This is a genomic window from Aureimonas sp. AU22, assembly GCF_001463745.1.
Lineage (GTDB): Bacteria > Pseudomonadota > Alphaproteobacteria > Rhizobiales > Rhizobiaceae > Aureimonas.
Map to the genome: position 1 here is coordinate 1 of NZ_BBWJ01000040.1, position 57,671 is coordinate 57,671.

A 57,671-nucleotide genomic window follows, 5' to 3' on the forward strand; every position below is an offset into this window, starting at 1 on the left:
CAACTGCCCCGAGGCGCCCGCCATGACGGCCCGCGTCAGGACACCGTAATCCCGACGCACACGCTCGTCCGCCGCCATGTCGGTGTTGCGTACGAGCGCCCCGATCCGTAGACCGCCCTCCTCCGTCGCCTCGATCCGGTCGAGCCCCAGGCCGTTGACGTCGATGAGATGCTGCGGTGTCTCGATCTCGAGCTTCATGAGATCGAGGAGGTTCGTGCCACCGGCGATGAACTTTGCGCCGGGCTTGGCGGCGGCCGACGCCGCGGCTTCCTGGGGGCTCGCGGCACGTTCGAAGGTGAAGGACTTCATGCGGGCCTCCCGGCGACCTCGGTCATGGCTTCGGCGATGTTGGAATAGGCCCCGCACCGGCAGATGTTGCCGCTCATACGCTCGCGCAGTTCCACGTTGGTAGGTTCGGGGGCGGCGGCGAGGTCGTCGGTGACATGGCTGGGAATTCCGGCCTTGACCTCCTCCAGGACAGCAACCGCAGACACGATCTGGCCGGGCGTGCAGTAGCCGCACTGGTAGCCGTCGTGCTTCACGAAGGCGTCCTGCATGGGATGGAGCGCGTCGGGCGTGCCCAAGCCCTCGATCGTCGTGACCTCGTCGCCCTCGTGGAGGACCGCCAGCGTCAGGCAGGCGTTGATGCGTCGTCCATTGACCATGACGGTGCAGGCACCGCACTGGCCGTGGTCGCAGCCCTTCTTCGTTCCCGTGAACTTCAAGTGCTCGCGCAAAGCGTCGAGAAGGGTCGTGCGCAGATCGAGATCCATCTCCTGGCGCGTCCCGTTGACGGTGAACGTAACCTGGGAACGGACGGCGGACGCGGCGTCCCTTGTGTCCTGTGCCATCGCGGTCCCCGGCAATGTGGTGGCGGCGACGCAGGCGGACGCGCTGACCATCAGCTCGCGCCGGTTGAGTTCGAGGTTGGTCGTCTTCATCATTCTCTCCGTCGCCGGAGCCCTTGGCTGCCACGCATACCGTCCGACGTAGGAGCGTTGCGCTACGATCGGCAATTTCACCGATCGATCTGCCAGAGGCGATTACAGTTTATAATTGGTCCAAGGAGGCGTCGGAATTACCCCTCCTGATCCGCATGATCTCATGAACACAGCCCATGAATGGGACGCGACGGAACGGCCTGACCAGCCGTCCAGTCCCGCCGGACGGATGATTCCGGGGTGTCAGGAGGTTGCCTTCTGCGCCCCTCGCGAGCCCGCGGTCCTCCAGGTAAGGACCGCCAGACCGGACGATCCGCAGAGGAGAAGCGCACTGAGGAGGAAGGTGCTCCGATAGCCACTCGCGTCGAACAGAAGGCCCCCTACGGTCGCACCGAGCGTGATGGCGAGCTGGATGATGGCGACCATCAGTCCGCCACCGGCATCGGCGTCGTCCGGTACGGTCCGTGTGAGCCACGTTCCCCAGACCACGGGAACCGGAACACTGACGAGGCCCCAGAGACCGAGCAGGGTCGCGGTCGAGACGGTCGAGCCGCCTAAGAAGACGAGCGCGACGGCGATCACGGCCATCAGGACCGGAATGGTGATCAGGAGCGTGAACAGCCGGGACCTGAGGATCGCCCCGACGACCGAGGTCCCGGCAAGCCCTGCCACACCGATGGCAAGGAGGATGAGCGACATGGTCGAGACGTCTACGCTCGTCACGGTCTCGAGGAAGGGACGCAGGTATGTGAAGAGCGCGAACTGCCCCGTGAAGAACAGGAAGATCGCGGCCATCCCGTAGACGACCTGCGAATGGCGGAAGAGACGGAACACGTTGCCCGTCGGCATCTCGCCGTTCCTTGGTGGCATCCGCGGCATCGCCAGGAACTGCCATGCCATGGCGGCAGCAGCGAGCGGCACCACGACGCTGAACGTGCCACGCCACCCGATAAGGCTCCCGACGAAGCTACCCAGAGGGGCGGCCACGGTCGCCGCCAGGGCGTTCCCGCCGTTCATGAGCGCGAGGGCCTTGGGGACGGCGTCCTTCGGCACGAGGCGCATGATGGTCGCGGTGGACATGGACCAGAAGCCGCCAATCGCGACGCCGAGCAGCGCACGACCGCCCATCATGACGACATAGTTCGGGGCGAGCGCGACGATAGCCCCCGAGACGATCAGCAGCGATGTGAAGAAGAGGGTTACCAGGCGCCGGTCGTGGCGGGCGACGAACGAGGAACTGGCTAGGCTGGTGAGGACGGCGAACACTCCCGAGATCGAGATGGCCTGACCAGCCTGACCTTCGCTGATCTGCAGCGTGTCGGCGATCGGCGTCAGCAGGCTCACGGGCATGAATTCGGAGGCGATGAGAACGATGACGCCAAGCGTCATCGAAAGGACCGCGCCCCACGCGGCCGTACCGCGGGACGCGGAAACGTCGCCGGGGATGGCGATGGACATGACTGGACCTTTCGGTATCGTTGGTCGCAGACTTCGAAGGTCGCGACGCGAGGGAGACGAGCTTTCCCTGGTCGGTCGGCTCGGCTGGACTTCAGGTAGGCCCTCGCCCGTCCATCGTTTATTCCCTGGGATCGGCATGTCGTCATGAACACTTCTCATCAATCGCTGCGAGAAGGCGTAGGGAGGCCGCCGCCCTGCCCTATTGGTCGGATGCCGAATCCATCCGCGTAGGGGAATGGAGGTGCGTCGCTCCTGGACGCACCCCCGCTGGGCTGCCGTGGTCAGAAGCTGTCCGAGCCCGGTACGATCGCCCCGATGCCGGCGGAACCCGCGGAAGGATTTGCGCCAGGCGTGCCGTGGATCACGCTCATGATGGCGTCGCGCTCGGCAGCGTCGTCGACAGAACGGGAACCGGGAACGAGGGCACCGCTCGATGCGGTGGCGTTCGGAAAGCCGTAGGTCGACCGATCGACGACCGTGCCGCGGCCGCCCCTTGATGCGGTGCCCTCGATCACGGACATGACGGCAGCGCCGTCGCGAGCCCGCTCGTAGGTGTCGGAGCCGGGGACGACGGCCTGGGCGGTGGACATCGTGCCGAGCGAAGCGGCTGCGAGAAGGGCGGAGGCAATGATGCGGGTCTTGGTCATGGTCTTGTCCTCGGTAGGGCCTCGTACGGCCGTTGGATCGGGGAAGTCCGGAGGCAGTGGCGTCCCGGATACGACCGACACCGTCGATCGCTTCCCTGTGTTTGACGAGGGTCAGACTAGCCGCGGGCTGTCGCAGGGCTGTGCCGCAGTCGTCTTGATTTGTCCAAAAAGTGTATCGGATCGGGCAGTCGATCGAAAGCAACTGCCCGACTTGCGACAAGTTGATACAGTTTTCCGCAGGCATCCAGGCGCGGATTGCTCTATGTGTGTACGCTAATTGCCGCCTCGAGGCCGTCGGATGGACAGCGCACCCCACATCATCATCGTCGACGACCACCAGGATATCCGCGATCTCGTCGGATCCTATCTGGAACAGCAGGGATATCGGGTGAGCGTGGCGGAAGGCGGCATGGCGCTTCGGCGCCTCCTGGAGCGATCCGTGCCCGATCTGATCGTACTCGACATCATGATGCCTGGTGACGACGGTCTGACGATGTGCCGCGAGATCCGCACCATGGGAGAGACACCCATCATCTTCCTGACGGCACGGGCCGAGGAGACCGACCGGGTCATCGGTCTCGAACTCGGTGCCGACGACTACCTGACCAAGCCCTTCTCGTCGCGGGAACTCCTTGCTCGCATCAAGGCCGTCCTTCGTCGCGTGAGGCCGACGGGCGCCCCGCGCGCCGTCCGGCGTCCATCCACCCTGCGCTTCGATCGTTGGACGCTCGACGTCAGCCGCCGCGAGTTGCAGGACGAGGACGGCGTCGGCGTCCCCTTGAGCACCGCCGAGTTCCGGCTCCTGAAGGTCTTCGTCGAGCATCCCGGTGCCGTCCTGACCCGCGACCAGCTCCTCGACCTCACCGTCGGGCGCGAGGCCGAGCCCTTCGACCGCGCCATCGACAACCAGGTCAGCCGCCTGCGCAAGAAGGTCGAGAGCGACCCGAAGAACCCGACCATCATCCTGACCCACTGGGGCGGCGGCTACAGCTTCGTGCCGGAGGTGACCGCGCCATGACCATCGCATCGAACCACGCCACGGGATGGAAGCGCGCCCTGGGCCGGACGGCTCCCGATACCATGCGGTGGAGCCTGGCCTGCTGGTGGCGAAGGAGCTTGGCGATCCAGCTCCTGGCGTCGATGCTGATCGCTCTCTTCGGCAGCCTCACCTTCGGCCTCTACATCTGCTGGGACGAGTACAAAGGCGCCATCCAGAGTGCGGCACGCACGGAACTGCACAGCCGCTCGGCGGCGGTGGCGCGGCTGATGGAGGTCGCGACCCCCGACCTCAGGGACGAACTCGCTCGCGTCAACAGCACGCAGTACACGCGCTTCTGGGTCTCGCCGGGCGGCACGCCGGATCTCGGCGGCTGGGTCGATGCCGCGTTCGTCCAGTTCCAGGTCCCGCTCCGCGACCTACTTGGCGACAGGGCCGAGGACGCCCCGGTCGGCAGCCCGGCGGCCGGACTGGTCTTTGAGGCGGATGCGACGAACGACCTGTTCCGTCGGGGAACTCGTTGGGATGGTCCCGTTGCCCAAGGCGCATCCGATAGACCGCTTCTGGCACGATACCTCGACTACGCCGACGGAGACGGGGCCGGCGTCATCATTCCTCTGACCGACGGTCAGACGCTCAACGTCGCCTTCTACAAGCACATCGTCCCTTCGATCTGGGCGACACCGCTTCCGTTGACGCTTGCCTTCACGGCAGGGCTGGTCGCGCTCGTTGGCGCCGTCACGGCCCGGCGCATCGCCCGTCCCCTGAGACAACTTACGATCGCGGCGGAAGCGTTAGGCCGCGGCGAGGCCGTGGAGCCCCTGTGCGAGTGCGGACCGGACGACATCCGCCGGACGTCGGAAGCCTTCAACCGGATGCAGGAACGGCTCCACCGCTTCGTTGACGATCGCACGCGGATGCTCGCCGCGATCAGTCACGACCTACGCACGCCACTCACCACCCTCCGCCTGCGGGCGGAACTCGTCGGGGACCTGAACCTCCAGGGCCGCATGTTGTCGACGATCGACGAGATGCAGTCGATGACCGATGCCACGTTGGCTCTCATCCGCCAGGAGACGACTGCGGAGGCGACGCGCACGGTGGATCTCTGCGCGCTCGTCGAGAGCACCTGCGAGGATCTCGCCGAGCTTGGCCACGACGTGACGTTCGAGACCAGCGAGCGTCTTCCCTACCGTTGCAGGCCGGATGGTCTGCGACGTGTCGTGCGCAACCTCGTCGAGAACGCCGCTCGATACGCTGGCAATGCGAACGTGCGCGTCGTCACCACGCGTTCGACCATCGAGATCGTCGTGGAGGACGACGGTCCCGGCATTCCGGCAGACAAGCTGGACGAGGTCTTCGCCCCATTCTACCGGCTCGAGGGATCCCGGTCCCGCGAGACAGGCGGGGCCGGCCTCGGCCTGTCGATCGCTCGAGCCATCGCACGGCAGCATGGTGGCGACATCGTTCTACGCGGTCGGTCGCCCGGACTGAGCGCGGTGGTCAGGCTCCCCGCCTGACGCCGAATTACCCTCCTCGACGGCAGGCCACCACAGCCCTGTCGAGATCACCGGAACGCGGAAAGGACGGCGAAGCCAGCCTCCGATCCTCAACGCCGCCGCGTGTCGGCACCCCGTCGAAGGCCTGAATGTTCCATCTCAACTTCTCGGTCCCGTGCCTCTACGTGCTGGCACGCTTCCTGTTGCCGCTTCCTTGGTCCCGCCGTTCCAAGGTCGCCGCAGGCGTGCTGCTGCTCTTCGGGTCGCAGTTCCACCTCTGGAACCGGCTGTCTTCGGGATCGGTCTTCGCGCCGGAATTTCCGCAGGCCATCGTCGTCGCCTTCAACTGGGCGTTCGGCGCGATCCTGTTCCTCGCAATCCTCCAGATCGTGTTCGACGTTGTGGGAATCGCCACCCTGCCTTTCCGTCGGCCCGCGCCGATCGTGTCGACGAGGTTTCGGTACGGGGCAGCCGTGACCGCGATGCTACTCGCCGCCATCGCCGTCCATCAGGCGACACGCCTTCCGGAGTCGAAGGACATCGAGGTCGCGATCCCGAACCTGCCGCCGGCGTTCGACGGGTACAGGCTCGTCCAGCTCACCGACCTCCATCTCAGCCGCCTCTTCCAGGCAGACTGGGCACGCGCCGTCGTGGAGCGCGCCAACGCGCAGGACGCGGACGTGATCGTCGTCACGGGAGACCTGATCGACGGTTCGGTCGAGGCGCGCCGTGAGGACGTGGCGCCGCTCGCCGACCTACGTGCCCAGGACGGCGTGTGGATGATCCCCGGCAATCACGAATACTACTTCGGCTACGACGAATGGATGAGTCGTTTCGAGGAGCTGGGCCTCCAAGTCCTGACGAACCGCCACACGGTGCTGCGCAAGGACGGTGTGGCGATCGTCCTGGCTGGTCTCGCGGACCTCCGGGCGCCGGCGAACGGTCAGGACGGGCCGGACATCGACGCGGCGCTGGCAGGCGCTCCGGCGGGAGCCTCCGTGATCCTCCTCGAGCACCAGCCGCGCAACGCTCCCGAGCGGGCGACACGTGCCGATCTGCAGCTATCCGGACACACGCATGGTGGCATGATCGTTGGGCTCGATCGCCTCTTCGCCCGAGCCAACAATGGGTTCGTATCGGGGATCTACGCCGTGGACGACATGACCCTGTACCTGAGCAACGGCACCGGGCTCTGGCCTGGCTTCGCCCTCCGCCTTGGAAAGCCACCCGAGATCACCCGTATCACGCTGCGCCGTTCCTGAGAGCGGTAGCGGACGGCCTGTCGTAGTTCGCACGGTGGTTCGCCCAGGCCCGTGGTCGTGCATCGGCCCGCGGGTCGACTGCCTCGTCCGTTGCGGGCCGACCGGGCGACGCCGGCATTCCGCGACGGATCGCGCCACTTCGATACACCGGAGGTGCGCGTCGTGCCGCGACTTTCGGACCGAAGCCCCGAGATGAAGTGCTGATCTGCGCCTGGACCATCGGATCGGATGATCAAATCACCAGTCGACAGTTAGCCGACCGTTCACCAACGGCGCCATTACACAGCGTCAGCTCATGAACGACCGTTGATTTATCAGTCTAACGCAACAATTATGATATCACGCCGAACGATAGATCCGGCGTACTGGAAACAGATCGTCATCGGGCGGTCACCACGACGTTTGCGGCGTCGCGGCGACCTGACCACGGAATCGCTTTAGGGAGCGAATACATGGATACGCTGGAATACACGCAGTTCGACAACTCGCACAACCATCAAATCGGACATGCTCCGAGCATGGTTAAGCATTCGTTCAGGACGAACCTCACGCGAGGACAGATCGATCTTCTCGAGATGCTTCCCGAACGGGACGACGTGATCTTGCTCGACGATGCGGTGGCCATCGTCTCGCGAACCGGGCGGCAGGCCTACGGGCAGATCGTCACCCTCATCAACCGCGGCGCGATCGCCGTCGAGTTCCTTCGCCATCCTACGGTCGACCCGGAGATCATCCTGCGTCGCCTCTGACGTCATGCGCATCGCGTCATCGACGGATTCGCCCTCCTCTCGTCAGTCGCAGGCCTGAAGCAGGCCGAAGGAACATCATCATGTATCATCCGACACCGGACGCCCCGTGTTCCGGCGACCGCCTTCGCACGCCCGATCGTGCGTCGTGTGAAATCGTCTCGATGCCCCCCTCGCTTATCGTGGGGGCAGCCATCCGAGCCGCCAGGCGCGGAGCCGCCCCGTCGATCCTCTCGTCTCTGGCCCGCGACCTCGAGGCGCTCGCCGAGGACGGCGACTGCGTCGCCCCCTTCGTCTTGACCTGGCTTCGCGTCCAGTCCTGTGGTTCGGCCGAGAACACTGTCACGCACGGGGAGACGGCCCATGGGTGAAACGAACTTCTCGCAGGGCCTGACGATGCCCGATCAGTTGCCCGACTCCGACGTCTTCGATGCCATCGAGGACGCCCGCTGCGAGGCGGTCCGATACCTCAGCCCAGGTCTCTATGCGATGCACCGCGAGCTTCTCGCGGCATTCCCGAAGGAGGCCGTCGAGAAGATCTGCGGCGGGACCCTGCCGCTCGTGATCGGCCTCCGGTCGGCGTTCCACGGTATCGACCTGATGACGGCGGCAAGGGCGACGATCGAGTTCATCGCAGCCGACCTTGCACCGAGGCAACCGCCGGTGATCGACATCATCGTCGAGGACAACGACGTCGCGACCGAGCGACAGCTCGTCAGGACGGGGCTTCTGGCCCGGCGATTGATCGTGTTGATCCGCGCGGATCCGCCTGTATCGGCCCACGATGCGCTTCTCGATGCTTGTGTCGACGTTCCGCCCGTCGGGGTCGCCGCCATTCGGGATACGCTGGAGCGCGAGTACGGCGAGGACACGGTACCGGACCTCGTCGGGTTGCCGTCCTCGATCGATTGCGACGTTCTCGATCTGGCGTGCACGAAGGCGGGAACGGTCGACGATGCGCTGAGGATCATCCAGTCGCTCGCGGCGACTTTGTCACGCAAGGCGATCGACCGCACCCCGCCCGTTCCCCTTCTGCAGGACATGCTCGGCTATGGCGAGGCGATGACGTGGGCGACTGACCTTCTGTCGGACATGGCCGCCTACCGCTCCGGCGAGATCGCCTGGGGCGACGTCTCTTCGCGGGCACTTCTGGTGGGACCACCCGGAACGGGCAAGACGTCGCTTGCCGCGTCCATTGCGAGGACCGGTGGCCTTGCCTTCTTCCCGACGTCGTATGCCTCCTGGCAGAGGTCGGGTGACGGCCATCTCGGCGATCTGCTGAAGGAGATGGTGGAGGTGTTCCGTCAGGCGGCGACGGCTGCGCCATCGCTTGTGTTCATCGACGAGATCGATTCGGTTCCCTCCAGATCCGCCTCCCGACGCTCGAGCGGATGGTGGCGCTCGGTCGTCAACGCTCTTCTGGAACGCCTCGACGGGGCGGAACGGCAGGCCGGCGTCGTGGTGATCGGAGCCTGCAACGACGACAGCAATCTCGACCCGGCCCTGATCCGGGCTGGACGCCTTGATCGCCGCCTTTTCATCGACCTTCCCGACGGGCGGACATTCGCAGGTATCCTGGCGTCGCATCTCGGCAGCACCGTTTCGCCGGACTCACTGACAGGCATCGCGTCGCAGATCGCCGGGTCGCTGTCGGGAGCCGATGCGGCGCGCATCGCCAGGGATGCCAGGAGGATCGCACGTAGGGCGGGACGAGCCGTGTGCCTCGCCGATGTGGAAGCCATCGCGCTCCCGGCGGAGACGAGATCCGCAGACGAGGTCTGGAGGATCGCCGTGCATGAGGCGGGCCATGCCGTCGTGGCACTGGCAAGCGGTGTCGTGCCGTCTCGAGCCACTCTTCTCGTCGGTGTCCGGTCGAGAGGAAGCGTCGTGATCGACGAGACGCACCGAAGCGAGACGTTGGCCGGGGATCTGGATACCGACGCGAGGATCGCGCTCGGCGGACGGGCGGCCGAAACGGTTCTTCTGGGTTCACCATCCACCGGGTCCGGCGGATCCGGGACGTCGGATCTGGCTCTAGCCACGGGTACCGTACGAGCCGGCCTGTCGCTGTTCGGGTTCGGCGACACTCTGGTACACGGGGCCGCCGTCGATCCCGCGGTCCTCGCCGCACGCCTCGGAGATCTGTTCGACGAAGCCGTCGACATAGTCTCCCGGCATCGGACCGCGGTCGAAACACTGGCGCGACTGCTCGTCCATCGACGCACGCTGACCGGCATCGATCTGAGCCAGTTCGCTCAAGAGAACGGGCTCGACTAGGCAACTCCGTGATTCGACGGATCCGTTGCTCGGCGCGGAGGCGCCTCCGCCTGCCGTGCGGCCTCGGTCCGCGACACAGCCACCGCTCCGCTCCTCACCATTCCCCGAATATGATGCTTCCCGTGAGGTCCACGATGTCCATCGACCCCTCAACGCCCGTTCCTCGGTTCACCCACGGTATGGGCAAGGGCCCCCGCCGCGACGAGGACGAGGCGAGCGCCATTCGCCTCGGCGAGACTGGGCTCTACCGCGTCCTGCGGAGGCTGCCGCCGCCTGTCTTCATCCACCCGCGGGTCGACGACTACAGCCCGGTCGTCCTGATCAGTTCGTCTCCCGTCGTCCCGCGAGGACGGGCCGGAACCGGCGTCGGCTCAGTTCTCCTCGCCACCTACGATCATCTGGGCGTGCACGCACCATTCGGACGCCTCAGGACGGACCCGTCGATTGGGTCGACCGTGGTCGACGGCCACGACCTGACCTTGGCGTCCGTCCTGGAGAGCGTCCGACTGACGCTCTCCCACGATGCTTCCGACGGGCTGGCCTCCCTGCGCGCGGAGCATCCTGGCCTGCAGTCGGTTCCGCGTGTCGCCGTGGGTCACACCGTTCCATGGTCCACCTACGGGATCGACGGCACGGGGCTGGATTCGATCCTGGCGCATCACGGCCGATTCACCGACACTTCGGATCCGGACGACGCCTGCATTGCGCTGCACGCCGTCCTGACCGAGGATTTCTGGGACGGGCATATGCGCGGGCCGTTTTCGCATGTGCTTGCGGCCGTTTCGTCACAGCGCGTCCGGGTCGAGATGACGGGTGCGACGTTCAGGATCCGGGATGCGCTCAAGGCCAGGGGCTGGAGGTTCAGCGACGGGACCGGGTCGATTCCGAAGGGCTGGCATCTGACAGCCGCACGACCGGACGCGCAACGCGAGGTCCAGTGGGTCGAGCAGATGCTGGACGACGACGTGCGCGTGTCGATCCGGGAGACATAGTACTGACACACCCGCTCAATCAGTCTACTGATTCTGTGTACGAATATTATCGCCGTGCGATGGCAGTTTCGACGTTGCGGTAGACCGCAATTCCACCGTCGCCAATCCGCCGCAAAGCGAATCGGTCAGCGCAACAAATCGAGTTTTGGGATATCTTTCAGGTACTTAGGTGCTCTGAAAAGTTATGGTAGCTGCGGTACCGGGGGGAGTCCACCGGCTTGCGGAAAGAAAAATCCGTGCCCTTTTCCGAGTCGTCGACGCATCGGATGGCGTCTGAACCGGAGGATACGATGCACTGATTACCAAAATGAAAAACGCCACTCCGTTAGCCGCGGAGTGGCGCTGATTTCAAACCGGACGGGCCAAGCCACGAAGCAACCCCGATCCGACTCACTTCACTGACAGACGAGCCGTCGCTCGCCTGAGCCCGTTGTCGCCGATCGCGTGTTTGCGGTCAAGCGTCGGCGGCCGGGGATCCGCGACGCTCGCAGGAGCAACGCGCCATGACGAGCCCCCGACGCCTCCGGCCGGATCGTGAGATCCGCACGTGAGCGAGAAGACCATCATCCAGCACCTGCACGAGCGCCGCCTCGGTATCAGCTCGTACGACCGGCCCATGCCGGAAACGCCGATCTACCTGGCGCCGGACATGAACATGCCCGGACGGTTCGTCGGCTCCGACGGAACGCCGCTCGACCGCTTCCTGCCCGGAGAGCACGACCGCACGGCGGTCGTCTGGTTCCCCTGCGACAAGACCACTGCCTCGCGTATCCCGGAGCGGCGTACCAAGCGTTCGTTCCGCATCCGCATGAACGATGTCGCCTCGAACCGCGAGATGGTGACGGAGAGCACCCTGGAATTCGACTTTCTGCGCATCATGCGGGCCGAGAGTCGTGACGCCGTGATTCATGACCAGCCGCCGGCCAGACGTTTCATCGGGCCGGATGGCGCGAAGGGCTGGCACACGTTCGACTTCCTGATCGAAGAGCCGAGCGGGTCGCGCCTCGCGTATGCGGTCCGACCGATGGCGAAGATCGACCAGAAGCTTCGGACGGCGCTTCGGTGCGTCGAGGAGCAGAGCCTGGCCGCCTTCGCCGACGCGATCATCCTCGTGACGGAGACCTTCGTCACGGCAGCTAGAACGTTCAACGCGAACGAAATCCTCGATGCCCGTGAGAACCGCAACGAGGCGGACGTCCGACGGGCGAGGTCGATCGTCGACCGCATCCGCGGCGGCGTGATGCTCGACGACCTCGTGCAGGCGATCGGCATCGGTCCGCGCGGACGAACCGCCCTTCTCTGCCTCGTCGACGACGGCGTCCTGGACTTCGTGCGCCGCGAGCGCCTGACGGCCGCGACGCTCCTGCGCCCGGCAAACCCCGCCCTCAAGCCCAACTGATCCAGAAGGAGCCCAGCATGAACGCCCTGACGAAAATCGAGGAAGACGTTCCCATCTACGAAGTCGCCCCACGGAGCCGCTGGGTGACGGGCGGTGTCGAGTACATCTACGAAGAGCGTCTGCCCGGTGGTCACAAGGTCGCCCGCGTGGACGACATGAAGGTCAACGAGACCTTCACGCACGTCCACCTTCACCACCTGATCCAGGCGAGCGAAATCGTCATCGACGAAGGCTTCTTCTCGTCCGTGAAGGCGAACCTGCGCCTCATGACCGGCAAGAAGACCTTCTCGGATCTGACGCAGGCACAGGCCGTGAAGGTCATTTACAAAAAGGCGTGGTGCGACCGCTATCTGCGTCTCGAGGCGAGCGACAGGAGCGTCAAGAGATCCGACGCGAAGCTCGAGATCGCCATCAAGCGTATCTCGGAGGAGTTCAGGACCGAACGTAAAACGGCCGACGAGCGCCGTCGGGCCGAGAACGGCCTCAAGAAGAAGCGCGGTGGATCGAAGCAGGAAAGCGCGCCGACCGATCCTAGCGTGTGCCAGATTCGTAGGTGGGTCGCCCGGTACCAGAAGGGCGGTTACCACGAGGATGCACTGATCGACCTCTACAATGGTCCCGGTCCGAAGCGCACGGTTCTCTGCGCGGAGGGATACGAACTGCATTCACGGTTCGCCGCAGGGTACGCCAGTTCGACTCGACCCTCGATGCGGCAGCAGTTCGATCTGCTCGAGATCGCCCTGAACGATGCCGATGCCAAGCGCGCCGAGACGGGCAAGCCCCCTCTCCGCCGTCTGAAGCGCAAGGCGTTCGAGGCGATGATCAACGCTCTCGACCCGTTCTTCGTGACGCTGGGCCGCGAAGGTCCTGACGCCGCCCTACGCCTTCATGGCATCGTCAATCAGGGTCTCGACGTCGAGAAGCCGTTCGAGCGCCTGGAGATGGACGAGTGGAACGTTTCCTTGATGCGCATCCTCATCGATGCCGGCGTCTGGGGCTTGCTCGAGGACTGGCAGCGCGAAGCCGTCGAACGTGCCCGTGTCTGGCTTTCGGTCGCGATCGACGCTCGCACGCGCATGATCGTGGCGATGCGCTTCCTGCCCGCCGCACCGTGCGTCGAGAGCGCCCTGTCGACGATCGAACTGGCGATGACCGACAAGTCCCGGATCGCAGTCCATGTCGGCGCCAGACGCACCTACCTTCATGCCAAGCCACGCTCCATCGTGATGGACAACGGCGTGAACTATGTGGCCGACGACGTCATACTTGCTCTGGTCCGCCTCAACATCAATCCGGTCCACCCGCCGGCGGGCCTGAAGGAAATGCGCGGAAGGGTCGAGCGCATCTTCGGCACCCTCAAGACGAAGATCGCGTCCTATTTCAGCGGGCAGACGTTCTCCAACGTGGTCGAGAAGGGCGCCTATGACGCCCAGGCCAATGCGATCGTAAACGTTGACGAGCTGAACCGCCTCTTCGTCGTCGGGGTGCTCGATCTCTACCACAACCATCCGCATGAGGGTCTGCAAGGCGAGACGCCGTATGACTGCATGCGCCGACTCAGCGGAGTGTACGGTCTCCCGCTGCCGCCCAACCGCGACGTCCTGCGCCACGTGATGGGTGTCTCCTGCCAACGCCGCATCGGGGCCGAGGGGATCCGCTTCCTCGGCATCCGCTACCAGTCGTCCGAACTCCAGCGCCTGCGTCGCCGGATGGGCCAGAGGCCCGTCGAGATCAGGATCGATCGTTTCGACCTGTCCAGCATCTCGGTCAGGCACGACACCGGTGGCTGGATCGTCTGCGATGCGCGCTTCGTCGGCCTTGAGAACGTCAGCATCTGGCAGTGGACGGAAGCCGTCCGCGACCTCCAGCACCGCAACGCCTCCGTGGCGGCGTTGTCCCGTCACCACGTTCTGTCCGCGGTGCGCACGTTGAGCGAAGCGGCGGCGGCAGCCGTCGAGCGGGCCGAGATCGCCAATCCCGTCCTCACCGCGACGGTGTTCGAACAGTTCGAACGGGCCCTCTTCAAGGGGTTCGAGTTCGTCGACGACGGCGCGTACGGAGACGATCTGCAGCTCCCCGCCGATCTGGCGAGGCAGGTCGCCACGACGGACCTCGCCACTTCCGACACGCCAGAGCACGGTGAGGGCGACGAGCAGGACGACACGTTCGGCGATGCGACGGACTGGGGTTCGGACTGATGACGGAGAACACCGACGAGGACGTCTTCCCTGGCGACATCCAGATCGTAGACGCCGACATCGCGGCCCGCATGGACGAAAGGTCCATGCGGGTCGCCACCCGTATGGCCAATATCCGGGCTCGACATCTGTCGACGAAGCGCGACCGGGACATCAAGACCGAGCTGACCCTTCTCGTGGCCAATGCCACGGTCCGCACCAAGGGAGATACGGCAGGAGGCTGCCTTGCACTGATCGGTGGCACGGGGGCTGGCAAGTCATGCAGCATCGCGAAGGCGATAGCCGCCTGTCCCGAGTTTCTGCCACGTGTAACTGGAATGACCGAAACGGCCCCGATCCTTACCATCCTGGCGCCCCGTCCCTCCGATCTTCTTCAGATCGCGTACGAGGGGCTCGAGAAACTGGGATACCCGCTCGAACGGGATCTGAAGCCACCGGCTGCCTGGAAGCTACTGCGCAGGCAACTGCGCGCCCGTCAGGTGCGCTTCCTGCATATCGACGAGGCCCAGCACATGCTGAACGTCGGTGATCCGGATTCGATGAAGGAACTGTCCGACGCCTTGAAGATGCTTCTGGAGGATCGTGACTGGCCGGTGAGTCTGATCCTGACGGGGATGCCGGAACTGGCGGATTTCCTTTCCATCTACCGACAGATCCAACGTCGGAGCAGGAAGATCATCCTGCATGAACTGCGCTACCCCCAGGACGAGGAACTGATGTCCTGGATCGTCAGTACGATCGTCACTAAACACGCCAAGCTGAAGATCAACTTCGAATGGGGTGGCAACTTCCTGGCGCGGCTCCATCACGCGGCCAATCGACAGTTCGGAACTTTGACCCAGATCGTCCGGGCGTCCATCGAACGCGCGCTCGTGGAGAACCCCGAGGCCGTCACGGTCACCAAGGCGCACTTCATTCAGGCGTATGCGCTCTTCTCCGGATGCGCGCCGGAGCAGAACATCATATCGGCCCGCGACTGGGAGGCGATCGAGCCGCTCAACGCCCTCCTTCGCGAGGAAGAGGAGGCCTACACCCGTCTTCTTCAGACGCTCGCCGACAGGGAGAAGGAGCTACGTGCCCGCCGCAGACGCCGCAGGAAGAAGGACGAGAACTGATGTTGAAGATCGTCGTACCGCTCAACGTCGGTGAAACCCCCGCCAGCCTGTGCTCACGCCTCGCGCAGGCGAACGGTCGCGAGCGCATGCTTGATTTCGCCCTCGACGTCGGTCTGGATCTGGCCGGCGTCGTGGCAGGTCAGCCGGAACCGCTGGACCGTCTGGCGGACCTGTGCGGTTGCTGCCCGGATATGCTGCGCGAATGGGCCCCCATGACGGTCGATGGTGCCGCATACCTTCGGGGGGAGCAACTCGGGCGCCGGAAGCTTCGCCGGAACAGGGTATTCGCCTGCACCGCCTGCCTGCTTTGCGATCTCGAGAACGACGACATCGATCGTGAGGTACGCCCATGGGGCCGTGCGCTCTGGCAGGTTCGCTCGCTCCGTACCTGCCGCATACATCATCAGGAACTCAGGCAGGTCGCCCATACGACGGAAACGGGGTTCCATCATGACGTCGCCGCTCTCGTCGGTCCTGCGATTGCCGACCTCCCTGCCCTCCACGAGGCTTCGGAGCGACGCAGGCCTTCAAGGCTGGAAGATTACGTTCACGCGCGTCTGACCGCAGGTTCGGGAAGGAACGGATTTCTCGATGGATTGCCCCTCTATGCTGTGACGCGGACATGCGAGACCCTCGGCGCCGTTATCGAATACGGTCCGGAGAAAAGTGCCGAGGATCTCACGGAGCACGATCTCTGGATGGCTGGAGAGAGGGGCTTCAAGGCGATGTCGAAGGGGGAACCGGGCATCCGGTCCGCCCTTGATCGCCTTCAGTGCGCATTCCAGATCACCAGCGGAGACTGGGGGATCGCCAAGTTCTACGGCCGCTTCCACGACTGGCTGGCCCGAGATGAAGACCACGTCTACGACCCGATCCGGGACATCGTCTTTCGCCACACCGTCGACACGTTGCCGGTCGGGCCGGGCGAGGTCGTTCTGAACCGGGAAGTGACCGAACGTCGGATGCACTCGATGCACTCGGCGTCGCGTGAATACGGCCTGCACCCGAAGCGTCTGCGCAAGATTCTGATCGCGGAAGGGATCCTGTCGCCGGAAGACGCGGGTAGGCACTACGAGCGCATTCTCATACCTGTCGACCGCGTGGCAAAGCGCGCAGCCGAGTTGTCGGACGCGATGTCCCTGACCAGAGCACAATCGTATCTGAATTCCGGTGAGGTGCAGACGCGGCTGCTCTTCGAAGCAGGCATCATCCGACCCATCGTGCTTGGGGGAACGCTTGCGCACAGCTCCCACGGCTTCCTCAAGGACGACCTTGATGCGTTTCTCTCGAAGCTGAGATCGTCCTGCCGTCCGGGCGTCCGAGGCGTTACCATCCCGCAGGCAGCGCGACGTGCCAAGTGCGCGAGCATGTTCATCGTTGCCCTGCTTCTCGAAGGGCGTCTTAAGAAGGTGGGGCTCGACGATAAGGAGCACGGCTACCTGGCGGTTCTGGTCGATGTTGCCGAAGTGATTTCCTTCCTCGAACGGGAAAATCCTGTCGGCCTCTCTCTGCAGATGGTCGAGAAGCGGATGCGGTGGTCGTTCGCGGTCGTGACGGGTTTGATCGATGGAGGCCACCTTCCATTTGCGGAGGTCCGCAATCCGGTGACTGGCCAGCGTCAACGGATCGTCCGAGAAACCGACCTGAAGGCTTTCGACAACACTTTCGTCAGCCTCCATTCGGCGGCATCCGAAAGAGGGACCCACTTCCGTAAGCTAAAGGCTGATTTGGCCGCGCGTGGCGTGATGCCGGATCCGGCGTTTGTCGGGGTTCCGGCAACATTCTTCAGGCGGTCGGGAATCGAGGAAGCGCTCCCCCGGAGTTAGGGCCGGCCAATCCAAACAGGTTTTGTCTGAACATGAACCCCGCCTTCGAGCGGGGTTTTCTGTTGCTTGTCGACCGCAGCCTCGTCGAACTGAGGCACACCTATGCTGCCACGACATCCGACCAGGATGCCGAAAACAACCTCGGCGCCTAAAATAACAATGCCTTACGTGATAAACTGAGGCAAACCAAACTGCCCGTCATAGACACGGCCAATAAGTCCAACTCAGGGGCAATATCATATACCTGCGCAGGAGGCGGCGGACTGAGTGAAAGCGGCACGATGGTTTGCCTCAGCGAACTCTGAAACATCCGCCGTGGCACGGTAGGTGTGCCGCAGTTTCCGGTGGCCCCGAAAGTGGCCTCCGGACCGGAGTCCGGCGGAGCTGACCACCTCTCATGCATCACGGCCAGAAGGGCCCGGGCGGGCTTCGATCCGCCCGGGCCCTTCTGATTCAGCGCCGGCCCCGCCAGGGCGCAGCGAAATCCACTCGATGGAATGCAGGCGAATGGCAGTCCTCGGTCTCAACTCCAGTAAGGCAAACTGCATTTTTGCTTCATGGACGGCACGAAGGCTGATCCGACCTACCTCGCGCACGGGTGCCATCGCTTCGACGTCGACCAACCGCAGCCGGAGTTGGCCAACTACTTCAAGCAGACGTTCAACGAACTGATCGAGGCGCATGAGCCTCCCACACCGTCGCGGATCCATCGCCGACATGGACGACGATGGCCTCCCTCACGCCAGCCAGAACCGCGCCCAGCGTTGCGGCGCAGTCCCGCGGCCGCGCTCCGATCCGGGCGCAGTGGGCGTTGCTCCGCTCCCGCGTGCCGTCGAGTCAATCGAGCACGACCTCGTCGTCCGCGTCGCGTAGCGATTTTCCCTCGCGCAGGTACTGCCCGACAGCCCGGAGGAAACCGCCGCAGATCGGCCGGGAGCCTGCCGTCGCGTGGGAGGCGCTGTCCGCACCGCCCGAAACGACGGCCGCCAGGATACCCCTGTCCGCGACGTCGAGATCCGTGCAGGCGGTGAGGTCCTCGCAGCCCTCGCCCGACTTCAGGTGGAACGCTCCGACGGAGTGGGCGCCGGCCCCTCACGGTTCCCGGCATTCCCGCACGGCGTCGGTGGTCGAGTGACCGCTTGTTCCGCCTCCCGTCCCGCAGCCGACGTTGGACCGGCCCTGTCAGGCCCGCGCAGCGGTTGCCCACTGCGGCGACCGCTTCTCCAGGAACGCTGCAATGCCGGCACGAGCCTCGTCGCTCTCCCAGGCGTCTGCCAGCGCCGCGATGGATGCCTCCACCGACGCCTCGTCGACAGGCGACGCGAGTTGGAGGGCGAGCCGCTTCGCCCGGGCGACCGCACCTGGGGCAGCGGCGAGATACGGAGCGACCTCCTCTTCCACTGCGGAGCCCAGACAACCGGGCTCGACGCATCTGGCAATGAGTCCCAGCCGCTCCGCCTCTACCGCGTCGAAGACCCTAGCCGACATGAACACGCGTCGCGCACGACCCTCACCGAGCCTGGCGAGGACGTACGGCCCGATCGTCGCCGGGATCAGCCCGAGCCTCGTTTCGGTGAAACCGAAGTGCGTCCCCGTCTCGGCGATGGCCACGTCGCACACTGCGGCAAGCCCGGCGCCGCCACCGAGCGCCGCCCCGCGGATCGCGCCGACCAGCGGGGCCCGGAGGCTGTTGAGGGCCCCGAGCATGGCTGCCAGCTTGCGGGCCTCGGACATCCGCGTCGCCCGGTCGGCCTCCACCTGACGCTTCATCCACGACAGGTCGCCCCCGGCACAGAAGGTCTCGCCGGCACCTTCGAGGACGACGGCGCGCACCGTCCCGTCGGTGTCGATGCGCGCCGCGAAATCCATCAACTCGGAGATCATCGCGGCGGAGAGCGCGTTGCGCTTCTCCGAACGGTTGAGGGTCACCGTGACGACATCGCGCGCGTCACGCCGGACCAGGATGGTTTCGTACTGCATCAGCGAGTGCTCCCGAGCGTTCCGACGAAGGCAACCGCCTCAGACCGACGCTCCGTGTCTATGGCCGTTTCCAGACCGAGTTGAGGGATGCGTTCGCAGTCGGCCTCCGTCGCAACGTTGCCTTTCGCGCCGGACGCGTAGGGGCACTCCCCTAGCCCTTCCACCGAACTGTCGAAGGTGCGCACGCCCTACTCCAGCGCGACCTCGATGTTCGAGAGCGCGCTGCCCGCCGTGTCGTGGAAATGTCCCGCGAGCCTTGCGGCGTGGATGCTCCCCGCCAGGCACCGGAGCAGCTCATGGACGGCCGTTGGGCTCCCCGACCGAGCGTATCACCGAGACTGACCTCGTAGCACCCCGAGATCGACCGCCTCTCGTTCTGGAGGCCGTCCCGCGGCCGCATCTCGAAGACCGTCACCGCGTCAGCCATCGACCGTCGGCTCCAGCGTTGCCAACACATCGCCGTCCCCGACTCGCAACCCGACGTCGACGAGGACCTCGGCCACGACCCCGTCGCGCGGCGCACGCAGGGTATGCTCCATCTTCATCGCCTCGAGGACGACCATCGGATCACCCGCCGCGACGGTATCGCCGGCCGCGACCAGAAGGCCCGTCACGACGCCGGGCATCGGGGCCGCGATGGCATCGCCGCCGCTGGACGGGTCGCCGACCGCGTCGAGCGCGTCCAGGAGGTGATAGGTGGACGACGCCCCGCCCCCGAACAACATCGCCTTTCCGTGTCGGGCGACGGCGACGAGTGAGGTGTTGCGTCCGTCGCGTCCGACGGTGACCACAACCCCGTCGCGGCGTACGGACACGGCGGCGCCGTCCGACACCACGGTCCCGTCAGCCGTCAATTCGAAGGACACCGTGGTGTTCTGCCCCTCGTGCACGAGGGGAGCCCTCACCTCCGCGACGCCCCAGGACCTGAAGCCGCGGAGGCAGCTCCACGGTTCGTCCCCTTCCGCCGGGTCCAGAAGCCCGGTGAGCGCGAGCGCGGCGACCAGGGGTGCGTCCTCGGGTGCGTCGGGCTCCGCTGAAAGGCGCTCGACGTCGCGGGCGATCAGGCCGGTATCGACGCGCCCCGCCGCAAAGTCCGGCTGGCGCGCCAGCCGGGCAAGGAAGCCGATGTTGGTGACCGTGCCTCCCACCCGAACGCAGTCGAGCGTGTCGGCCAAGGCCCGGAGCGCGCTCGGCCGATCCTCGCCATGGACGATCACCTTGGCGATCATCGGGTCGTACCACGGGGTGATCGTGTCCCCCTCGACGACGCCGCTGTCGATGCGCACCTGCCCGGGCGCGAAAGATGTCGCCTCGGGGAAGGACAGGTGCTCCAGGCGTCCCGTCGCGGGCAGGAACCCCTTGGCGACGTCCTCGGCATAGAGCCGTGCCTCGAAGGCATGGCCACGGATCGCCAGGTCCTCCTGTCGGAACGGCAGTGGCTCCCCTGCCGCGACGCGCAGTTGCAGCTCCACGAAGTCGAGGCCGGTGATCGCCTCGGAGACGGGGTGCTCCACTTGGAGGCGGGTGTTCATCTCCATGAACCAGAACCCGTCCGGCCGGAGCCCGGCCGAGCCGTCCGCGATGAATTCGACCGTCCCGGCTCCGCGATAGCCGATCGCGCGCGCCGCCTCGACCGCCGCGCGGCCCATCGCCTGGCGCACCTCCGGCGTCATGCCTGGCGCGGGCGCCTCCTCGATTACCTTCTGATGGCGGCGCTGGAGCGAGCAATCGCGCTCGAAGAGGTGGACGACGTTGCCGTGCGCGTCGGCGAAGACCTGCATCTCCACGTGGCGTGGGGCGGTGACGTAGCGCTCGATAAGGACAGCCGGATCGCCGAAGCTCGCCTGCCCTTCGCGCCGGGCGCCCTCGAGCGCGTGCGCGAAGTCCCCCGGCCGCTCGACGAGGCGCATTCCCTTGCCCCCGCCACCGGCCCTCGCCTTGATCAGAACCGGGTAACCCACCCGGTCGGCCTCGGCTGCCAGCAGCGCCGGATCCTGCTCCGACCCGTGATAACCCGGCACGACGGGGACGCCCGCTTCCTCCATCAGCCGCTTGGCGGCGTCCTTGAGGCCCATCGCGCGGATGGCGGAGGCCGGCGGACCGACGAACACGAGACCGGCGGCCTCGACGGCCTCGACGAAGTCCGGGTTCTCGGACAGGAACCCGTAGCCGGGATGGATGGCCTGCGCGCCCGTGCGCCGCGCGGCCTCGAGGATAGCGTCTCCCCGGAGGTAGCTTTCGGCGACAGCGGCCGGCCCGATCAGGACGGCCTCGTCGGCGGTGCGCACGTGCAGCGCATCGCGGTCGGCCTCCGAATAGACGGCGACGGTGCGGATGCCCAGCCGGCGGGCAGTCGCCATCACGCGGACGGCGATCTCGCCCCGGTTGGCGATGAGGAGCTTCTCGAACATCGGAGTGTTCCTCACATCCGAAAGACGCCGAAACGCGTCGGCTCGATCGGTGCGTTCAGGGCGGCGGACAGCGACAGCGCGAGCACGTCGCGGCTCTTGCGTGGGTCGATGATGCCGTCGTCCCAAAGGCGGGCCGAGGCGTAGAGCGGTTTCGACTGCCGCTCGAACGTCTCGATCGTCGGACGTTTGAACTCGGCCTCTTCGTCGGCGGACCAAGCCCCGCCGTCCTTCTCGACCGCGGCGCGGCGCACGGTTGCCAGCACGCCCGCCGCCTGCTCACCGCCCATGACGGAGATGCGGCTGTTCGGCCAGGTCCAAAGGAATTGGGGCGAGTAGGCCCGTCCGCACATGCCGTAGTTGCCGGCGCCGAAGGAGCCGCCGACCAGCATCGTCACCTTCGGCACGGCCGTGGTCGCGACCGCGGTGACGAGCTTGGCGCCATCCTTGGCGATGCCCCCGGCCTCGTACTTGCGGCCCACCATGAAGCCAGTGATGTTCTGGAGGAACACGAGCGGGATGCCCCGTTGCGAGCAGAGTTCGACAAAGTGCGCTCCCTTCAGGGCGCTCTCGGAGAACAGGACGCCGTTGTTGGCGACGATCCCGACGGGGATCCCGAACACGTGGGCGAAGCCGCAGACGAGGGTCTCGCCGAAGCGCGCCTTGAACTCGTCGAAGCGCGAGCCGTCGACGAGGCGGGCGATCACTTCACGGATGTCGTAGGGCGTGCGCAGGTCAGCGGGCACGACGCCGAGGATCTCCTCCGGGTCGTAGAGCGGGTCCTCCGGCGTGCGCAACTCGACGGCAGGCCGCTTCTCCCGGTTGAGGTTCGCGACCGCGCGCCGAGCGAGCGCCAGGGCGTGCACGTCGTCCTCGGCGAGATAGTCGGCAACGCCCGAGAGGCGCGTGTGGACGTCTCCGCCGCCCAGGTCCTCGGCCGACACGACCTCGCCCGTCGCCGCCTTCACGAGCGGCGGCCCGGCCAGGAAGATAGTCCCCTGCTCGCGGACGATGATGGTGACGTCCGACATGGCGGGCACGTAGGCACCACCGGCTGTGCAGGATCCCATCACGACGGCGATCTGGGGAAGGCCCGCCGCCGACATGCGGGCCTGGTTGTAGAAAATGCGCCCGAAGTGATCGCGGTCCGGGAAGACCTCGTCCTGGTTGGGCAGATTGGCACCGCCCGAATCCACGAGGTAGACGCAAGGGAGATGGTTCTCCGCCGCGATCTCCTGGGCCCGCAGGTGCTTCTTGACCGTAAGGGGATAGTAGGTGCCGCCCTTCACGGTCGCGTCGTTGGCAAGCACCATGACCTCGCGCCCAGACACGCGCCCGATCCCTGCGATCACGCCGGCCGCCGGGACGGCGTCGCCGTACATCCCGTACGCGGCGAAGGCGCCGATCTCGAGAAACGGGGAGCCGGGGTCGAGCAGGCGCTGCACCCTCTCCCGGGGGAGCAGCTTGCCGCGCGCCGTGTGGCGGGCGCGGGCGGCGTCGCCTCCGCCGAGCTCCGTGCGGGCGGCTGTCCGCTCGATCTCGGCGATGGACGCGAGGTGCGCCTGGCGGTTGGCGGTGAACTGGGCGGAGCCCGCGACGACCTTGGAACGGATCGCGCCCATCAGCCTTGCGCTCCGACGAGCTCGCGCCCGATCAGCATGCGGCGGATCTCGCTGGTGCCGGCCCCGATCTCCATCAGCTTGGCGTCGCGGAAGAGGCGGGAGACCGGCGTCTCGTTCATGAAGCCCGCCCCGCCCATCGCCTGCACGGCTTGGTGTGCGACCGCCATCGCCTCCTCCGACGCATAGAGCACGCAGGCCGCCGCGTCCTGGCGCGTGACGCGGCCGCGGTCGCAGGCGCGGGCCACCTCGTACGTGTAGGCGCGCGCGGTGTTCAGCTTTGTGTAGAGGTCGGCGATCTTGGCCTGCATGATCTGGAACGAACCGATGGCCTGGCCGAACTGCTTGCGTTCGACCATGTACGGCATGATCTCGTCCATGCAGGCCGCCATGATGCCGAGCCCGATGCCGGACAGGACGACCCGTTCGTAGTCCAGCCCCGACATCAGGACGCGCACGCCCCGCCCCTCCTCGCCGAGCACATTCTCGAAAGGCACCTCGACGTCCGCGAAGACGAGTTCGGCCGTGTTGGAGCCGCGCATGCCGAGCTTGTCGAAGTGCTTCGACGTGGAGAACCCCTTCATGCCGCGCTCGACCAGGAACGCCGTGATGCCTTTCGATCCCGCGTCGGGATCGGTCTTGGCGTAAACGACGAGCGTCTCCGCCTCCGGCCCATTGGTGATCCAGAACTTCGTCCCATTCAGCAGGAAGCGGTCGTTGCGCTTCTCGGCGCGCAGGCGCATCGAGACGACGTCCGAGCCCGCACCCGCCTCCGACATGGCGAGGGCGCCGACGTGCTCGCCCGACACGAGCGGCGGAAGGTACCGTGCCTTCTGCTCGCGCGATCCGTTCAGCTTGATCTGGTTGACGCAGAGGTTCGAGTGGGCGCCGTAGGACAGCGCGACCGAAGCGCTCGCCCGCGCCACTTCCTCGACCGCGACGACATGGGCGAGGTATCCCATCGCGGCCCCGCCGAACTCCTCGTCGACCGTGATCCCGAGAAGGCCGAGGTCGCCCATCTCGCGCCAGAGCTCAGCCGGGAACTCGTTGGCGTGGTCGATCGCCGCCGCCATCGGCTTCACGCGCTCCTGCGCCCAGGCGTGGACGGTGTCACGCAGCGCATTGACCTCGTCGCCGAGATCGAACGTCATCGAATTGGTGAACATGATGCTGTCTCTCTCCCGCGTTCACTCGGCCGCGACGGCGGCCGGCTCCTCGCCCGTGTTCTCGATCTCGGCCCGCAGCACCTCCCGCCGGACCATGGCCTTCTCGAAGGCCTTCTCCTTCACCGGGCCGAAGCCGCGGATGTCGTTCGCAAGGCCCAGCAGCGCCTTGACGCGGGGGGCGGTCCGGGCCGTCAGGTGCCGTTCCGCGAAGTCGAGGTCCGCCTCGTAAAGCTCGATGAGGCGGCGCTCGAGCTTGCGGTCGGCGGTGCGCCCGAACGGATCGAGCGCGGTGCCGCGTAAGCCCTTGAAGCGGGCGAGGATCCCGAAGACGGGCAGCATCCAGGCGCCGAACTCGCGCTTCCGCGGTCGCCCGTCCGCGTCGGTGCCCGGCAGCATCGGGGGCGCGAGGTTGAAGGTCAGGCGGACATCGCCGTCGAAGGCCTTCGCGAGCCCCTCACGGAAGGCCGGGCTGCTGTAGAGCCGTGCAACCTCGTACTCGTCCTTGTAGGCCAGGACCCGGGCGTAGCCCGTCGCGACCGCGCGAACAAGGTCGTCGTCGCTTGGCAGGCATCGTGCGGCGGTGGAAAACCGCTCCACGCGATCCGCGTACCGACGAGCCAGCGCGGCGTCCTGGTAGGCCGTGAGATGCGCCTTGCGGTGCTCGACGATCTCGGGCGTCGACATCGTCGCCAGCGGTCGCGGCCGGTCCTCCTCCACCGCCATGTGCTCGACGGCGGCCGGATTGTGCGCCAGGAGACGCCCCCAGTCGAAGGCGGACAGGTTGAACGGTACGGCGACCGCGTTCAGCTCGATGGCCTTTGCGATCGCGTCGCGGCCGAGCGGGATCAGGCCCCTTTGCCAGGCGTAGCCGAGCATCATGATGTTGGCGCCGATCTCGTCGCCGCACACGGCCACCGCGATGTCCGAGAAATTGTGGAAGTCGCTCCGGTGGCGCACCGCCTTCTCGACGGTGCGCTCGACGGCGGCTTGCCTGAAGTCGAAGTCGCGAAGGCGCACGAAGTCCGAGACGGGCGTGTTGCGGGTGTTGAAGACGGCATGGGTGCGCTTGGCGTCGCACAGGAGGATGGCCTCCTTCGAGGCGGCGACCACCGAGTCGGCCGCCAGCAGGAGGTCGGCGCCGCCCGCCGCGATGCGGGGCGCGGCCACGGGACGGTCGGCCCGCGCGATGCGTACGTGGCTGAGAACCGCGCCACCCTTCTGCGCGAGACCTGCCATGTCGAGGATCATCGGGATCTTGCCCTCGACATGGGCCGCCATGCCGAGCAGTGCGCCGATGGTGAGGACCCCGGTGCCGCCGACACCCGTCACGGCGATGTTCCAGGCCCGGTCGATTTCGGGCAGGACCGGGTCCGGCAAGGCGGTGACGTCCGGCCGTCCGAGCGCCGCGCGGCGTTTCAGCTTGGCGCCGTTGACCGTCACGAAGGACGGGCAGAAGCCCTTCTGGCAGGAGTAGTCCTTGTTGCAGGCGGACTGGTTGATGCGCCGCTTGCGGCCCATCTCGGTCTCTTCGGGCTCGACCGCGACGCAGTTCGACGTCTCGGAGCAGTCGCCGCAGCCCTCGCAGACGGCGGGGTTGATCCAGAGGCGCTTGTCGGGGTCGAGCGACTTGTCGCGCTTGCGGCGGCGCCGCTTCTCGGCGGCGCAGGTCTGCTCGAAGACGATCACGGTAACGCCCGGGACCTCGCGCAGTTCGAGCATGGTCGCGTCGATCTCGTCGCGATCCCGGATTTCGGTTCCCGGGGCCAGCTCGGCTGCCGCGTAGACGTCCGGTCTGTCGGACATCAGCACGATGCGCGCCACGCCCTCATGGTGCATCTGGTGGGTGATCTGCTGGGGCGTCAGGACGCCGTCGACGGCCTGGCCGCCCGTCATGGCGACGGCGTCGTTGTAGAGGATCTTGTAGGTGACGTTGGCCTTGGCCGCGACCGACTGACGGATCGCGAGATGGCCCGAATGGAAGTAGGTTCCGTCGCCGAGGTTGACGAACCGATGCGCCTCGGTGGTGAAACGCCCGATCGCCGTCCAGGGCACGCCCTCCGCGCCCATGTGGGTGAAGGTCTCGGTGTTGCGGTCCATCCACTGCGCCATGAAGTGGCAGCCGATGCCCGCCATCGCCTTGGAGCCCTCGGGAACGCGGGTCGAGGTGTTGTGCGGGCAGCCGGCGCAGTAGTGTGGCAGGCGCGTGATGGGTGCGGTGTGCTCGGCGCCCCGTCCCTCGGCCGCCTCGACGATGCGCAGGCGCTCGGTGATCCGTCCGGCCAGGTCGGCGGGGAGCTTGAGGCGCAGCACGCGCTCCGCGATGGCGCGGGCGACGGTGGAGACGGTCAGCCCGGCCGACAGGGACAGGAACGGCCGGTCCTCGTGGTCGAACTTGCCGACGATCCGGGGGCGCACGTCGGCACGCCAGTTGAAGAGCTGCTGCTTGATCTGGTTCTCGATGATCTCGCGGCGCTCCTCGACGATCAGCACCTCCTCGAGCCCTTCCGAAAAGGCGCGGATGCCCTGTGGCTCCAGCGGCCAGGGCATGCGCACCTTGTAAAGCCGGAGCCCGATCGCCTCCCATTCCGCCTGGCGGAGGCCAAGTTCCGCAAGGGCCTGCCGCACGTCCTCGAACGCCTTGCCGGACGCCACGATGCCGAAGCGGGCCCGGGGCGTGTCGATGACGATCTGGTCGACCCCATTGGCGCGCGCGAAGGCGATGGCGGCGAAGCCCTTGGTCTCCTGGAGGCGTGCGTCCTGCACCAGCGGGGTGTCGGGCCAGCGCAGGTTCAACCCGCCCTCCGGCAGTTCGAAGTCCGCCGGCAGGACGAACTGCCGGCCCTCCTGCGCAAGGTCGACGACCGTCGTCGTCTCGACCGTCTCCGAGATGACCTTGAAGCCGACCCAGCAGCCCGAGAAGCGCGACATTGCAACGCCGAGGAGGCCGAGTTCCAGGAACTCGTGGACCGACGAGGGATAGAGCATCGGCATGAGGGCCGAGATGAAGGCGTGGTCGGACTGGTGCGGGATGGAGGAGGACTTGCAGGTATGGTCGTCGCCTGCGAGGGCGAGGACGCCACCGTGGGGAGCCGATCCTGCCGCATTGCCGTGCTTGAACGCATCGCCCGAGCGGTCGACGCCCGGCCCCTTGCCGTACCAGATGCCGAGAAGGCCGTCCTTCGTCGCGCCCGGCGACAGGTGGAGCTGCTGGCTGCCCCAGACCGCGGCCGCCGCGAGATCCTCGTTCAGCCCAGGCTGGAAGACCACGTCGTGTGGCTCGAGGTACTTGCGTGCCTCCAGGAGCTGCTGGTCGTAACCGCCGAGCGGCGATCCGCGATACCCGGAGATGAAGGCGCCGGTGTTCAGCCCCACCGCCCGGTCGCGGCGCATCTGCGTCATCGGCAGGCGCACAAGCGCCTGCGTCCCCGTCATGTACACGGGCCCGCCGAGCGCGGTGTACTTGTCGTCGAGCGAAACCAGCATGTTCATGAGGAGCCTCCCAGCCTCATGACGCTCGCATGCCGGCATCGCGGAGCGGTCACTATTTTGGAGCCGCTCCAAACCGCTTTCGCAACACTGTCCCTGAATGCTACCACTTGGGAGGACGACATCCTCCGGCGCCGTTTCGCGGGGTGACGAAATCAACTATCGGAAGGTCGGCCACATTGCGCTTGGAGATCGACGAAGCCGACCGACGCATCCTCCGGGTCATTCAGGAGAAGCCGGGCCTCACCATGCGTGAACTTGGTGAGGAGACGGGGCTGAGCCACACCCCATGCTGGCGCCGCCTGCAGCGGTTGCAGGAGGTCGGGATCGTCAGCGAGAAGCGCTACCTCGTCGACCCAGAGGCCGTGGGTTTCGACATCGTGGTGTTCTGCTTCGTCCGGATCTCCGAGCACCGCCGCGAGCGCTTGCAGGAGTTCGAACGGGCCGTGGAGCGCGTGCCGGAGATCCTCCAGTGCTACTCGCTGAGCGGCGAGCACGACTACGTCCTCCAGGTCGTGTCGCGCAGCGTGCGCGACTACGAGGCGACGGTGAAGAACGCCCTCACGGAGCTGCCGAACGTGCGGTCCATCAGCACGAGTTTCACCCTCAAGAAGGTCAAGGCGTCGACCTATGTCCCCGTCTGACGTCGCGGTCGCAGTATCCCATCGCCATCCAGGAGAGGTGCAGCATGTCGCGCCGGGTCGACCCCTATAGCCTGCGCCTGTTCCTGACCGTCGCGCAGGAAGGGTCCATCGCCCGCGCGGCCGAGCGGGAGCACATCGCGCCGTCCGCCCTCAGCCGACGGATCGCCGACCTCGAGCAGGCGCTCGGCGCCCCCCTTCTCGTGCGCTCGCCCCGCGGCATCAAGCTCACCGACGCCGGCGAGATCGCCCTGTCGCGCGGCACGCGGCTGGAATCTGAACTGAACGCGCTGGCGCGGGAGGTGCAGGCGCGCTCGGGAACTTTGTCGGGAACGCTGCGGGTTTTGGCCACCCCGTCGGCCATTGTCGGCTACCTGCCCGAGCGCCTGCGCGCGTTCCGCGACGGCTACCCCGCCGTCGACGTCGCGCTCCAGGAATGCTCGACGCAGGAGGTCGTCCGCGGCTGCCTCGACGACCGGGCGGATGTCGGCATCGGCATGCGGACGGAGGCCCCCTCGGGCGTGGAATCCTGGTTCTTCTGCAACGATCCCTTCATCGTCGTCCTGCCACGCGGCCACCCCTCCGCACGGCGGCAAGCGATGACGCTCGCGGAACTTGCCGCCCATCCCCTGATCTCGATCCAGGCAGGTGGGTCGCTCGACCGGACTCTTCGCGCCAAGGCCTCGGAAGCCGGACTCAAGCTCGACGTGCGCGTCGTCGTCACCAGCTTCGACGCCGTATGCCGCATGGTCGAGGTCGGGCTCGGGATCGCCGTCCTGCCGCAGGGGGCCGCCTCCGCCTACGCCGGTACCGACAAGTTCGTACGCCGGACGCTCGCCGAAGACTGGAGCCAGCGCGAGCTTCGGCTCTATGCCCTCCGCAAGACACCGCGCCTGCCCTCGGCCGACGCGTTCATGACCGTGATGCGCGGTGAGCCGTCGCAAACCGCGATGCCCCCCGCCCCGCCTTAGCACCTTAGACCCGGACCAAACTGGGCTACGCAATGCGTCGGGAGAACGCATCATGAAGCTCAAGCTGTCCGGACGCATCCTGTTCCTTGCGGCCGACCCGGCCGCCGTGCGCGGGCAGCTCGGAGGCGAGAATGCGACGCTGGCAACGGTCGGGCCGTTGCGCGACGACATCTCGACGGACGAGATCACGCCGATCGTAAGCCTCGTCCATTACGACGAGACACTCGGCGAACATCCGTACACGGGATTCAAGGCGGGAAACGAACGCCCGATCGGCCATCGAGCCGTTCTCGACGGCGGGTTCGCCGTGACGGTCGCCGGCCGGCGCTACGGCAAGGGATCCTCGCGCGAGCACAGCCCGGCCGCGGAGCTGGCAGCAGGCATCCGGCTCGTCGTGGCGGAAAGCTTCGAGCGCATCTACCGACAGAACGCCGACAATCTGGGTCTCTTCACCTCCACCGACTTCAGCCTTCTCGAAAGGATCGAACGGGGCGAGGAGATCGACGTCGAGGAGCTCGTCGCCGGACGCGACACGCTCGCCGGCACCATCCTCCGGAGCGGGAGCCTGCTCCGCTACGGCCACGAGAGGCTCGGCACCAGCGCGAACGGCGACGGCATCGAGCAACCTGCCGCCGAAAGCCCGCTGACCCTGTTCGAGAAGATCGTCCGGCGACACGTCGTGGCGACGCCCGACACGTGCGTGCCGACGGGCGACGCTGGCGGCTTCGTCCGGGCGGACTTCCGTTTCATCCACGAGTACTACACGGGCATGTGCAGCCACCTCCTGCACAAGACGTTCGGTCGCCCGGCCCCCTTGCGCAAGCGCGAGACGATCGTCTGCTTCGAGGACCACCTGTCCTACGTCGACCGCAGCCCGGCGCACGTGGCGGGCGGCCTGATCCCCAGAGCCCGAAGGCTCTCGACTGCGCACCGCGAGTTCGTCGCCGACTACGGTCTGCGCAACCACGGCTACCTCAAGGGCCGGGCCGGGTCGGAGGGCATCTCGCACGCGATGATGGCCGAGAGCTACGCGTTGCCCGGCCAGCTCATCGTCGGCACCGACTCGCACACACCGCACAGCGGGGCGCTCGGATGCGTTGCCTTCGGCGTCGGCACCACGGACATGGCGAACGCGATGGTGACGGGCGCCGTGCGGATGGTGATGCCCGAGGTGCTGCGCATCGAGCTGGAGGGCTCCATTCCCCGCAGCGTGACCGCGAAGGACGTCATCCTGCATCTCCTTGCCCTGCCCTCGCTGAAGGGCGGGTTGGGCGTCGGGCGCGTGTTCGAGTTCGCGGGGCCCGGCATGGCCGGCCTGTCGACGGACGAGCGGGCCACCCTCACCAACATGACGGCCGAGCTCGGCGGCTTCACCGGCATCGTCGAGCCCGACGCGGAGACAGTCCGGTTCCTGCGCGAACGCCGTGGCGTCGAGTTTGCGATCGAGCCGTGGATGCGCAGCGATGACGGCGCAGGATATGCCGAGGTCATCCGCATCGACTGTTCCGCCATCCCGCCGATGGTGGCCGCGCCCGGCGATCCCGGCAACGGCAGGCCGCTGGCAGAGATCGAGGAGCGCATCACCTTTGAGATCGCCTACGGCGGCTCCTGTACGGCGGGCAAGCGCGAGGACTTCGACCGCTACCACGAGGTGCTGGCCTGGGCCGACGCCAACGGCCTCAGGGTCGCCCCGCACGTGACCCTGTTCCTTCAGTTCGGGACGAGCGCCGTCCGGGACTACTGCGAGGAACGCGGCTACGTCGACACGTTCCGCCGCGTCGGCGCCGAGCTCCTGGAGCCGAGCTGCGGCGCCTGCGCCAACTGCGGACCGGGATCGTCGACGCGGGGCGACCAGGTGACCGTCAGCGCCATCAACCGCAACTTCCCCGGCCGCTCCGGCCCGGGGCAGGTCTGGCTCGCGAGCCCGCCCACCGTCGCCGCGAGCGCGATCGCGGGGACGCTGGTGTCCTTCGACGAGCTGCGGAACCAGCAAACGAGATAACCGAGCCGGCGGCCAACGCCGGACACCCATGGGAGGAAGATCGATGACCAACGCATTCTCCAGACTGACCCGGCGCGCCCTCGTTTTCGGGGTCACGATGCTGCAGCTCCTGTCGGCGCCCTCGTTCGCTGAGGACGCCTATCCGTCCAAGCCCGTCCGCATCCTCGTGCCTCTCGCGGCCGCGTCCACGGTCGACATCGTCGCGCGCAAGCTCGCCGAGGACCTTGCCGCGCCGATGGGGCAGCAGTTCATCGTGGAGAACCGCCCTGGCGCCGGTGGCGTGATCGGCACCTCGGAGCTCGTCCGGGCCGAAAAGGACGGCTACACGATCGGCATGATCTCGTCGAACCACGTGATCAACCCGAGCATCATGAAGTCCGTGCCCTTCGACAGCCTCGCGGACATCAAGCCGATCTCCGTGATGGCCACGGTGCCCCTTATGCTCGTGGCCCATCCCTCGCTCGAGGCGAAGAGCGCGCAGGACCTGGTTGCCATGGCGAAGGCGCAGCCCGGCACCGTCGACTACGGCTCCTCCGGCAACGGCACCGCCCTCCACCTCGCCGGTGTCCTCTTCACGAGGGAAGCTGGTGTTGAAATGCGCCACGTGCCGTACAAGGGCACGGGCCCGCTTACGAACGATCTCGTGGCCGGCCACGTCAAGGTTGGCTTCCTGTCCGTCGCCGCGGCGCTGCCGCAGATCCAGGGCGGGACCCTCAAGGCCCTCGCGGTCTCCACGCCAACCCGGAACCCGTCGCTGCCCGACGTCCCGTCGCTGGCCGAGTCCGGCCTGCCGAACTACAGCTTCGACGCCTGGGTCGCTATGATCGGCCCGGCGGGCCTGCCCCAGCCGATCGTCGACCGCCTCTATACCGAGACGAAGCGCCTTCTCGACACTCAGAAGGTCAAGGACGACTTCGCCGCGCAGGGCCTCGTCGTCGTGGGCAGCGACCCGGCGACGGCCGAGACGTTCTTCCGGGACGAGTTGAAGAAGCACTCCGCGCTGGTCGCGGCGTCCGGCACCAAGCCGGAGTGACGCCGGCCTGACGACCGACGCCGCGGCTTCGGCCGCGGCGTCGGACCTCGCCCACGACCGGAGCCATTGGGAGGTGGCCGGCCGACAGCCGGGCGAAGCGCGACGGAATTAGGGAGGAGTTCATGAACGACCATCGGCACGCGATCCGAGGGAGGGCGGGCCTCGTTCGCTCGCCCTCGGCTCTGGCCGGAGGGCTGACACTCGTCGCGCTCGCGGCCGTCGCGCTCTGGCTCACCCGCGACCTCGCGCAAGGGACACTCGACGAGATCGGGTCCGGCCTCCTGCCGCGGTGGCTCGCGATCGGCGTCGGCGGTAGCGGCGTCGCCCTTCTCGTCCTGTCGGTCCTGCGCCGCGGCGAGGAACTGGAGCCGTTGCCCCTGCGCGGTCCCGTAGTCCTGTCGATCGCGATCCTCGCCTTCGCCGTCCTCGTCCGCCCGTTCTCCATCGGCGACATGACGCTTCCCGGGCTCGGCCTCGTCGTCGCCGGCCCCGTAGCGGTGTTCGTCTCCGGCCTTGCGAGCGACGAGGCGGACTGGCTGGAACTCGCGATCCTTGCGCCCGGGCTGACGGCGTTCTGCATGGTCCTGTTCGGCGACCTCCTCTCCTTGCAGATCCCGCTTTACCCGGATGCCCTGGCTGGGTCCTTTCCGGGTAGCTGGTCGCCGAAGGCGGTCCTGAGGGTCGTCGCACTCGTGCTCGCGTTGGTCGCGGCCGCCTTCGCCCCGCTCTGCTGGCATCGACGCCTGCGCCGCGGTCCCTCGGCACGCCGGGAGGTGTCCCCGTGAGCGACTTCGTCTCGCACCTGACGTTAGGCTTCGGCGTCGCGCTGACCCTTCAGCACCTCGGCCTCGCGTTCCTCGGCTGCCTCGTCGGAACGCTGATCGGCGTTCTGCCCGGCCTCGGCGCCACGGCCACCATCGCGATGCTGCTCCCCGTCACTTTCGGCCTCGGCCCGGTCGGCGCGCTCATCATGCTGTCGGGCATCTACTACGGCGCACAGTACGGGGGCTCGACGACGGCCATCCTCGTCAACATCCCGGGCGAGGGCACGTCCGTCGTCACGGCGCTCGACGGCCACCAGATGGCCCGGCAGGGGCGGGCCGGCATCGCGCTCGGCGTGGCCGCGATCGGGTCGTTCTTCGCTGGCACGGTCGGCACCCTCGTCATCGCCGCCCTCGGCACGCCCCTAACCCGCCTCGCGCAGGTGTTCAGCCCGGTCGAGTACTTCTCGCTGATGGTGATGGGCCTCGTCTTCGCGATGGTGCTGGCGCACGGGTCGCTCCTGAAGGCTTCCGCGATGATCCTCCTCGGCATCCTCCTTTCCACGGTCGGGATCGACATGGAGACGGGCGAGGAGAGGATGACGTTCGGCCTACCGATCCTCTACGACGGGATCGACTTCACCGTGCTCGCGATGGGCATCTTCGGCATCGCCGAGATCCTGAGGAACCTCGAGAACAAGGAACGGCGCGACGTGGTGCGGCAGTCTATCGGCCGCCTCATGCCCAACCGCGACGACTTCCGCGAATCCTACAAGCCCGTGGTGCGCGGGACGCTCATCGGCTCGATCCTCGGGATCCTGCCGGGCAACGGCGCCGTCCTCGCACCCTTCGTCTCCTACACGGTGGAGAAGAAGCTGGCCCGGGATCCGAGCCGCTTCGGACGTGGCGCCATCGAGGGCGTCGCCGGCCCGGAGGCCGCCAACAACGCGGGCGCCCAGACCTCCTTCATCCCCCTCCTGACCCTCGGCATCCCACCAAACTCGGTGATGGCCCTGATGGTCGGCGCGATGACGATCCACGGCATCGTCCCCGGCCCGCAGGTGATGACCACCAACCCCTCGCTGTTCTGGGGCATGGTCGCGTCCATGTGGGTCGGGAACCTGATGCTTCTCGTCATCAACCTACCGCTGATCGGCCTCTGGGTTCGCCTGCTGGCGGTCCCCTACCGCCTGCTCTTCCCTTCGATCGTCCTGTTCTGCTGCATCGGCATCTACTCGGTGAACGCGCTGCCCACGGACGTGATGTTCATCGCCTTCTTCGGCGTCGCCGGGTTCGTCCTGATCAAAATGGGCTTCGAGCCGGCACCCCTCCTCCTCGGCTTCGTCCTCGGCAAGCTCCTGGAGGAGAACTTCCGGCGGTCGCTGATCATCTCGCGCGGCGACATGATGACGTTCCTTGAGCGGCCCGTCAGCGCAGGGCTCCTTCTGGTCGCCGTCCTGTTCCTCGCGTTCGCCCTGCTGCCGACGGTGCGGAAAAGCCGGGACGAGGTCTTCGACGAATGATGCACTCGCCAGCCGACCGCCACGTCATGGCCGACCCGCGATACGCGCCCCTTGACCGACGGCGAGGCACCATGGACCACATCTGTACCGCCGACCTCTGCGACGACCGCCCGGACGAAGTCGAAGTCTGTTCGTCCCCGATGCACCTTTACGGCGGCCGCCGCCGTTTCCGCGGCGAGATCGCGACCGTCGGCACCGACGGGGACGCCGGGCTGGTGAAGCAGGAGCTGGCGTCGGAGGGCCGCTCCCGCATCCTCGTCGTCGATGGCGGCGGTTCGTTAGACGTCGCCCTGTTCGGGGACAGGCTCGCCGACCTCGCCATCCGCAACGGCTGGGCCGGCGTCGTGGTGTTCGGGGCGGTGCGTGACACGCAGGCGCTCGCCACGCTGGATCTCGGCGTCGCCGCCCTCGGGACCGCACCACGGCGGGGACGCTTAGACGCCGCCGGCTCCATCGGCGTGAGCTTCGATCGCGGCGGGGCCAGGTTCTCGCCCGGCCGTATCCTCGTCTGCGACATGGACGGGATGGTCGTGACGGACAGCCCCTCGTCCGCGGGTGGGTGACGTCCACCTGCGCGTGAACCGGAAGCCGTACGTTTCGCCGCCGGCGACGTCGGCGGGGCCAAAGGCACGAAGCTGCCCTCGACGGGCAGCACCCTTCGAAACTCGGTGAAGGGTCGCCCCCATGCTGCCATGGACGATGCACGCCAAAGGCCATACAGCGGTTTGGGTCGGGCCCTCACGCCCGTGAAAACCGGGATCCCGGAGTGCCCTTTCCATCTCCCATCCTTTCGCCGTGGCTCGATGTCGTCGGGCTGACCGTCTTCGCGGCATCGGGCGCCCTCGCGGGCGTCCGCCTGCGCGTCGACGTCGTCGGTGTCTGCTTCTTCGCCGTTGTAACGGCGGTCGGCGGCGGCACGTTGCGGGACCTCCTCATCGGAGCGCCGGTCTTCTGGATGCGCGACTCAACCCCCATCGTCCTCTGCCTCGCCGTGGCGCTCGCGTCGTGGGTCGTGCCAAAGCGATGGTGGCCGGAACGCGCACTGGAGTGGCTCGACGCGGCGGGGCTGGCCGCCTACGCGGTGTTCGGCGCGGCCAAGGCCCTCGAGTTCGGCATCTCGCCGTTGCCGGCGGCAACGATGGGCGTCGTGACGGCGTGCGCGGGCGGGGTCATTCGCGACATCGCCGCCGGGGTCCCCTCGATCCTTCTGAGACCCGAACTCTACATCAGCGCCGCAGTGCTCGCGGCGGGGCTCTTCGTGGCCATGTCGGCGTTCGGCGTCGCCGCTCCCTGGCCGGCAGCCTGCGGCGCCGCCGCTGGTTTCGCCCTGCGGGGCGCGGCGATCCGGTGGGGCCTGACGTTGCGTCCGCACCGAGGCTGAGAACACTGTCGGCCCGGCAGGGTGCCTTGTCCCGCAGCCGGCGTGCCTCTTCGAGTGCGGTGCCTCCGAAGTACCCCCGGGTCCCGTCCCGGCCCGGCGGCTCCCCTTCCGTCGTCGCGGTGAATGAACCTCAGGGAAGGCCCTGTCCTGCTGTTGCCGAGACACGAGGAACGTGCGGCATGGAAAATCCGGTTCGCGGGATCGAGACCGTCATCCGCAGGAACGGCGAACCTGTCGGCTGGCTCATGGTTCGCCCCGCCCAGCGGAACGGCTTCGCCGACGTCTCGGACTTCGGCAACTAAAAGACGATCTCCTTCCTCTGCAGGCGGCGCCGCCAACGGAACGACGAGCGGGCGCCGCTGGGGCGGACCATCCCCCGAGGCGCTGGCGGCGTGGACGCCGACGGAGGTTCCGGGGCCGGAAGGTGGAGCTCAGGGGCAGGTCCTGCGCATGCCCTGGGACTGGCTGCATCCCGTCCGGGATCGCGCGTCAGGGGCTGCCCGTCGTGCTTGCGTGCCGACGCCGATAGGGAGACTGAAGGACGTGACGGTTCCTTCATCCGGGCATGGCGGTGCGTGAACGATGTCATGCTGCCCGCGTCCGATGTCGTGCGCTGGGGCGGTGCTCCGGTCACAGGTGGTGCGACGTGCCTGATCGACATCAGCCCAGAGGTTGCGTCTGGCGAGATCCAGACACTCCAACCCCCACTGGCTCGTTCTTGCGCATCGGGTCGCGGGACAGCTTCTGACCCACCATTGACGCTCTGGCGGATAAAGCTACGGGCCCTACGCCGACATCGTCCGGGCATCGATCGATGCATGATTGCCGAACTTTGGGACGGACCATCGAGGTGCCTGTGCCGACGTGAAGCTACGGTGGACGCGACCCGCTCCTTCTCGGTCACCCTTCAGGCATGGATGTCATTCCCCTGCCATCACGAATAAAGCTTCCGGCATTCCGTCGAATAGCTACATACTTGACGAGTTCACGTTAATTCGTAAAGTATCTCCAACGCAGCGGAGCTTCTATGACCCTTTCCCGATTCGCCACCCGCCTCAACTCCTTCGGCTCCGCGCCGCACCTCTTCTGGCCCGATCTCTCCGGCAAGCCGAGTTTCATGCAGATGGCCGAGCGGGCGGCCACCGCCAAGGGTCTGACCGATGTGGATCTCAACTTTCCCGACCATGTGACGGATGACCCGACGACGGTCGGCCGGCGCATCAAGGACCTCGGCCTGTCGGTCAACGGCTTGGCCATGCGCTACTATGCCAACCCTGCGTTCAAGCTAGGCGCCTTCACGAATCCTGATAAATCCGTGAGGCGAGAGGCGATTGACATGACGAAGCGCGGCGTCGATGCCGCACGCGCCATGGGCGCCGACCTGATGACGCTCTGGCTCGGCCAAGACGGCTTCGACTACAACTTCCAGCTCGACTACGCCGAGGCCTGGGACCTCGAGATCGCGGGCATCCGCGAGGTCGCCGAACACGATCCGGCCTGCCAGATCTCGATCGAGTACAAGCCGGACGAGCCTCGCGCCCATGCCCTACTGCGCGACTGCGCAACGACGCTTTTGGCGATCGGGGATGTCGGCGCACCCAACCTCGGCGTCACGCTCGACTTCGCCCATGCGCTCTATGCCGGCGAGCAGCCGGCCTACGCCGCGCACCTCATCCATCGCCGCTCCAAGCTCCTCGGCGTCCACCTCAACGACGGCTACGCCAAGCGCGACGACGGGCTGATGGTGGGTGCGGTGCACCTGCGCTCGACGCTGGAGCTGCTGCGCCAGATCCGCCGCGAGGGCTACGAGGGCGCCCTCTACTTCGACACCTTCCCCGACGCCTCGGGGCTCGACCCGGTGGCCGAGTGCGAGACCAACATCGAGACCGTACAGCGGCTTCTCGCCGTCGCCGACCGGCTCGATGCCGACAACCGTCTGGGCGACGCGCAGAGCCGCCAGGACGGCGTCGCCAGCCAGAGCATCGTCAACGCCGCGATGATCGCGGCCTGACACGCGAACCGCGCGCCGGGCCGCGACGCCTGCCCGGCACCAATCCAACGGGAGGAACCAACCCATGACCAACCGACTGAAGGCCCTGGTGGCCGGCTGCGCCCTGTCGCTCCTGAGCGCACCCGCCTTCGCCCAGACGCTGAGCCCCCTCAACTCCGACACCGAGACTGACCGGGTCGAGTGGTCGCAGCTCAACGCCAAGTTCGGCGCGGTGCCGGCCGCACCCGCCGGCACTCGCATCGGCGGCGTCTCCAAGACCCTGACCAACGAGTATTGGCGCTCGCTCGGCGAGGGCTACGAATCCTATGCCAAGAAGGCCGGCGTCGAGGTCGTCTATCAGGCGGCGCAGAGCGAGGGCGACCAACTGGGTCAGCTCTCGATCGCCGAGAACCTGATCAGCCAGGGCTTCGCCGCGCTCCTCCTGTCGCCGCAGACCGACAACAACCTCCAGCCCGCGCTGGAAAGCGCCGAGGCGCAAGGGATCCCCGTCGTCAACGTCAACGACGCCGTGATTCCGAGCGTGAGGCACTATGTCGGCAACGTGCAGCGCGACAACGGCGTACGCGTCGCCAAGTGGTTCCTCGAGAACCGGCCGCAGGGCGGCAAGGTCTCGGTGATCGAGGGCCAGGCGGGCGTCTTCGCCGCCGGCCAGCGGACCAAGGGCTTTGCCGAGACCGTGGTCGAGGGCGGCAAGTTCCAGGTCGTCGCCAGCGTTCCGGGCAACTGGGACCGCCAGGTGGCCTATGATGCCGCCTCCACCATACTGCAGCAGAACCCGGATCTCGTCGGCTTCTATGCCAACAACGACGGCATGGCGCTCGGCGTCGTTGAGGCTGTGAAGGCCGCCGGCCTCCAGGACAAGGTCGTGGTGTTCGGCACCGACGGCATCTCCGACGCCTATGCCTCCATCCGGGCCGGCGAGCTGACCGGCACGGTGGACTCCTTCCCCGTGCTCACCGGCGAGGTCGCGATGGAGGTCGCCCTGCGCCTCGTCGGCAAGCAGGAGTTGCCGCGCGTCGTCTCGACGCCCCAGGCGCTCATCACCAAGGACAACGTCGAGAGCTTCGCCGTGAAGGGCGACGCCCTGCGGGAGGTCCTCCTCAAGCAGCCCGCCAACTGACCGTCCGGCGGGGACCGCGTCGCGCGATCCCCGCCGATCCCGACGTCTCCGGGAGGGAGCGCCATGACCACCTCGTCTGCCCAACGCCTGAGCCTCAACGCCATCGGCAAGACCTTCGGAACGCTTCGCGCCCTCGACGACGTGTCGATGAGCGTCCGGCGCGGTTCGGTTCACGGACTGCTCGGCGAGAACGGCGCGGGCAAGTCGACGCTGCTGCGCATCCTGTCCGGCGTGATGGAGCCGTCCGGCGGGACGGTCGCCGTGGACGGGACGCGCGTGACGGGCCATGGGCCACTGGCCGCCCGACGCGCCGGCATCGCGATGATCCACCAGGAACTCCAGCACGTTCCCGAGCTCACCGTCGCGCAGAATATGTTTCTCGGCCGGCCCATGCGCATGGCGGGCGGCCTCCTGGTGGATCGCCGGGCGCAGGAGCGCGCTGCGCGCAAGGCGCTCGCACCCCTCGACGCCTCGATCGATCCGGCCGCGCCGATCCGAACCCTCAAGGTCGCCCAGCGCCAGATCGTGGAGATCGCGCGCGCCCTCATGGAGGACGCCAGGGTCATTGCGATGGACGAGCCGACGTCGAGCCTGACGCCAGCCGAGTTCGACCGCCTCGCCGTCCTGATCCGCGACCTCGCCGAGAACGGCGTCTCGATCATCTATGTCAGCCACAAGATGGACGAGGTCTTTCGGGTTTGCGACACGGCGACGATCCTGCGCGACGGGCGCAAGGTCGCCGACGTCGCGATGGCCGAAACGACCGAGAGCGAGGTGGTCTCGCGCATGGTCGGCCGCGAGCTCGCTCAGGCCGAGCATAAGGGTTTCGCGACCGACGAGATCGTTCTCGACGTCGAGAACCTGTCGCGGGGGCAGGCCGTGCGCGGCGCGAGCTTCCGATTGCGGCGCGGCGAGGTGCTCGGCATCTCCGGGCTCGTGGGCGCCGGGCGCACTGAGCTCCTGCGGCTCGTCGCCGGCGTGGACCGGCCCGACGGCGGATCCATCCGGGTCGAGGGCAAGCCATTGCGGCTGGGTAACCCGCGCACGGCGATCCGCGCCGGGCTCGGCCTCCTGCCCGAGGAGCGCAAGCGCGACGGCATCGTGGCCCGTCGCTCGATCCGCTCCAACATCGCCCTCTCCTCCATGCGGCGCTTCTCGCGCGGCGGGTTCGTGCGCCGCCGCGCCCTTCAGGCCGAGAGCCTGAAGCTGATGCGGGACATGAACCTGCGCCCGCTCGACGTCGAACGCCCGATCGGCCAGTTCTCCGGTGGCAACCAGCAGAAGGCCATCATCGGCCGGTGGATCGCGGCGGGCGCCCGCATCCTCCTCTTCGACGAGCCGACTCGCGGCATCGACGTTGGCGCCAAGGCCGAGATCTACGCCCTGATCGAGCGCCTCGCCGCCGAAGGCCGCTCCGTGATCGTAGTGTCGTCCGAGCTGCCCGAAATCTTGCGGGTCTCCGATCGCGTCCTCGTCATGCGGGAAGGCGAGATCGCCGGCATCCTGGAGCGCCACGCGATCAGCGAGGAAGCGATCGTTGCCCTCGCCGTGCCGCAGTCCGCACGCTCCGCTTCCCATTCCTCCCGCGCGGAACACTGACGCCCATGACCTCCACCGACAGCCTCCCCGCCGCCGGCAAGCGCGGCCTGAAGCTCGGCTTCGGCCTGCGCGACGCCGGAACACTCATCGGCCTCCTGGTGATCGTCGGCGTCTTCGCCGCGCTGAGCCCGAACTTTCTGACCGAGCGCAACCTCCTCAACATCCTTCAGCAATCGTCGATCAACGCCTGCGTGGCGCTCGGCATGACGCTGGTCATCATCTCGGGCGGCATTGACCTGTCGGTCGGTCCGACGGCTGCGATCGCGGCGGTCGCCGCCGCCGCGATGATGGTGGGCGGCGCGCCGATCCTGGTCGCCATCCCCGCCGCGATCCTGTTCGGCATGGCGGCGGGCGCGGTGAACGGCGCCCTCGTCGCCTACGGCGGACTGCAACCGTTCATCGTGACGCTTGGCACGCTGTCGCTATACCGGGCCTCGGCGCTGATCTACACGGGGGGCAACCCGATCTTCGGCATCCCGCCGGAGTTCCGCTCCCTGTTCAACGGCGACCTCCTCGGCGTGCCGACTCCGGTCGTCCTCGTCGCGATCCTGGCGCTCGTCGTCTGGGTCGTCCTCAACAAGACGCCGCTTGGCGAGTATTTCCTCGCCGTCGGCGGCAACGAGGAGGCCTCCCACATCGCGGGCGTCCCCGTCGCCATGACCAAGATCGCAGCCTACGTCATCTCGGGTGGCCTTGCCTCCATCGCCGGCCTCATTCTCGTCGGGCGCCTGGGCGCGGCCGATCCGACGCTCGGCAATCTGTGGGAGCTCGACGCGATCGCGGCGGCGGCTATCGGCGGTGCCTCGCTCATGGGCGGGAAGGGCTCGGTGGTGGGCACAATCCTCGGCGCCATCATCCTCGGCTCGCTTCGCAATGGACTGACGCTCCTCAACGTCCAGGCCTTCTACCAACTCCTCGCCACGGGCCTTATCATCCTCGTCGCAATGCTGATCGATCGCGCGACCAGGGGACGGGGATGAACATGACCTTCAGCGATCCGAGGACCATCGGGCCTCGGATCCGCATGATGATGCCGCAACTGACGCCGCTCGAAGGGCGAGTTGTCGAGATGATTCTCGGCCGCCGCGACTTCGACGAGACGACGGCCCTGAAGAGCGTGGCCGAGGATGCAGGCGTGTCCGAAGCGATGCTGGTCAAGATCGCCAAGAAGTTGGGCTTCTCCGGCTTCAAGGACTTTCGGGCCGGCATCGCCGACTACAACCGCCTGCCGACCGCCGATCTACACCAGGAGCTTTCGCCCGACGACAGCGGCGCCCAGATCGCGCAGAAGGTGTTCCGCACCTCGATCCACGCCCTGGAGGAGACGCTCTCGATCCTCGATCCCGAGGCCTTCGAGCGCGCCGCCGACCTGATCTTTGCCGCCCGGCAGCGCGACCTCTACGGCATCGGCGGCTCGGCCCAGATCGCGCGCGACGTCGCACACAAGTTCCTGCGCATCGGCGTGCGCACCAGCGTCTTCGACGACGCTCACATGATGCTGATGTCGGCAGCCCTCCTGACGGAAGGCGATGTGGCTATCGCCTTCTCGCATTCCGGGCAGACGACGGCCGTGCTGGAGCCTCTCGAACTCGCCCGCAAGCGCGGGGCACGCACGATCGCCCTGACCAACTACGCCACCTCGCCGATCGCTGAAGTCGCCGACGTCGTTCTCTGCTCCACGGCGCAGGGGTCTCCCCTTCTCGGCGAGAACGCGGCCGCGCGCGTCGCCCAGCTCATCATCCTCGACGCCGTCTTCGCGGCCGTCGCCCAGCGCGACCTCAAGGCGGCCGAACGCAACCTCGCGGCCACCATGGGGGCCGTAAAAACCAAGCGACGCAATTCATGAGCACCGCCGAGAAGCCCGTTGTCGTCGTCGTCGGCAGCCTGCACTACGACATCATGGTCGATGCGCCGGACCGACCTCGCAAGGGCGAAACGGTGACGGGGCACGCCTGGGCTCCGAAGTTCGGCGGCAAGGGGGGAAACCAGGCGGTCAGCGCCTCGAAGGCGGGCGCCATCGTCCGCATGGCTGGCGCCGTCGGCGACGACGAGTTCGGTCGCTTCCTTCTCGCCAGGCTGGGCGCCTCGGACATCGACGCGACGCGTGTCGCGAAGCTGCCAGGCATCGGCTCCGGGATGAGCGTTGCAATCTCGGATGCCGAGGGCGACTACGGCGCGGTGATCGTGTCGGGTGCCAACCTCAAGATCGACACGGCTTCCCTCTCGAACGTGGAGCTCTGGAAGGATGCGAAGGCGCTGATCCTCCAGAACGAGGTGTCGGACGCCGTGAACCTTGCCGCCGCGCGAGCCGCACGCGAGGCAGGCGCGCTGGTCTGCCTCAACGCTGCCCCCTTCCGAGCGCTTCCGGGCGAACTCGCGGCCTTGGTGGACGTGCTGATCGTCAACGCGATCGAGGCCGAGGAACTCTGCGGACGCCAAGTCACCGATCTGGCATCGGCGGCGGATGCGGCACAGGAGCTTGCGACACGCTTTCCGAGCGTGGTCGTCACCGCTGGAGGCGCTGGCGTTGCAGGCGTTCAGTCCGGCGGATTGCCAGTTGCTCGCGAGGCCCTGCCTGTCGGCCTCGTAAGCACGCACGGGGCGGGCGACGCATTCGTCGGCGCTCTAGCGAGCTCTCTTGCTGCCGGCAAGTCATTCGCCGAAAGCCTTTCAGTCGCGAACGAAGCGGCAGCCCGACATGTCTCTGCTCGTTCGTGATGGTTCCGGATCATCGCTGCCGGCCAAATCCAAAGCTGCGGCACCGGCTGCGATCGCAAATCATGTAGCAGGCGGCTTATTGCCTGCTTCCTTTGGTCGATGAGCGAAACCGGACGATCGGGTCTCCATCCTTTGACGGCGGTTTTTCTGTGCCGATTCAACCCTGAAACGGAACCGGCGGCGCTTGGGGCCATCAAAGCGGTAAGCGAAGGGGAGTGATACCGGGACGACGTCCGGCGCGAGGTGGACGGATTGGCCGTTACCCCCTTCGACCTGCCGGACGGGTGCCTCGGCAGCTACCATCCGGAGATGAACCCCTTGATGCCGTTGTCGCATCACGACGATCCGTCCAAGACGCCGGCGGCCAAGTCCGTGGCGGTGCGGATCGACGCCACCGACCGATCCGGCCTGTTCAGCGCGCAGGGCGAAGCGTCCGGCGAAGCGCGCCGCTCGCGGCCGGCAGACGCCAACCCGCACCCCGTTCCCAGCTAGCGTTTCGACCCAGAACAGCCACCCCGTTTTCCGTTATGGATAAGCGGTCGATAACGAGTTGAACGCGATGCCGCCTTCCTTCGCCAGGACAGCGGCGTCAGGTGTCACGAATGCAGCGCCCGAAATCCTTGTGGTTCCTGATCGGCCTTGTCGGCATCACGCCGCTGCTCGCGGCCTGTGGGCGGGAAGTGCGTGACGACACCCTTCTGGCGCGCACGGGGCCGAACGGCGCCGACGATCGCCGGATCCCTTACTTCGACCGCAATGCCTATCAGATCGGCCAGGGCGGACGGTATGCGGGCTGGTACGGTTGCAATGCGTGTCACGGGCAAGGGGCGCGAGGCGTCCTGAACCTTGGCGACGCTTTCTGGCGCTACGGCGGTTCCTTTCCCGACATCTACGCCTCGATCGCGGAACGGCATACCGCCCCGGATCAGCGCTACGGCGAGCGCATTCCGATCCAGCAGCTCTGGCAGATCACGGCCTATGTCCGGAACCTCGCCGGCTTCGGAGCGGAGCGCATCCGCCGTCAGAGCTTCGACCAGGCGGGCGAACCCGAGGGGCGCCGGTGGACGGGGCCGCTCCGATGATCTGCCGCTTCGTGCCCCTTCTGACGCTGACGGCACTCGGCGGATGCTCCGGCGTCCAGTCCGTCGTCGCGCCGGGCGGGCGGCAGGCGGCGGACCTCAACGACCTTTTCGTGCTGATGCTCGTCGTCTGCGGAACGATGTACGCGCTCGTTCTCGGCTTTCTCGGCTGGAGCCTGTGGCGACGGCACCGCCCGATCGCGGCCGGTGAGACGGCGGTGGAGCCCTCCGACCGAGGGCTTTCGCGTTCGCTCGGGGCGTGGGCGGCGCTCATCGTCGTCGGCCTCAGTGTCCTGATCACCGCAAGCTTCCTGACCGACCGGAGCCTTGCGGAACGAAGCCGGGAGGAGACGCTGACGATCCGCGTCACCGGTCACCAATGGTGGTGGCGCATCGAATACCCTGCCCCTTCGGGGCAAGGCACTGTCGAGACGGCGAACGAGCTCCGCGTGCCGGTCGGTCGGACCGCGCGGATCGAGCTGGCATCCGGCGATGTGATCCACAGCTTCTGGGTGCCGAACCTCGCCGGCAAGACCGACGCGATCCCGGGCCGCGCCAACGCACTGAGCCTCACGCCGACTCGCACCGGCTGGTTTCGCGGCCAGTGCGCCGAGTATTGCGGGACGCAGCACGCGCACATGGCGCTGGATGTGAACGTGCTCCCCAAGGCCGAGTTCGACGCCTGGCTCGCGGGACAATCCGATGCGGCGGCCGATCCTCGTGGCGACCCCGTCCTCGCGCGCGGCCGAGACCATTTCGCATCCGGCCCCTGCGCCGCCTGCCACACGGTTCGCGGCACGACGGCTGGTGGCCGCGCCGGGCCGGACCTTACGCATGTCGCCTCGCGCCGCTCGCTGGCGGCCGCCACCCTTCCGATGAGCCGGGGCGGGCTTCAGGGCTGGATCGCCAACCCGCAGGCGTTGAAGCCCGGAACCCTGATGCCGACCGTCCCGATGCTGCCCGCCGATGCCGACGCGATCGCGTCCTACCTGAGTTCGTTACGATGATCGCGATCTTCCGCCGATCGCGGTCCCGCACCGAACGCGCCGCCAGCGAGCGAGCCGCACGCCTAGCCGAGACGTGGGACGACGCGCCGGGCCTTTGGGGTTTCCTGACGACGGTCGACCACAAGCGCATCGCCGCCCGCTACATCGTCACCGTGGTGGTCCTGATGTTTGCGGCCGGCATGCTGGCGCTGCACATGCGGTTGCAACTCGCCTGGCCGGGGCTCAAGATCCTTGGCCCACAGCTCTACAACGAAAGCTTCTCGCTGCACGGCTCGACCATGCTGTTCCTCGTCTCCGTGCCCGTCATGGAGGCGATGGCGATCTGGCTCGTGCCCTTGATGCTGGGACAGCGCGCCCTCGCCTTTCCGCGCCTCGCGGCCTTCAGCTTCTGGCTCTATCTCGGCGGCGTCCTGATGCTCTGGATTGCCCATGCCTTCGGCATCACGCCCGATCTCGGCTGGTTCGAATATCCGCCGCTCTCCGGCCCCGCCTACTCGCCCGGCCACCGCGCCGACATCTGGGCGCAGATGATCACCTTCACCGAAGTCGCCGCGCTGGCAGCTTCCGTCAACATCACCGCGACCATCCTCAAGATGCGCCCGCCCGGCATGACGCTCGCCCGCATGCCGCTCTTCCTGTGGGCCATGCTCGTATCGTCGCTGATGACGATCTTCTCCATGCCGGCCGTCATGCTCGTCACCAGCATGCTGATCGCCGACCGGCTGGTCTCGACCGCCTTCTTCGCACCGGCGGCCGGTGGCGACCCGCTCCTGTTCCAGCACCTCTTCTGGTTCTTCGGGCACCCGGAGGTCTACATCATCTTCGTGCCCGCCGTCGGCTTCGTCACCGCCATCGTTGAGACCTTCTCACGCCGTACGGTGGTCGGGCACATCGCCCTGGTGCTCTCGGTCATGGCGATCGGGGTGCTGGCCTTCGGCCTCTGGGTCCATCACATGTTCGCCGTCGGCCTGCCCAAGCTCGGCAACTCCTTCTACACCGCCGCCTCGATGGCGATCGCGCTGCCGGCGGGGCTTCAGATCTTCTGCTGGATCGCCACGATCTGGAGCGGACGTCCCCGTTTCCGCACACCGCTCCTCTGGGTGATCGGCTTTCTCGCCACCTTCGTGATGGGCGGGCTGTCGGGCATCATGACGGCCTCCGCCCCGCTCGATCTCCAGATCACCGACACCTACTTCGTCGTCGCTCACTTCCACTACGTGCTGGTCGGCGGCGCGATCTTCCCGCTGCTCGGCGCCTTCGCCTACTGGTATCCCAAGGCGACGGGGCGCCTGATGTCGGAGCGCTGGGGCGTGATCTCCTTCGGGCTCATCGTCGGCGGCTTCAACCTCGGCTTTTTCCCGATGCACATCCTCGGCCTGATGGGGATGCCGCGTCGTGTCTACACCTACGAGGTCTCTCTCGGCTGGGGCCCGCTCAATCTCGTCGCCACCGTCGGCTCGGCGATCGCGATCCTCGGCGCGCTCGTCTTCGTCGCCAACGCGCTTCTCAACCTCCGGTGCGGCACCCTCGCCGGTCCCGACCCCTGGGAGGGTGCGACGCTCGAGTGGGCCGCGTCCTCACCGCCGCCGAGCTACAACTTCGAGCATACACCGACCGTCGACAGCCTCGCACCGCTCTGGAGCATGAAGCCGCTGAAGGTGCTCGACGGGATCGGCGTCGAGCGACGCGAGGTACTGGTCAGCTCGATCGCCGATGCAGAGCCGGAATACTAGCAGGAGAGCGTGCCGCCCTCGATCTGGCCTCTCGTCTCGGCGCTGGCGGTCTCGGCCATGTTCGTCGGCAGCATCTACACGCCCTGGGCGATCGTCGCCGGCACGCTGCCCATCGCGATCGCCCTCACCGTCTGGTTCTGGCCCCGCCGGGAGCGCGCCAAGAGTGGGCTGCTGGGGGTGGGGCGTTGAGCGGCGAAGCCAAGGAAACGGTGGTGGTCGGGAGCCTCGCCGACCTGCCCGAGCATGCGGACGGCTCGCGGTACCTCGTCTGGTGGGGTAACCTCGGCTTCATGGCGATCGAAGGGATGGGCTTCGCGCTGGCCGCCGCTGCCTATCTCTATCTCATGAGCCGGGGGGACAGCTGGCCGCCCCCCGGCGACAGCCTGCCGTCCCTGGGCTGGAGCGGCGTCTTCACCGCCGCGCTCATCCTCAGCGAAGTGCCGAACCTCTGGATCCTCCGACAAGCCAAGGCGAAGGACGAGCGCCGCGTGCGGCGCGGCATGGCCCTTGCGACATTGATTGGGGTCCTCCTTCTCATCCTTCGGGGCTTCGAACTCGCCCACCTCAACGTGCGGTGGGACGCCGATGCCTACGGCTCGGTCGTCTGGCTCCTTCTCGTGCTGCACACGACCCATGTCGCGACGGAACTCGGCGACACGGCGGTCCAGACGCTCTGGCTCTTCACGCACGAGATCGGCGACGCCCAGTTCGCGGACGTCGAGGACAATGCGAACTACTGGAGCTTCGTGGTGGCGACCTGGCTGCCGCTCTACGGCCTCGTCTACTGGCTGCCGAGGCTCGCCTGACATGACTTCTCCGATCGGCCGCTTCGCCCTTCCCGTCGCCCTCCTCCTGCCGCCAGCCGCCTGGATGACGTTCGAGACGGGCCTTGCCGCAACGCTGCGCCCGGCCTGCGCTGCGGCGGGATGGATCGGACCGATTTGGGGGACCGGAGCCTTCCTTGCCTGCCTTCTGGCGCTGGCTGCGAGCTACCGGGCGATCGAGGACAGAACGCGCCGCGAGGGCTCGACAGGCCGCTGGATGGGACGCGTCGCAAGCCTTGGTGCGGGCGTCTTCGCGCTTGCCATCCTGTTCCAGACGCTTGCCACCTTGATTGTCCCGCCGTGCGCGCGCTGACCGTCTTCCTCTGCGTCCTCGCAGCTCCCGCCATCGCGCATGATGGGCACCCGCACGCAAATGCCGGCTTCCCTTGGACCTTGGATCCCCGGATCACCGTGTCGCTGGCGCTCCTCGGTCTCCTATACTCCGTTGGCAGCGCACGGCTCGCAGCGCGGAGCGGACGCGGGCGCGCCAAACTTGCGCGGCATGGGCGCTTGTTCTGGCTGGGCTGGGCGATACTCGCCCTCGCCCTGGTCTCCCCGCTTCACGCGGCCGGGGAGCGGTCATTCCTACTCCACATGGTGGAGCACGAGATCCTGATGCTCGTAGCCACACCGGTCCTCGTACTCGGCGAGCCTTTGGCCGTGATGCTTTGGGCCTTTCCAGGCACCGTCCGCCGGCGGTTGGGACGCATCGGGGCCGCGATCGGCTCGTCCGGTCCTTGGCGCGCCCTGTCCGGCCCGGTCGGCGCGACGACAATTCAGGCGGCCGCGCTCTGGCTTTGGCACGCGCCGGCGCCCTTCAACCTGGCGCTGGAACACGGCGCATTCCACATCGCGCAGCACGCAAGCTTCGTCGCCTCTGCGCTCCTGTTCTGGAACGCCATGCTCGGACGACGCGGGGCGCGCGGCGCCCGTGCGGGGGAGCCGGCGATCGCCGCCCTCTGCCTTTTCGTCACCTCGCTCGTCGGCGGCGCGCTCGGCGCCCTGATGGCCGTGTCCGAAAGCCCTTGGTACGCCGCCTATGCGCGGATGGGGGAGATGCCCTTCGGTCTGTCGCCCGCCGAGGACCAGCAACTCGCCGGCCTCGTGATGTGGGTGCCGGGCGGCATGGTCCATGCGCTAGCGGCCCTTCTCGTCGTGGCCTCGCTCCTGCGTGCCCGGAAGGACATGGCCGATGTCCGCTAGCCTGCGCTTCGGCCTCGCCTTGTTCGTCGCAGGGCTCCTTGCCGCGTCCGCGGCTCTCAGCCTTGCGCAGTGGCAAAGGGAGGCACGCGCCCGGACCATGGCGGAAGCTGCGACAGGTGGCCATGTCGACGCCGGCAAGGTCTTGATCGGGCGCTATGGCTGCGGCGCCTGTCATGAAATCCCCAGCGTCCTGGCTGCGAGCGGGCGCGTCGGTCCCTCGCTCGAAGGCTTTGCCGGCCGCGCCGAAATCGCGGGGCTCCTCCCCAACGATCCCGCAGAACTCGACCTATGGCTGCGCAAGCCGCAGTCGGTGAAGCCCGGCAACGGCATGCCGAACCAGGGCATCAGCGAAACCGACGCCCGCGACATCGCGGCCTATCTTCTGACCTTGAACTGAAGGGCATGCGCGTGGACTTCCGACGGCGGAAGCCAGAGGCTCAGGCAGGCCACGATCCGCCAAGGCCTTTCCGGTTCAGCCTCGCTTCACCGGGAGCAGAGCCGATGACGTTCCACGGAAGGCAGCCTGATCGCGGTTCTCGGGTTCAACCATCAGAAGGAAAATCTGCTCGATAGGGCGCACGAAGGCCGACCGGTGACGAAGCCCCCTTCGCTTCAAGATGGCACACAATCACGCGTTGCAGTCACAACGAGGTAGAGCGACCCGGCGCGCCCGAGCTACGCGGAGCCGCCCGACCGATGATGGGCGATCGCCACGAGCGAGTTCGAAGGCTGTGGTCGGCCCGTATGGTATCCCTGAATCAGATCGGCACCGGCCGAGCGCACGAGTGCCAGTTCGCCGTCTGTTTCGACGCCTTCCACCAGCACGCATACGTCCCTGTTTCGCAGGAGATGCAGCACGTCCTGAAGGAAGTTCTGCCCGTCCTGCGAGTCGGCACGGCGGAGGAAGCAGCGGTCCACCTTCACGACATCGAACGTGATCATCTGCAACCACCTCAGCCCGGCATATCCGGTTCCGAAGTCATCCAACCAGATCTGTACCCCGAGCGCCTTCAGGCTACCGACGACGTCCAGAATATGGGCATCCAAGGCGATGTCGACGCTCTCGGTGATTTCAAGCGCCAGCGTCGAGGGTTGCAGCCCGAGTTCGGCAAGAAGGCGGGCGACATACATGGGGAAGCCGGGCGCCCGCAACTGGACACCCGAAACGTTCACCGAAACACGATCGGCAACACCGGCGACGAGAATGTCGGTGCAGGCTCGACGCAGCACCCACCGCCCCAGCTCGCCTATCAATCCGGTGCGTTCCGCGACCGGGATGAACGACGCCGGGCTTATGGATACCCCCTCGTCGGTGCGCAACCGCATCAGTGCCTCGACGGCACACAGTCGTCCCGTGTCGGCTGCGACGATCGGCTGATAGACCAACGACGCCAAGCCGTCCGAAACGGCACGAGCGAGAAGTTCCGTAATCTCGTGATCGCGATGAAGGCTCTCCGGGACGCTGGGGTCGAAGCGGTGGGTGCGATTGCGTCCCTCCGCCTTCGCGAAGTAGAGGGCCCGATCGGCTTCGCTGCTGATGCGCTCGAGATCCGGGACAACTCCGGAACGCGTTACGCTGGCGCCGATGCTGACCGTCACGATCCCCATGCCATCCGAGCGTTCGGAATGCTGGACCTCCAAAGCCTCGATCGACTTGCGCATGTCCTCCGCGAGGCGAAGGAGCGCGTCTTCGTCCTCGACGTGGGAGAAGGCGATGAACTCCTCGCCTCCGTAGCGCCCGACGATGGCATCGTGTCGCTCTGCAGCAGCATCTAGTGCACTTCCGACGCTGATCAGACAGCGATCGCCGGCTTGATGGCCATGACGGTCGTTGAACGCCTTGAAGTGGTCGACATCGATCAGCAGCACGCCGATCGTTCGGCCATCGGAGTTCCATCGTTCCCGATACTCGGAATAGGCCTCCACCATGGCTCGGCGGTTGCGCAGCTTGGTGAGATGATCCGTGTTGGCGATCCGAGCGAGCTGCCGACCGTTGTCGCGAGCCGCCTTCTCGTTGATGCGTGCGCGGGTCTCGTTGAGGAACGTGGCGTAGCGCTCGAAAGAGAGTTGCCACGAAAGATAGAGGGCAAACCAGAGAAAGGTCAGGAAGTAGGCGATCAGGACGAGCTTGGTACCGAACGAAACGTCGGTCGTCGCGGCAACACCGCACAACAGGAAGGTGATGGCCGAAGAGCAGGCAGCGCTCGTGGCGAACCGGAACCGGAAGAAGAGGCTCGAGCTGACGACGAAGACCGTACCGAAAACCAGAAACAGCGCGAAGGCATCCTGGTAAGCGGTGTGCCTCGCTATCTCCGACCACACCGCAGCGGCGACGAACAAGCCGATCGCGCAGGCGGAGTTGACCAGTTGCAAGCCGACCTGGCGCCAGACCAGGAACTCGACGAACGCGAGGATCGCAAGACCCAACAGGATCCGCGTCGTCGCACTGGACAACCCAATGTCGGGAAAGAGCCAGAGGTCGAACAACCCGAATGAGATGAAGCAGGCGACAGCGGCACGAACCCCCCGGTGCAGGAAGCCTATGTCCGCCCGCTCGGTCCGGCTTTCGAACAATCCACGTAGTACCGGATCGTAACTCTTCCAGCGCGATCGAACCAATGCCCGTTCGATACGCTCCTCGAGATCATCGTCGCCAACGGTCAAGGGTTCATTTCTTCCCATCAGCGCCCGTGATTCGATTCCGTCGGTGCCGAACCTGCGCGCCCATACGGATGTATTCATACCCGCGGAATGCAGGCTTCAAGTCACACTAGGCTCAGGTCGTTACAGACTTGCTAAAGCCGCTTCTGGATAACCCCCGTTCGATCCAAAAAATCGTTAAAAATTCGTATAAGATTTTCCGTATTCGTAGGACAGTCACTTCGCATCTCTGGCGTGTGATTGGGTGGAATCATCGGAATGGCATTTGAAATTGACGGACAAAGCCTCATCACCGGCAATCTTGTCCGGTCCTCAAAGCTTGCATTGCCCGCGGAAGAGGCGGCATCGAGGTTCGAGGTTGCCGCGAGCAATGTGCTTCCGATCTTGTCGATGGCCGAGCGGGCCTTTGTCGACGGCCTATCCCCGAGCGGCATCGTCGAACGGTTGGCGGCTCGCCTCGGTGAATTGCGGAGAACCTGCGCGCCCGACGTCTGGGACGCCGTGGTCGAGCTCGCGCAAGGGCATTCCGTCAAACGGTTCCTGATGGAGGATCCGCTGACCCATTGGTCAGCCACAAAGCCCCGGGGTTATTCCGGCGACGCCGGCCTGCTCGACATCTATTACAAGCACCCGAGCATGGATCATCTGTTGGCGGACTGCTCGCCGCTCGGACGTGCGATCTACGACTACACGTCGGAAGTTCCCGCTTGCGAAGCCGGACGCGAGCGCTGCCGTATCCTCGCCAGGACCGTCGACGACGTCGCCGGACGGACAGAGGAAGGAGCACAGATCTTTGCCGTCGCGGCGGGGCACCTTCGTGAAGCGGAGATCTGCGAAAGCCTTCCAGCGGGGAAGATCGGGCGCTGGGTGGCCTTGGACCAGGACCCCATCAGCATCGAGGTGATGACCAAGGCCCATGGCGGAACTGTCATCCAACCGCTCAACGGTTCTGTGCTTGGTCTCCTGCGCCGATCCTACGAACTCGGCTCTTTCGACCTTGTCTACGCCTCGGGACTCTACGACTACCTGAACGACAAGACGGCCGTGAAGCTCATGCAGCGGTTGGTCGAATTCCTAAAGCCCAATGGTACGATTCTGTTCGCCAACTTCAGCGACGAGATCGCATCGGCCGGGTACATGGAAACATTCATGGACTGGCCGCTCATCCTGCGGTCGGAGGCCGACATGTGGCGGATCATCAATGCGAGCGTCGACCGCAATCTGTTCGATGCGCATGTCTGGTACGGGGAAAACCGGAACATCGTCTACGGAACACTTCGGATGCGTTAGCCGCACCGATATCGAACGTCAGGCGGCGGTACTGAAGGCCCGGCTGTTCAATCGTCGAGCGTCCGGATCCTCTCGGTTCCGGATTGCCGTACGAGCGAGGCTGTCGCGACCTGTGTCACGCCGACGAGCGGAAGCCTGACGATAGACGGACAGTATACGGGAACGCTCGACAAGAATGGGCTGACTATGCTTCGCGGACGTTGCATCGGCTTCGTCTTCCAGTACCATCATCTGATCCCGGCGTTCAGCGCCGTCGAGAACGTCATGGTGCCGCTGCTCGTGCGGCGCGGATACGCCGACAAGGACATGCGACGGACGGCCGAGCGGCTATTGGACCAGGGTAGCCGCCTCGCTTTTGCCGGTCGCAAGGCGACGCACGCGTCGGGTGGGCAGCGGCAGCGCGAGGCGATCGCAAGGGCGTTTGTCGCAGTTCCAGCGATCGTCCTCGCGGACAAGCCGACAGGCAACCTCGACACCAGGAGCGCCGGAGGTGTCTGCGACCTCATTGGACTTGCCCTGCCTTGTAGAAGGCGCTTTCGGGGAGCAGCGGGTGCTGGGCTGATCGACAGACCTACCTCAGAGAACATGCTGGTGCCGTGCATCGTCACGAAGCGCGACCGCGGCGATGCGTCGAAAACCGGCCATGCTTGGCAGCGTTCGCTTTGTCGCGACGGGCGCATGACGAGGCGGTTCAGAGCGGCAGGCGGATCGCGGCTTCCAGCCCCGACCCGTCACTGCGCAGCGTCACGTCGCCGCCGTGCTGGCGGGCGATTGCGCGGGCGATCGACAGTCCGAGGCCAACGCCACCCGTCTCGGAGTTGCGCGAAGCTTCGAGGCGCACGAACGGCGCGAAGACGTCCTCCAACCGGTCCGGCGGAATGCCCGGCCCCCTGTCGCGAACGAGAATCTCCACGCCATCATCCGCCGGCGCAAGTGAGACGCGCGCCTGCTCGCCGTAGCGAACGGCGTTCTCGATGAGATTGCGCAGGGCGCGGCGCACGCTGTCGGGTCGACAGCGGCAGGTGGTGACGCGCTCGCCTTCCACGAACCGGACATCGTTGCCGACCTCCGCAAGGTCCTCGCACAGGCTTTCTACCAGGGTGCCAAGGTCCACGGTGCGTGTCGGCTCGGTCTCGCTTTCCTGCCGGGCCAAGGAGAGAATTGCCTCGGTCATCGCCCGCATCTCGTCGATCGTCGCGAACATGCGGGACTGCAGTTCCTCGTCGTCCACGAACTCGGCGCGCAGGCGGAGCGTGGTCAACGGCGTGCGCAGGTCGTGGCCGATCGCCGCCAGCATCCGCGTCCGGTCCTGGACGAAGCGTTGAAGCCGCTCCTGCATCCGGTTGAAGGCCTCGGCCGTGTGGCGAATGTCGTCGGGCCCCGTTTCCGGCAGCGGATCGAGCGCCTCGCCGCGCCCGAGCGTCTCGGCGGCTTCGGTCAGACGCGCGAGCGGCTTGGCGATACGCCGGATCGCGACGATCGCGACGAGGGCCACCAGACCCGCCGTCAGGCTGAAGGTGAGCGGGAACGGCGTCGTCAGGATCGAGCCGGAGAAATGATTGTAGTAGGCGGCGTTGAAGCTTGTGCCGTCGCCGAGCGGTACGGCGAAGCCGGTACCGAGGTCGTCGGCGAACGCGACGGCGCGGGCCTCGGTCGGCAAGTCGCCGGGCCAGTCGACGGGTGGCGACCGCTCGTCGGCGACCGTCGCCCCGGCCATGGCGCGCGCCGCCTCGCCGGGACGGCGGCCGCCCCCCTGGACGACGCCCTCGGAAGCATCGAGAAGCTGGGCGAGCGGCGTCGCGAACTGCGCCCGCATCGCGGCGAGCCACTCGCCGGAGCGGGGCTCCGCGGTCCCGGCGATCCAGAAACGAGTGTCGTCGGTCGCGCTGGCGCGGGCAATGCGAGCGCGCACGTCGGTGGGCACCGAGGCGACGAGGCGCGCCAGCGACTGCGTCCGGTTGGTGAATTCCGTCCGGTCGCTCGCCTCCAGCACCTGCTTGCGCTCCTGCCAGACGAACAGGAACGAGGCGACCTGCGACAGGAGCAGCGCGCCGAGAAGAGCGGCGACGAGCTGCCCCGAAAGGGTCTTGTGCCACCACGACATCATGCCGGTGTCACCTCGGCGGCGAGCCGATAGCCGCCGCCCCAATGCGTCTGGATCAGCGAGGGAGTTCGCGGGTCAGCTTCCACCTTCTTGCGCAGGCGGCTGACCTGGTTGTCAATGGAGCGGTCGAAGGCGTCGCCCTCGCGTCCTGTGGTCAGATCGAGAAGCTGGTCGCGCGTCAGCACGAGGCCGGGGTGCTCCACGAAGACCTTCAGCAGACGGAACTCGGCGGTCGACAGGGAGACCGTGACGCCGTCGGCGCCCTGCAGTTCCCGGCGTCCGAGATCGAGCAGCCAGCCCGCGAAGCGAACGCGCTGGTTCACGGGCAACTCGCGGTGCGGCGGCACCGCGTTGACGCGACGAAGCACCGCCTTGATGCGAGCCAGCAGCTCGCGGGCGGAGAACGGCTTCGTCAGATAGTCGTCGGCGCCGAGCTCGAGCCCCACCACGCGGTCGGTCTCGTCGGCGACGGCGGTCAGGAAGATGATCGGAACGCCGTTGGTGGCGCGTAGATCGCGGCAGATGGTCAGCCCATCCTCGTCCGGCATCATGATGTCGAGGACGATGAGGTCGGGACGTTCGGTCTGGAGCAGGCGGCGCAGGGCGCGCCCGCCGTCCGCCACACTGATGCGGAAGCCCTGCTGGACCAGATACTTGCGGACGAGGTCCCGGATTTCGCGGTGGTCGTCGACCACGACGATATGTGGAACGGCGGACATGATGGCCCTCGATCGAACTCGAATGGTGGCCTTCGCCTCTACACCCGCCGCGCCGCGCCGTGGCGGAAAGTTTGTAACGAGATGTACCGTATGGGCCGAACGCCGGGGCGCGGATACAATTTGCGACAAAGCGCCATGGGGGTGACACACCTGCCGACACCGCACCAGTTTATGACGGGTATCAAGTTGGCGGGCGCTCGCGCTCGCGCTGCGGATAGGTCCTGATGTCTGTCGATACTCCCCCACCGCGGCGCCGCGTCGCCGGGTTCCTGATCGGCCTCGCGGCCCTTTCGGCGCTGTCCGCCTGCACCCAGCCGGAAGCCGCTGCGCCCCCTCGGGCCGCGGCGACACCGCCGGAGGTCGGGTTCGTGACCCTGCACCCGAGCTCCGTGACGATCCACAGCGACATGGCCGGCCGCGTCGTCGCGTTTCGAACCGCCGACATTCGGCCCCAGGTCGGCGGGATCGTCGTCGAGCGCGTGTTCGAGCCCGGCAGCCGCGTGACGGCGGGCGACGTCCTGTTCCGCTTGGATCCCAAACCGTTCCAGGCGCAGTTGGCCGCCGCCGAGGCGACGCTGACGAAAGCCGAGGCGTCGCTTCCCAGCGTCCAGGCGAAGGCGCAGAGATACGCCAACCTGTCGGCGAGCACGGTCATCAGCGAGCAGGACAAGGAGGACGCGCAGTCGCTGTTCCTCCAGACGAAAGCCGACATCGCCGTGGCGCAGGCGGCGGTCGAGACGGCCCGCATCAATCTCGGCTACTCCGAGATCCGCGCGCCCATCGACGGGATGATCGGCACCACCAATGTCGATGCCGGCACACTCCTCACCGCCGGTCAGGCGGAGGCGCTGGCCACCATCCGCCAGCTCGATCCGGTCTATGTCGATCTCACGGAATCGTCCGGCAATCTGATCAAGAACCGGGCCGCACTTGAGACGGGCGGCTTCCGATCCGCCTTCGGCGACAAGGCGTCGCCGCCGAAGATCACGCTCCGCCTCCCCGACGGCACGCCGTACGGCGAGCCCGGTACGCTGGAGGCGCGAGAACGCTTCGTGTCGGAGACGACGAGCAGCTTCACCATTCGCGCCCGCTTCGCGAACCCCGAGGCCCTGCTGCTGCCCGGCCAGTATGTGCGCGCCACGCTCGACATCGGCGTCGACGACCAGGGCTTCCTGGTTCCCCAGCGGGCCGTCTCACGCAACAACAAGGGCGAGCCGACCGCGAGTTTCGTGAAGGAGGACGGCACGGCCGAGACCCGCGTTCTCCAGCTTTCCA

Annotated in this window: 47 protein-coding genes and 4 pseudogenes (1 of these 51 running past the window's edge); 37 read left to right on the top strand and 14 right to left on the bottom strand. The window is 66.8% G+C overall.

Annotated features, from left to right (window positions below; all coding sequences use genetic code 11):
- The 4 genes from AUL34_RS13705 to AUL34_RS13720 form a co-directional block, all read right to left on the bottom strand.
- On the bottom strand, positions 1 to 366 hold a 366-nt coding region (locus AUL34_RS13705; protein WP_244492569.1), incomplete at its 3' end, for an FAD binding domain-containing protein.
- Positions 306 to 944 carry an aldehyde dehydrogenase iron-sulfur subunit PaoA gene (gene paoA, locus AUL34_RS13710; protein WP_082653371.1) on the bottom strand — a complete coding sequence of 213 codons (639 nt, stop codon included), beginning with the start codon at positions 942 to 944 and terminating at the stop codon, positions 306 to 308. The genes AUL34_RS13705 and paoA, both read right to left, overlap by 61 nt.
- 240 nt (positions 945 to 1,184) lie before the next feature.
- Complete coding sequence (locus AUL34_RS13715) at positions 1,185 to 2,399, bottom strand: MFS transporter (protein ID WP_061934733.1); 1,215 nt, start codon at positions 2,397 to 2,399, stop codon at positions 1,185 to 1,187.
- 281 nt (positions 2,400 to 2,680) lie between these two features.
- Positions 2,681 to 3,046 carry a hypothetical protein gene (locus AUL34_RS13720; protein WP_061934735.1) on the bottom strand — a complete coding sequence of 122 codons (366 nt, stop codon included), beginning with the start codon at positions 3,044 to 3,046 and terminating at the stop codon, positions 2,681 to 2,683.
- 298 nt (positions 3,047 to 3,344) lie between these two features.
- On the opposite strand from AUL34_RS13720, the gene AUL34_RS13725 reads away from it, so the two are divergent.
- The 11 genes from AUL34_RS13725 to AUL34_RS21925 all read left to right on the top strand — a co-directional run bounded on the left by AUL34_RS13725 (position 3,345) and on the right by AUL34_RS21925 (position 17,357).
- Complete coding sequence (locus AUL34_RS13725; RefSeq protein WP_061934737.1) at positions 3,345 to 4,064, top strand: response regulator; 720 nt, start codon at positions 3,345 to 3,347, stop codon at positions 4,062 to 4,064.
- On the top strand, positions 4,061 to 5,563 hold the full coding sequence (locus AUL34_RS13730; protein ID WP_244492570.1) for an ATP-binding protein: 1,503 nt from the start codon (positions 4,061 to 4,063) through the stop codon (positions 5,561 to 5,563). Before AUL34_RS13725 ends, AUL34_RS13730 begins: the two co-directional genes overlap by 4 nt.
- Positions 5,564 to 5,691: 128 nt before the next feature.
- Positions 5,692 to 6,804: a metallophosphoesterase gene (locus AUL34_RS13735; protein WP_061934739.1), complete on the top strand. Its 1,113-nt coding sequence runs from the start codon at positions 5,692 to 5,694 to the stop codon at positions 6,802 to 6,804.
- Positions 6,805 to 7,256: 452 nt separating this feature from the next.
- The gene (locus AUL34_RS13740) at positions 7,257 to 7,553 is read left to right on the top strand and encodes a hypothetical protein (protein ID WP_061934741.1); all 297 of its coding nucleotides are present in this window, start codon (positions 7,257 to 7,259) and stop codon (positions 7,551 to 7,553) included.
- 161 nt (positions 7,554 to 7,714) lie between these two features.
- On the top strand, positions 7,715 to 7,921 hold the full coding sequence (locus tag AUL34_RS13745; protein ID WP_061934743.1) for a hypothetical protein: 207 nt from the start codon (positions 7,715 to 7,717) through the stop codon (positions 7,919 to 7,921).
- The gene (locus tag AUL34_RS13750; protein WP_061934744.1) at positions 7,914 to 9,827 is read left to right on the top strand and encodes an AAA family ATPase; all 1,914 of its coding nucleotides are present in this window, start codon (positions 7,914 to 7,916) and stop codon (positions 9,825 to 9,827) included. The genes AUL34_RS13745 and AUL34_RS13750 overlap by 8 nt, the downstream gene beginning before the upstream one ends.
- Positions 9,828 to 9,961: 134 nt before the next feature.
- Positions 9,962 to 10,819 carry a hypothetical protein gene (locus AUL34_RS13755; protein WP_156420926.1) on the top strand — a complete coding sequence of 286 codons (858 nt, stop codon included), beginning with the start codon at positions 9,962 to 9,964 and terminating at the stop codon, positions 10,817 to 10,819.
- A 547-nt stretch (positions 10,820 to 11,366) separates the two neighbouring features.
- On the top strand, positions 11,367 to 12,218 hold the full coding sequence (locus AUL34_RS13760; protein ID WP_061934749.1) for a hypothetical protein: 852 nt from the start codon (positions 11,367 to 11,369) through the stop codon (positions 12,216 to 12,218).
- A gap of 17 nt (positions 12,219 to 12,235) precedes the next feature.
- Entirely contained in the window at positions 12,236 to 14,416 is a 2,181-nt protein-coding gene (locus tag AUL34_RS13765; protein ID WP_061934750.1) for a Mu transposase C-terminal domain-containing protein, read from the top strand.
- Between the two features lie 86 nt (positions 14,417 to 14,502).
- Complete coding sequence (locus AUL34_RS13770; RefSeq protein ID WP_210168812.1) at positions 14,503 to 15,531, top strand: ATP-binding protein; 1,029 nt, start codon at positions 14,503 to 14,505, stop codon at positions 15,529 to 15,531.
- A complete protein-coding gene (locus tag AUL34_RS21925) occupies positions 15,531 to 17,357 on the top strand; it encodes a TniQ family protein (RefSeq protein ID WP_192845754.1) in 1,827 nt (608 codons plus the stop codon). Before AUL34_RS13770 ends, AUL34_RS21925 begins: the two co-directional genes overlap by 1 nt.
- A 395-nt stretch (positions 17,358 to 17,752) precedes the next feature.
- Here AUL34_RS21925 and AUL34_RS22325 read toward each other — a convergent pair whose 3' ends face one another.
- From AUL34_RS22325 to AUL34_RS13805, 7 genes and pseudogenes are all read right to left on the bottom strand, one after another.
- On the bottom strand, positions 17,753 to 18,040 hold the full coding sequence (locus tag AUL34_RS22325; RefSeq protein ID WP_156420928.1) for a hypothetical protein: 288 nt from the start codon (positions 18,038 to 18,040) through the stop codon (positions 17,753 to 17,755).
- Positions 18,018 to 18,419: pseudogene (locus AUL34_RS23100) on the bottom strand (protein phosphatase 2C domain-containing protein); the annotation flags it as partial. The pseudogene AUL34_RS23100 and the gene AUL34_RS22325, both read right to left, overlap by 23 nt.
- A gap of 120 nt (positions 18,420 to 18,539) precedes the next feature.
- The gene (locus tag AUL34_RS13785) at positions 18,540 to 19,337 is read right to left on the bottom strand and encodes a crotonase/enoyl-CoA hydratase family protein (RefSeq protein WP_061934758.1); all 798 of its coding nucleotides are present in this window, start codon (positions 19,335 to 19,337) and stop codon (positions 18,540 to 18,542) included.
- Positions 19,338 to 19,756: 419 nt separating this feature from the next.
- Positions 19,757 to 21,748: an acetyl/propionyl/methylcrotonyl-CoA carboxylase subunit alpha gene (locus AUL34_RS13790; RefSeq protein WP_061934760.1), complete on the bottom strand. Its 1,992-nt coding sequence runs from the start codon at positions 21,746 to 21,748 to the stop codon at positions 19,757 to 19,759.
- Between the two features lie 11 nt (positions 21,749 to 21,759).
- A complete protein-coding gene (locus AUL34_RS13795; protein WP_061934762.1) occupies positions 21,760 to 23,367 on the bottom strand; it encodes a carboxyl transferase domain-containing protein in 1,608 nt (535 codons plus the stop codon).
- Positions 23,367 to 24,530: an isovaleryl-CoA dehydrogenase gene (locus tag AUL34_RS13800; protein ID WP_061934764.1), complete on the bottom strand. Its 1,164-nt coding sequence runs from the start codon at positions 24,528 to 24,530 to the stop codon at positions 23,367 to 23,369. The genes AUL34_RS13795 and AUL34_RS13800 overlap by 1 nt, the downstream gene beginning before the upstream one ends.
- A 21-nt stretch (positions 24,531 to 24,551) precedes the next feature.
- On the bottom strand, positions 24,552 to 28,019 hold the full coding sequence (locus AUL34_RS13805; RefSeq protein ID WP_061934766.1) for an indolepyruvate ferredoxin oxidoreductase family protein: 3,468 nt from the start codon (positions 28,017 to 28,019) through the stop codon (positions 24,552 to 24,554).
- Between the two features lie 176 nt (positions 28,020 to 28,195).
- Here AUL34_RS13805 and AUL34_RS13810 point away from each other — a divergent pair, with 176 nt between their 5' ends.
- The 23 genes and pseudogenes from AUL34_RS13810 to AUL34_RS13915 all read left to right on the top strand — a co-directional run bounded on the left by AUL34_RS13810 (position 28,196) and on the right by AUL34_RS13915 (position 50,019).
- Positions 28,196 to 28,660, top strand: a complete 465-nt coding sequence (locus AUL34_RS13810) for an Lrp/AsnC family transcriptional regulator (protein ID WP_082653373.1) — start codon at positions 28,196 to 28,198, stop codon at positions 28,658 to 28,660.
- Between the two features lie 44 nt (positions 28,661 to 28,704).
- A complete protein-coding gene (locus AUL34_RS13815; RefSeq protein WP_061934768.1) occupies positions 28,705 to 29,628 on the top strand; it encodes a LysR family transcriptional regulator in 924 nt (307 codons plus the stop codon).
- Positions 29,629 to 29,680: 52 nt separating this feature from the next.
- Complete coding sequence (locus AUL34_RS13820) at positions 29,681 to 31,630, top strand: aconitase family protein (RefSeq protein WP_202814954.1); 1,950 nt, start codon at positions 29,681 to 29,683, stop codon at positions 31,628 to 31,630.
- 43 nt (positions 31,631 to 31,673) lie between these two features.
- Positions 31,674 to 32,663, top strand: coding sequence for a tripartite tricarboxylate transporter substrate binding protein (locus tag AUL34_RS13825; RefSeq protein WP_061934770.1), 990 nt, complete (start codon positions 31,674 to 31,676; stop codon positions 32,661 to 32,663).
- A 122-nt stretch (positions 32,664 to 32,785) separates the two neighbouring features.
- A complete protein-coding gene (locus AUL34_RS13830; protein WP_061934771.1) occupies positions 32,786 to 33,448 on the top strand; it encodes a tripartite tricarboxylate transporter TctB family protein in 663 nt (220 codons plus the stop codon).
- Positions 33,445 to 34,947 (top strand): tripartite tricarboxylate transporter permease, encoded by a 1,503-nt coding sequence (locus AUL34_RS13835; protein ID WP_061934773.1) that lies wholly within the window; start codon positions 33,445 to 33,447, stop codon positions 34,945 to 34,947. The genes AUL34_RS13830 and AUL34_RS13835 overlap by 4 nt, the downstream gene beginning before the upstream one ends.
- A gap of 71 nt (positions 34,948 to 35,018) precedes the next feature.
- Positions 35,019 to 35,510 carry a ribonuclease E activity regulator RraA gene (gene rraA, locus AUL34_RS13840; RefSeq protein ID WP_061934962.1) on the top strand — a complete coding sequence of 164 codons (492 nt, stop codon included), beginning with the start codon at positions 35,019 to 35,021 and terminating at the stop codon, positions 35,508 to 35,510.
- Between the two features lie 203 nt (positions 35,511 to 35,713).
- Positions 35,714 to 36,328, top strand: coding sequence for a trimeric intracellular cation channel family protein (locus AUL34_RS13845; protein ID WP_061934775.1), 615 nt, complete (start codon positions 35,714 to 35,716; stop codon positions 36,326 to 36,328).
- Positions 36,329 to 36,507: 179 nt separating this feature from the next.
- On the top strand, positions 36,508 to 36,630 hold the full coding sequence (locus AUL34_RS23025; RefSeq protein ID WP_274532656.1) for a hypothetical protein: 123 nt from the start codon (positions 36,508 to 36,510) through the stop codon (positions 36,628 to 36,630).
- A gap of 725 nt (positions 36,631 to 37,355) precedes the next feature.
- Positions 37,356 to 38,339 carry a sugar phosphate isomerase/epimerase gene (locus AUL34_RS13850; protein WP_061934777.1) on the top strand — a complete coding sequence of 328 codons (984 nt, stop codon included), beginning with the start codon at positions 37,356 to 37,358 and terminating at the stop codon, positions 38,337 to 38,339.
- A 64-nt stretch (positions 38,340 to 38,403) separates the two neighbouring features.
- Positions 38,404 to 39,459, top strand: a complete 1,056-nt coding sequence (locus AUL34_RS13855; protein ID WP_061934779.1) for a substrate-binding domain-containing protein — start codon at positions 38,404 to 38,406, stop codon at positions 39,457 to 39,459.
- Positions 39,460 to 39,522: 63 nt separating this feature from the next.
- A complete protein-coding gene (locus tag AUL34_RS13860; protein WP_061934781.1) occupies positions 39,523 to 41,058 on the top strand; it encodes a sugar ABC transporter ATP-binding protein in 1,536 nt (511 codons plus the stop codon).
- Between the two features lie 5 nt (positions 41,059 to 41,063).
- A complete protein-coding gene (locus tag AUL34_RS13865) occupies positions 41,064 to 42,038 on the top strand; it encodes an ABC transporter permease (protein WP_061934783.1) in 975 nt (324 codons plus the stop codon).
- Positions 42,035 to 42,904, top strand: coding sequence for a MurR/RpiR family transcriptional regulator (locus AUL34_RS13870; RefSeq protein WP_061934785.1), 870 nt, complete (start codon positions 42,035 to 42,037; stop codon positions 42,902 to 42,904). The genes AUL34_RS13865 and AUL34_RS13870 overlap by 4 nt, the downstream gene beginning before the upstream one ends.
- Entirely contained in the window at positions 42,901 to 43,776 is an 876-nt protein-coding gene (locus tag AUL34_RS13875) for a PfkB family carbohydrate kinase (RefSeq protein ID WP_061934787.1), read from the top strand. The genes AUL34_RS13870 and AUL34_RS13875 overlap by 4 nt, the downstream gene beginning before the upstream one ends.
- A gap of 225 nt (positions 43,777 to 44,001) precedes the next feature.
- Positions 44,002 to 44,268, top strand: a pseudogene (locus tag AUL34_RS22335) (hypothetical protein); the annotation flags it as partial.
- 110 nt (positions 44,269 to 44,378) lie between these two features.
- Positions 44,379 to 44,858 carry a cytochrome c gene (locus AUL34_RS13885; RefSeq protein WP_061934791.1) on the top strand — a complete coding sequence of 160 codons (480 nt, stop codon included), beginning with the start codon at positions 44,379 to 44,381 and terminating at the stop codon, positions 44,856 to 44,858.
- Positions 44,855 to 45,862 carry a cytochrome c oxidase subunit II gene (gene coxB, locus AUL34_RS13890; protein WP_202814955.1) on the top strand — a complete coding sequence of 336 codons (1,008 nt, stop codon included), beginning with the start codon at positions 44,855 to 44,857 and terminating at the stop codon, positions 45,860 to 45,862. Before AUL34_RS13885 ends, coxB begins: the two co-directional genes overlap by 4 nt.
- Positions 45,859 to 47,784 (top strand): annotated as a pseudogene (locus tag AUL34_RS13895) (cbb3-type cytochrome c oxidase subunit I). Before coxB ends, AUL34_RS13895 begins: the two are co-directional and overlap by 4 nt.
- Positions 47,781 to 48,401 (top strand): cytochrome c oxidase subunit 3, encoded by a 621-nt coding sequence (locus tag AUL34_RS13900; RefSeq protein WP_061934795.1) that lies wholly within the window; start codon positions 47,781 to 47,783, stop codon positions 48,399 to 48,401. Before AUL34_RS13895 ends, AUL34_RS13900 begins: the two are co-directional and overlap by 4 nt.
- Before the next feature lies 1 nt (position 48,402).
- Positions 48,403 to 48,732, top strand: a complete 330-nt coding sequence (locus AUL34_RS22605; protein WP_061934797.1) for a hypothetical protein — start codon at positions 48,403 to 48,405, stop codon at positions 48,730 to 48,732.
- Positions 48,720 to 49,622 (top strand): cytochrome c oxidase assembly protein, encoded by a 903-nt coding sequence (locus AUL34_RS21935; protein ID WP_192845756.1) that lies wholly within the window; start codon positions 48,720 to 48,722, stop codon positions 49,620 to 49,622. The genes AUL34_RS22605 and AUL34_RS21935 overlap by 13 nt, the downstream gene beginning before the upstream one ends.
- A complete protein-coding gene (locus AUL34_RS13915) occupies positions 49,612 to 50,019 on the top strand; it encodes a cytochrome c family protein (protein ID WP_061934801.1) in 408 nt (135 codons plus the stop codon). The genes AUL34_RS21935 and AUL34_RS13915 overlap by 11 nt, the downstream gene beginning before the upstream one ends.
- 278 nt (positions 50,020 to 50,297) lie before the next feature.
- Here the strand turns inward: AUL34_RS13915 and AUL34_RS13920 are convergent, their stop codons facing one another.
- Positions 50,298 to 52,286: a bifunctional diguanylate cyclase/phosphodiesterase gene (locus AUL34_RS13920; RefSeq protein ID WP_192845757.1), complete on the bottom strand. Its 1,989-nt coding sequence runs from the start codon at positions 52,284 to 52,286 to the stop codon at positions 50,298 to 50,300.
- A 255-nt stretch (positions 52,287 to 52,541) separates the two neighbouring features.
- Between AUL34_RS13920 and AUL34_RS13925 the strand changes: the two genes are divergently transcribed.
- Positions 52,542 to 53,573, top strand: coding sequence for a class I SAM-dependent methyltransferase (locus AUL34_RS13925; protein WP_061934805.1), 1,032 nt, complete (start codon positions 52,542 to 52,544; stop codon positions 53,571 to 53,573).
- 66 nt (positions 53,574 to 53,639) lie between these two features.
- Positions 53,640 to 54,023 (top strand): annotated as a pseudogene (locus AUL34_RS23105) (ATP-binding cassette domain-containing protein); the annotation flags it as partial.
- A 241-nt stretch (positions 54,024 to 54,264) separates the two neighbouring features.
- On the opposite strand, the gene AUL34_RS13930 reads toward AUL34_RS23105, so the two are convergent.
- Positions 54,265 to 55,680 (bottom strand): ATP-binding protein, encoded by a 1,416-nt coding sequence (locus AUL34_RS13930; protein ID WP_061934807.1) that lies wholly within the window; start codon positions 55,678 to 55,680, stop codon positions 54,265 to 54,267.
- Positions 55,677 to 56,396 carry a response regulator gene (locus tag AUL34_RS13935; protein WP_061934809.1) on the bottom strand — a complete coding sequence of 240 codons (720 nt, stop codon included), beginning with the start codon at positions 56,394 to 56,396 and terminating at the stop codon, positions 55,677 to 55,679. The genes AUL34_RS13930 and AUL34_RS13935 overlap by 4 nt, the downstream gene beginning before the upstream one ends.
- A 224-nt stretch (positions 56,397 to 56,620) precedes the next feature.
- Here AUL34_RS13935 and AUL34_RS13940 point away from each other — a divergent pair, with 224 nt between their 5' ends.
- On the top strand, positions 56,621 to 57,671 hold the 5' portion of the coding sequence (locus tag AUL34_RS13940) for an efflux RND transporter periplasmic adaptor subunit (protein WP_061934811.1). Its footprint extends 233 nt past the window's final position; 1,051 of the gene's 1,284 nt are visible here — the first part of the coding sequence; the start codon lies at positions 56,621 to 56,623; its stop codon lies off the right edge, out of view.

Coding starts and splice junctions, on each gene's coding strand:
- paoA (WP_082653371.1), bottom strand. CDS start 944: ATGATGAAGACGACCAACCTCGAACTCAACCGGCGCGAGCTGATGGTC.
- AUL34_RS13715 (WP_061934733.1), bottom strand. CDS start 2,399: ATGTCCATCGCCATCCCCGGCGACGTTTCCGCGTCCCGCGGTACGGCC.
- AUL34_RS13720 (WP_061934735.1), bottom strand. CDS start 3,046: ATGACCAAGACCCGCATCATTGCCTCCGCCCTTCTCGCAGCCGCTTCG.
- AUL34_RS13725 (WP_061934737.1), top strand. CDS start 3,345: ATGGACAGCGCACCCCACATCATCATCGTCGACGACCACCAGGATATC.
- AUL34_RS13730 (WP_244492570.1), top strand. CDS start 4,061: ATGACCATCGCATCGAACCACGCCACGGGATGGAAGCGCGCCCTGGGC.
- AUL34_RS13735 (WP_061934739.1), top strand. CDS start 5,692: ATGTTCCATCTCAACTTCTCGGTCCCGTGCCTCTACGTGCTGGCACGC.
- AUL34_RS13740 (WP_061934741.1), top strand. CDS start 7,257: ATGGATACGCTGGAATACACGCAGTTCGACAACTCGCACAACCATCAA.
- AUL34_RS13745 (WP_061934743.1), top strand. CDS start 7,715: ATGCCCCCCTCGCTTATCGTGGGGGCAGCCATCCGAGCCGCCAGGCGC.
- AUL34_RS13750 (WP_061934744.1), top strand. CDS start 7,914: ATGGGTGAAACGAACTTCTCGCAGGGCCTGACGATGCCCGATCAGTTG.
- AUL34_RS13755 (WP_156420926.1), top strand. CDS start 9,962: ATGTCCATCGACCCCTCAACGCCCGTTCCTCGGTTCACCCACGGTATG.
- AUL34_RS13765 (WP_061934750.1), top strand. CDS start 12,236: ATGAACGCCCTGACGAAAATCGAGGAAGACGTTCCCATCTACGAAGTC.
- AUL34_RS13770 (WP_210168812.1), top strand. CDS start 14,503: ATGCGGGTCGCCACCCGTATGGCCAATATCCGGGCTCGACATCTGTCG.
- AUL34_RS21925 (WP_192845754.1), top strand. CDS start 15,531: ATGTTGAAGATCGTCGTACCGCTCAACGTCGGTGAAACCCCCGCCAGC.
- AUL34_RS22325 (WP_156420928.1), bottom strand. CDS start 18,040: ATGCGCCTCGATCAGTTCGTTGAACGTCTGCTTGAAGTAGTTGGCCAA.
- AUL34_RS13785 (WP_061934758.1), bottom strand. CDS start 19,337: ATGCAGTACGAAACCATCCTGGTCCGGCGTGACGCGCGCGATGTCGTC.
- AUL34_RS13790 (WP_061934760.1), bottom strand. CDS start 21,748: ATGTTCGAGAAGCTCCTCATCGCCAACCGGGGCGAGATCGCCGTCCGC.
- AUL34_RS13795 (WP_061934762.1), bottom strand. CDS start 23,367: ATGGGCGCGATCCGTTCCAAGGTCGTCGCGGGCTCCGCCCAGTTCACC.
- AUL34_RS13800 (WP_061934764.1), bottom strand. CDS start 24,530: ATGTTCACCAATTCGATGACGTTCGATCTCGGCGACGAGGTCAATGCG.
- AUL34_RS13805 (WP_061934766.1), bottom strand. CDS start 28,019: ATGAACATGCTGGTTTCGCTCGACGACAAGTACACCGCGCTCGGCGGG.
- AUL34_RS13815 (WP_061934768.1), top strand. CDS start 28,705: ATGTCGCGCCGGGTCGACCCCTATAGCCTGCGCCTGTTCCTGACCGTC.
- AUL34_RS13820 (WP_202814954.1), top strand. CDS start 29,681: ATGAAGCTCAAGCTGTCCGGACGCATCCTGTTCCTTGCGGCCGACCCG.
- AUL34_RS13825 (WP_061934770.1), top strand. CDS start 31,674: ATGACCAACGCATTCTCCAGACTGACCCGGCGCGCCCTCGTTTTCGGG.
- AUL34_RS13830 (WP_061934771.1), top strand. CDS start 32,786: ATGAACGACCATCGGCACGCGATCCGAGGGAGGGCGGGCCTCGTTCGC.
- rraA (WP_061934962.1), top strand. CDS start 35,019: ATGGACCACATCTGTACCGCCGACCTCTGCGACGACCGCCCGGACGAA.
- AUL34_RS23025 (WP_274532656.1), top strand. CDS start 36,508: ATGGAAAATCCGGTTCGCGGGATCGAGACCGTCATCCGCAGGAACGGC.
- AUL34_RS13850 (WP_061934777.1), top strand. CDS start 37,356: ATGACCCTTTCCCGATTCGCCACCCGCCTCAACTCCTTCGGCTCCGCG.
- AUL34_RS13855 (WP_061934779.1), top strand. CDS start 38,404: ATGACCAACCGACTGAAGGCCCTGGTGGCCGGCTGCGCCCTGTCGCTC.
- AUL34_RS13860 (WP_061934781.1), top strand. CDS start 39,523: ATGACCACCTCGTCTGCCCAACGCCTGAGCCTCAACGCCATCGGCAAG.
- AUL34_RS13865 (WP_061934783.1), top strand. CDS start 41,064: ATGACCTCCACCGACAGCCTCCCCGCCGCCGGCAAGCGCGGCCTGAAG.
- AUL34_RS13870 (WP_061934785.1), top strand. CDS start 42,035: ATGAACATGACCTTCAGCGATCCGAGGACCATCGGGCCTCGGATCCGC.
- AUL34_RS13875 (WP_061934787.1), top strand. CDS start 42,901: ATGAGCACCGCCGAGAAGCCCGTTGTCGTCGTCGTCGGCAGCCTGCAC.
- AUL34_RS13885 (WP_061934791.1), top strand. CDS start 44,379: ATGCAGCGCCCGAAATCCTTGTGGTTCCTGATCGGCCTTGTCGGCATC.
- coxB (WP_202814955.1), top strand. CDS start 44,855: ATGATCTGCCGCTTCGTGCCCCTTCTGACGCTGACGGCACTCGGCGGA.
- AUL34_RS22605 (WP_061934797.1), top strand. CDS start 48,403: ATGACTTCTCCGATCGGCCGCTTCGCCCTTCCCGTCGCCCTCCTCCTG.
- AUL34_RS13915 (WP_061934801.1), top strand. CDS start 49,612: ATGTCCGCTAGCCTGCGCTTCGGCCTCGCCTTGTTCGTCGCAGGGCTC.
- AUL34_RS13925 (WP_061934805.1), top strand. CDS start 52,542: ATGGCATTTGAAATTGACGGACAAAGCCTCATCACCGGCAATCTTGTC.
- AUL34_RS13930 (WP_061934807.1), bottom strand. CDS start 55,680: ATGATGTCGTGGTGGCACAAGACCCTTTCGGGGCAGCTCGTCGCCGCT.
- AUL34_RS13935 (WP_061934809.1), bottom strand. CDS start 56,396: ATGTCCGCCGTTCCACATATCGTCGTGGTCGACGACCACCGCGAAATC.